We start from the raw sequence: 57,671 nt of genomic DNA on the forward strand, positions 1-57,671 counted from the left end.
CACTTTAGGGCCTGATGCCCTCCGTTTCCCTCTTCTAGTACCTTTTGCCCTAGCGTCCGCCCGTCTTAACTGGCTGCTCTCAATCACTGTATCTATTCCCTACTCCTACCTCCTACATCCATGTTGGAACAACTTTCCCTGGCGGTGATTGTCATCGTCGCTGTCCTTGTATTGGGTTTTATTGCCCTTGTGGCGCGCATGTATCAGAAGGCCGTGCAGGGCGAAGCCCTTGTGCGCACCGGCCTAGGCGACACGCAGGTATCGTTTAGCGGCATTTTCGTGGTGCCCGTTCTCCACAAGCTGGAGGTAATGGACATCAAGCTGAAAACCATCGTCATTTCCCGCGCTGGCTCCGAGGGGCTGGTGTGCAAAGACAACATGCGCGCCGACGTGAAGGTGAACTTCTTCGTGCGGGTAAATAAGACGAGCCAGGACGTGGTAAACGTAGCTCAGAGTATTGGTGCCCACCGCGCCTCCGACCCTCAGGCCCTGGAAAGCCTCTTCGACGCCAAGTTTTCGGAAGCCTTGAAGACGGTAGGCAAGCATTTCGACTTCATTGAGTTGTACAACTCCCGGGAGCAGTTCAAGCAGCAAATCCTGACCATCATCGGCACCGACCTCAACGGCTACGTGCTCGACGACTGCGCCATCGACTACTTGGAGCAAACCCCGCTCACGGCCCTAAACCAAGATAATATTCTGGACGCGGAGGGTATTAAGAAGATTATTGCCCTGACTTCGGAGCAGAAGATTCAAGCCAACTCCATTCAGCGGGAGCAGCAGAAAACCATTAAAAAGCAGGACGTAGAGGCTCAGGAAACCATCCTACAGCTTGAGAAACAGCTGATTGAGAATCAGGAAAAGCAGAAGCGCGAAGTAGCCAACATTAAGGCTCGTGAGCTGGCCGAAACGGAAAAAGTGTTGCAGGAGGAACGCTTAAAAGGCGAGAAAGCCCGCATTGCTACGGAAGAGGAAGTCCGCATTGCTGAGCAGAACCGCGACCGGCAGGTGTTGGTAGCCGAGCGCAATAAGCAGCGCACCGACGCCGTGGAAACGGAGCGCGTAGCCCAAGCCAAAGCCCTCGAAGCCAACGAGCGGGAGCGGATTGTGGCCCTGGCCCAGATCGAGAAGGAAAAGGCCCTGGAAGAAGAGAAAAAGAACATCCAGACCATCATTCGAGAGCGAATTACAGTGGAGAAGGCCACCGTGCAGGAAGAGGAGAAAATCAAAGACACCCGCGCCCAGGCCCAGGCCGACCGCGAAAAGCTAATAGCCCTTACCGCGGCCAAGCAGCAAGCCGAAGCTGCTACCGTAGCTCTCGTGGGCAATGCCGATATGGAAAGGCAGGCGGCTGAGTTCCGCGCCAAGCAGGTCCTCATTGACGCCGAAGCTGAAAAAGCTTCCGCTGAGTTTAAGGCTCAGGCCATCCGTACCCTGCTGAAGCCGAAGCCAGCAAAGCCGCCGCTGTAGGCCTGGCCGAAGCCCAAGTGATGCAGGCCAAAGCCACCGCCCGCCAGAAAGAAGGCGAAACCCAGGCCACGGTGCTCCAACTCACTGCCGCCGCTGAAGCCCAGGCCATTCAGGCCAAAGCCGGTGCCCAGGCCGAAGCCGACGAGAAGCTAGGCCTGGCAGCCGCCAAAGTGAACCGCGAAAAAGGCCTCGCCGACGCCGACATTATTCAGGCCAAAGCCGATGCCGACCAGAAGAAAGGCCTGGCCGAAGCCGCCGTATCGGAGCAGAAGTTTGCGGTGGAAGCCAAGGGCATCGAAGCTAAGGCCGACGCTATGAAGAAGCTCGACGGCGTGGGCAAAGACCACGAGGAGTTCAAGCTGCGCTTGGACAAGGAGAAGTCGGTGGAGCTGGCCCAGATCAACATTCAGAAAGACATTGCCGCCAGCCAGGCCGACGTTATCGGCGAGGCCCTCAAGGCCGCCAAAATCGACATTGTGGGTGGCGAAACCATGTTCTTCGACCAAATCATTGGCTCTATCACCAAGGGTAAGATGATTGACCGCGCCGTGCACAACTCCGAAGTGCTGGGCACTGTGAAAGACGCCTTCTTCTCCCTCGACGGCGGTGGCGACTTCAAAACCAACCTCCGCCGCTTCGTGGACCAGTTCGGCCTGAGCTCCGACGACCTGAAAAACCTCAGCGTCTCGGCCCTGCTGCTGAAGATGATGAACCAGGCCGGTGACGACGCCACCCGCGCCACGATTACGCAACTGGCCGGCACCGCCACCGCGCTGGGTATTGGGGACAAGCCGGTGAAGATGCTGGAGTTGAAGTAAGGAGTGACTACCCCTGCTAGAAACTAAAACTAAAATCTAGCTTCCCTCCTCAGATGAGGAGGGGTTGGGGGTGGTTGAAAAACTAGAGCTAGAAACTAAAACTAGTTGCCGTTCAACGATTGGTCAACCACCCCTAGCCCCTCCTTATCTAAGGAGGGGAACTAGCCTCTAGACTTCTATAGCTATGCCCGATACAAATCACATTCATAACCTAGGCTATCAAAAAGCTACCCGCCGGACACTTCGCAGCAACCTCACTCCTGCCGAAGCCCTACTTTGGAAAGCTCTCCAGCGTAGCCAGCTAGCCGGTCGCAAGTTCCGCCGCCAGCATGGTATCGGACCCTACATAGTAGACTTCTACTGTCCGGCTGAAAAGCTGGTGGTGGAGCTTGATGGTGCCGGGCATTTCACGGCTAGCGGCGAGGCACAGGATACGGAGCGGGATGCTTACTTGGGCAGCCTAGGGCTGAAAGTGTTACGGTTTGAGAATAAGCTAATAGCGCAACATATAGAAAGTGTATTGGCGGCCATTGAAGCTGCTTTTCAAGCTACCGTTCTACCACCAGCAACCACCCCTAGCCCCTCCTCATCTGAGGAGGGAAACTAGTCTCTAGCACTCGGAGGCTGGAACCCAATAGCTTCAACAATGAACTTCAAGCTGGTTTTTCCGGGTGGTTATTACATCCCTACTGAAGACGATTTCGCCGACTTACCTGGCTATGATGGTAACCCAAGCATCACAGACCATAACCTAGATGTTTACGTCCTCTGTGAAGATGGCCGAGTCTATGTAGGCACAGCCTTTACTGTAGCAAACGTTGCTCAATTGCTAGCCAAAGACGGCTTTTACTTCTGGGCTTCGGATATGTTCATCGTCAAAGACCTGGCTCAACAAACTATCCGGGACGCGGTGCAGAAAGCCATTGCCGACAGTTGTTTCAGTGCCATCTTTTCCTTCATCGGCTTTGCCGCAGCCATTTTCCCGGACTTTGTCTCCTATGAGCTTATCGAATAGTCTCTATCAAATTCAATTAGCTATTTCACTAACCCCTTCCGGCCTTCGCTTACCCAATGGAACAAACCGCCGCTACCCAACTCGAAACCGGCACCTACGAAATCCTGCGCAACCGCCTGCTCAAGAGCAGTAATGACTTGCGCCAGCGCTTAGATAAGCTGAACGCGGAGCGCAAGCAGGTATTTGGGGCGGTAGACACTCGCCTACTAGGCACCGGCCGCATTACTACGGAAAACAACTGCGTGCCTTGGGACATGGTGCCGGTGGGGCAGCGGTTCATCTTCGGGTATAACGTGGTGCTGGGGCTGAAGGCGGAGCCGGACTTGGCCGACGTGTTTGGGGTGTACGAGTACGCCGAGCACGACTTCCGGCCGCTGGGACTGGAGCTGCTGCAGAACCCGCAGTTTCTGGAGGAGTTCCGCAACCTGTACCGCTACTACAAGAACACCCAGTTCGTGAAGTTTGCCGTCATTGGCGTGCACCTGTTCATGGTGTTTCGGGTGGGCAAGAGCGCCTCGGATGTGAAGACGTTCAAGTGGCTCATGCAGGGCGACATGCTCACCTACCTCGACAACCGCTCCGACCACGAGTACACCTTCCCGCCCCAGCACGAGTTCCAGTGGAAGCGCGCCACCCGCGACATGCAGCGCGGCGGCAAGCACCCCCACATCAGCATCGAGGACAAGGTGTTTGTGGAGACTATTGGTGGCGACCTGACCATAAAAGTTGAGGACAACACCAGCACCGGGCAGGGTATTCTGAGCGAGCCGGTCGATAATAAAGACCAGACGCTTGATGACTCGGAAATCTACTACGCGGTGGTGGGCAACCTGATTCTGCTCAAGATCCGGCCCTACCAGGAGCAGCAGTACCGTTACTTCATCTTCAACCACAAGCTCAAAACTGCCCAGCGCCTCGATGCCTTGGCCGATGCCTGCGTGCTGCTGCCCGACGGACAGGGCCTAATTTTCCCGCACGGCTTCTACCTGCAAACCGGCGACAACAAGCTCTTTGACAATGGGCTGCGGGAGATGCTGTTTGAGAAGCGGGTGGTGTCGCCGAACGGGGAGGATTTCCTGTACGTATTCTATAACAAGGACCAGGGCACTTACTTGCTGCTGAGCTACAACCGCATTGCCCAGCGCGTCGACAACCCCATTGTGTGCCACGCTATGCCCTGTTTGAGAATGGGGAGCTGTGCTACTTCCGGGCCGATGACGAGCCCAAGAAGCACCACGCCGTGCAGATCTGGCAGACGCCCTACACGGCCCCAAATTTTGAGTTGCCGGTTACCTCGGATTCCTACCTCTACAAGCTGGGCAACAAGGAGATTGTGCGGGCCATGAGTGAGGTGCAGGAGGTCCTGACGCTGACCAGCAAGGACGATTCCTACGCTGGCCTCTACCTCGACCTGATTCGCCAGACAACTAGCCTCACCGACGCTACCACTGGCTGCGCGAGCCCGCCGCCCAGGCCCTAGCCGAGCCCCTAGGCGAAATCCGGCAGACGGCCACGGCCGCTGTGGAGGAATTTGAGAAGGTGCAGAGCATCCGCAAAAACACCGCTCAGCAAACCCAAACCGTTTTTCAGAAAGCCGACGAGCTAGTGGGCCGCATCCGCCGCTCGGCGCCCGATACCGTCACGGAGTTTGTGCAGCTGCTGGGCGAGCTGCGCGGGGTGCGGGGCGAGGTAATTTCCCTGAAGGAACTGCGCTACGTGGAGCTGCCAGCCGTGGAACAGCACGCCACTGGCCTAGAGGAGCTGAGCAAGGAAGTGGCCCTGCAAACCGTGGACTTCCTGCTCAAGCCCGATGCCCTAGCCCCCTACGCCCAGCGGGTGCAGGCCATTGCCGACGGCGTGGAGCAGGTGCAGAAAACCGTGGAGGCCGACCAGCGCGAGCAGGAAACCACCGCCGTAGCCCAGGAGCTGGAGCTGCTGATTGAGGTAGTGAGCAACCTGCCCATTCCCGACCCAACCCAGACCACGGCCATCATCGACAACATCTCGACGGTGTACGCCCGCTTCAACCAGATTCGGGCGGCGCTGAAGCGGCGGCGGCAGGCCTTGGCCGGCACCGAGGCCCAGGCCGAATTCACCGCTCAGCTCAAGCTGCTGGAACAGGCCCTCACCAACTACCTCGACCTGGCCGACACGCCCGCCAAGTGCGACGAGTACCAAACCAAGCTCATGGTGCAGCTGGAAGAGTTGGAAGGCAAGTTCCCCGACTTCGACCAGTTCATTGAGCAGCTCACCACCCGGCGCGAGCAGGTAGTAGAAGCCTTCGAATCGAAGAAAACGGCCCTGGTGGCGGCCCGCAACCAGCGCGCCACAGCCCTGCTGCAAAGCGCCGAACGACTGCTGAAAGCAGTGCAGAGCCGCCTTACCCGCCTGGAATCAGTAGCGGACATCAACGGGTACTTTGCCGCCGATGTGATGGTGGAGAAGGTGCGCCAGACCGCCCAGGAGCTGCTAGGCCTCGGCGATTCGGTGAAGGCCGACGACGTGCTGAGCCGCCTGAAAACCCTGCGCGAGGACGCCGTGCGCCAGCTCCGCGACCGGGCCGACCTGTTCGCCGATGGCGGCCAGACTCTCAAGTTCGGCCCCCACGCCTTCACCGTGAATACCCAGCCCCTGGAGCTGACCGTGGTGCTGCGCGACGACGCCCTGCACTACCACCTCACCGGCACCAACTTCTTCCAGAAAATCAACGACCCCGCCCTGCTGGCTGCTAGGCCAGTCTGGGAGCAAACCGTGGTGTCGGAAAACCAGGACGTGTACCGGGCCGAGTTCCTGGCCTGGCGCATTTTGCAGGCCGCCCAGCACCCCACGCCCGCCGACGCGGAAGCGGGCCGCCCCGCTGTGCTGTCCGTAACGGAGCTAGGCCACCTCAGCGCCGCCGAGCTACTGGCCTACGTGCAGCAGTTTATGGCCGCGCGCTACCAGGAAGGCTACCTCAAAGGCGTGCACGACCACGACGCGGCCTTGCTGCTCACGGCCCTGGTGCGCCTCACCCGCACCGCCGACCTGCTCCGCTACCCCGCCGACACCCGCGCCGCCGCGGCCCTCTACTGGCTGCGATTCGCCGACCCCGACCAGCGCGCCCACTGGGAGCGGCAGCTCCAGGGCATTGGGGTGCTGCTCCAGGTGTTCCCCGATTCGCAGGAGTTCGATGAGCTGAAAACTGAGCTGCAAGCCGCCGTGGAAACCTTCGCCCAGCAAACCGGCCTCTTCACCCTAGGCCAGGTAGCGGAAGCCGGCGACTACCTCTTCCACGAGCTGACCCACACCGGCACCTTCATCATTGCCGCCGAAGCCGCCGAGCTGTACCAGCAGTTCCAGAAGCAGCTGCAGGAGCGCCAGGCCACGGAGCTGTTCCAGCAGTCCGTAACGAGCCTGCAAGACCAGCCCGCCGCCCAGCTGCCCCTGATTCGGCAGTGGCTGCAGGCCTACCTACGCCAGGCCCCGGCCGCCGCTACCCTCTCCGATTTCTGCAACGAGTGCGCGGTGCTCCTGCTCACTGGCACGTATGATTCGGCGCGGGTGGTGCACACGCCATTGCGCGAAACCCTCACCGGCTTCCAGGGCAGCCACCCGCGCATCGTCACGCCGGAAAATCCAAGCCCCCAAGACCCGAAGGCCCCTACCCCCAGCTACCACCTCAACTTCCCCGACTTCCGGCGCCGGCTGCTGCACTACGACCGGGTGCTGGTGCCGCAGTTCGAGCAGTTTCAGGAGCTGAAGAAGCAGCTGCTGGTGCGGGCCGCCCAGGATATGCGCTTGGAAGATTTCCGCCCGCGGGTGCTCACCTCGTTCGTGCGCAACCAACTGATTGACAAAGTATATCTACCGCTGATTGGGGCTAACCTGGCCAAGCAGATCGGGACGGCGGGCGAGGGCAAGCGCACCGACCTCATGGGCCTGCTCCTGCTCATCTCGCCGCCCGGCTACGGCAAAACTACGCTCATGGAGTACGTGGCCAACCGCCTGGGCCTCATCTTCATGAAAATCAACGGGCCGGCCATCGGGCACGCCGTCACCAGCGTCGACCCCGCCCAGGCCCCCAACGCCGGGGCGCGGCAGGAGTTGGAGAAGCTGAACCTGGCCTTCGAGATGGGCGACAACGTGATGATTTACGTGGACGACATCCAGCACTGCAACCCCGAGTTTCTGCAGAAGTTTATCTCGCTCTGCGACGCCCAGCGCAAGATTGAGGGCGTGTACGAGGGCCGCGCCCGCACCTACGACTTCCGCGGCCGCAAGGTGGCGGTGGTGATGGCCGGCAACCCCTACACCGAAAGCGGCGACGTGTTTCAGCTGCCCGACATGCTGGCCAACCGCGCCGACATCTACAACCTCGGCGACATCCTGAGCACCGGCTCCGAGGAAGCCTTCCGCCTCTCCTACCTCGAAAACGCCCTCACCAGCAACGCCGCCCTGGGCCGCCTCGCCACCCAAAGCCCCCAGGACGTGCCCGCCCTCATCCGCCTCGCCGAAACCGGCCAGCAAGACGGCCTGAGCTTCGAGGGCAACCACTCGCCCGAGGAGCTGAACGAGTACGTGGCGGTGCTGCAGAAGCTGCTGCGCCTGCGCGACGTGGTGGCCCGCGTGAATGCCGCCTACATTGCCAGCGCCGCCCAGGCCGACGCCTACCGCACCGAGCCGCCGTTCAAGCTGCAGGGCTCCTACCGCAACATGAACAAGCTGGCCGAGAAAGTACGCCCCGTGATGAACGACCAGGAAATAACCGACCTGCTGGCCGCCCACTACGAAAGCGAAGCCCAAACCCTGACCAGCGCCACCGAAGCCAACCTGCTCAAGTTGCGCGAGCTGCTAGGCTGGCTCACCCCCACCGAGGAAACCCGCTGGCAGGAAATCAAAGCTACCTTCCGCGACAACCTCCGCAACTCCGGCGCCGGCCAACTCCTACAGATGCTGGATAAGCTGGAAAGCATTGCCGGCGGGTTAAGCGGTATTCGAGAAGTGTTGAAAAGAGGATAATACATAAACAGAAAGCGGTTAGGTTAATAACCTAACCGCTTTCTGTTTATGTATTACTACGCTACCATACTCCTTTTTATACACACCATTTCATCAAACCCATGACGGAGAAGGAGGGTTTTCAGAGTGGTGATAAAGCGTTTGAGCTCCCTATCTAATATTAGCTCGTAATCTGGACTCATAGCATTGAAATCAGTTGGCATTAAGTTTTGTATTGCATGATTAATCCCAGCTAGTATAGTTGGGAAATCCACAAACTCAAGTACACCATCTTTTATCTTTGTCTCTATACTTATAAACCTTGGCCTACCTGCGTATTTAAAAGAAACATTCTCCATTTCGATACCACGTTTCATTTTTTCAAATTGAATATTCACGTCTAAACTTATCTTCTCAGGAATAATTATATTAAGAACACATTTTTTATGTTTAACTTCTCCTAAATCAAACCCATCATTTTCTATAACATACTTACATATCGGAACAACCAAGCTTTCAAAATACACAGAAGCTAAAGTTGCTGAAGGGAAAAAGTTCACCTCAGTATCTCTACTGGCTAAGAATAAGTCTCTTACTTGTTCAACTGCACCAGCAAACCCTTTGATATCTCCTTTTTCAAATCTAGCTAAAGAGATACCATTCAAATCAGAAAGAACTTTAAGCTCCTTTTCAATAACGAAAGCGCATTTAGATAACCCTAAGCGCCCTGTAAATAGACCTAATTCAAATAAAACATTATCACGAGGCTGCAGTACCTCCTTATCCCGATACACTACCTTATCATCAGTAGTTCCAAGCAAAATCCCAAAGTCATATTGAAGAGAAGCCTTCATAAGGTCAGACAGGAAATTTTGGTTTATTTTAAATATGGCAGTATCCCATATGTTATCGTTCCATATTGTCACATCAAAATCCTTCTCTAAAATAGTCTTGGCAATTCCTGCAAGCGTGAGTTCTTCAGAAGAAGAGCCGATAAAAACTCTTTTTTTGTTTTTTGATTCCATTATTCTGTTGTTTAAATCATTTGCACTAAAGTCTTACCAAAAATCCTTGCATCGATCATATCAGAATAAATACTTGTAACTTCATTTAGAATAAGGCGCAAATGACGAAGCTTGTCTGGATGACCTTTGAAAATTGCTTCACGGCCATCAACTGACATCAAAGAGTCGGAATGCCATTGGTTATCACATAGACTTTTTATCTGCTGATACAAAACTGGAACAAGCTCGTAAAAACTTAAATACTTATATTTATCAACATTTATATCATAGCAAATTGCGTTAAAATCAAAACTACTCAATCTGATATCGCTATTTGATTTTGCTTTTACGTTTTTCAAAAAGCGTATCATCTTTTTAATACGACCTACTGTTTCAATTCCTCTAGCATTGATTTTCTCAATACTCATAAATGGGTAATCGACATCCCCACGAGAATGGGTTTCTTTATTATAAACTTGAATACCCCTATAATCACCTTTGTCATTTATTATTGAAACAACGTCATCGTAGTGATTAGCTATGACAATATCTACATCACGGCCTAAGCTGAGATTAGTTATTTTTATTGCTTTGGCATGTTCAATATCACATACACTGTATTTACTGGAAAGTATATTCTCGCAGTCAAGACGAAGTGACCTTAAATCATCTAACAAAGAACCACTATATCCTGTAACGTTCACTTCATTAGTTAGCTTCTGCCGCTGACTATATGTTAGTGAATTAGCTTGCTCATTAAGCATCTTCTTAGCTGAATATGCATCATATGTGTAAAATTTATTTGTTATAGTTAAAAGGTCGATATCACTATGCGCCCTTATATGAGTATTGGTCATTACTGAGCCCTGATATCTGAAAATTACATTTGTTAATGAAGCACGTAGATGATCTTTGACTCTTTCACCAGCATCTTTAGTTCTTCTTGTGTAATCTTCATCTACACCTTTCATTGCCAACCTTACATACACAAGCACATCGCTATACGATATAGTAGCTAGCTCTGCAGAAAAGCTCCTTTGTAGTGCTATATGGTCAGGATTTATCCTTGACTTGATGTTTTCTGCTAATACTTGGTAATTCTGCGGCATAAATTTCGACGATAGTTTGTGAGACATACCCAAAGCTTTCTTTGAGCCGCGCTAAATATAAGAGCATTTTGCTAAAAAAAATAGCTGTGAATATTTTTTAACTTTAAAGGTGAAAGTACAGCCTCGAACTCCCAACACCCCTACCTTGCTATCCAGCTAAATTCCTTCCCGTATGGGTAAGCAATACTCCGCTATCAGCGCTGATAACCAGGACTTTATCGAGCAGCAGCACATATTCTTCGTAGGCACGGCTGCCGCGGATGGGCGCGTTAATATCTCGCCCAAGGGCCAGGATACCTTGCGCGTGCTAGATGCCAATCGCGTGGCCTGGCTGAACCTGACCGGCAGCGGCAACGAAACCGCCGCCCACCTGCTGGAGGTAAACCGCATTACCCTGATGTGGTGCGCCTTCGAGGGCAAGCCCAACATCCTGCGCCTTTACGGCACCGCCACCATGTACCACCCCCGCGACGCGGAGTGGGCCGAGCTGCTGCCCCTGTTCCCGCACCTGCCCGGCTCCCGGCAGATAGTGGTGGTAGCGGTAGACCTGGTGCAAACCTCCTGCGGCATGGCCGTGCCCTTCTTCGAGTACCAGGCCGAGCGCGACGAGCTGAACGACTACATGGAACAGCGCGGCCCCGAGCAGGTAGCGCAGTACTGGCACAACCGCAACGCCCACAGCATCGACGGTAAGCCCACGGGTATCCAGGCTTAGGTCCGGGGGCCAGTTACCTTCTTAATCTACCTCGCCAACAGTGCTACACAAAAAACGCCCCGGTAACTACCGGGGCGTTTTGCATTTCTAGTAGGTACTGCGGTGGCAGTAGCACGTTTATGGCATACCGGCACCACCGGAGGCACCGTACACCTGCCCGGTAGCGTAGCTTGCCATGGGGTCGGCGAGCTGCACGTAAATAGAGGCTAGCTCTACTGGCTGACCGGGCCGCTTCATAGGCGTATCGCCACCAAACTTTACTAGCTTCTCCTGAGTAGCACCACCACTTACCTGCAGGGGCGTCCAGATGGGGCCGGGAGCTACACCGTTCACGCGAATACCCTTGGGGGCCAGCTGCTTGGCTAGGGAACGAACGTAATTGGTAGTAGCCGCCTTAGTTTGGGCGTAGTCGTAGAGGTTTTCGGAAGGGTCCGTGGCCTGCTCAGAGGTAGTGCCAATGATGGCAGAACCGGGCTTGAGGTGGGGCAACGCCGCCTTAATGGTCCAGAAAGGCGCGTAGATGTTGGTTTTCATCGTCGCGTCGAAGTCCTCAGTGGTCAGCTCCAGGATAGACTGGCGCTGCTGCTGCCGCGCCGCGTTGTTCACCAGGATGTCCAGGCCTCCTAGCTGGCGGACAGCTTCCTCCACCATGCGCTTGCAAAAAGCCTCATCACGCAGGTCGCCGGGAATGGCTACGCCTTTCTGGCCAGCGGCCTTAATCAGAGCAATTACCTCTTTGGCGTCGGCCTCTTCGGCGGGCAAGTAGTTGATGGCTACATCGGCACCTTCGCGGGCGTAGGCAATGGCGGCGGCGCGGCCCATGCCGGAGTCGCCACCTGTAATGAGGCTTTGCGGCCTTTCAGGCGGCCCGAGCCTTTATAGCTTTTCTCGCCGTGGTCGGGTACAGGCTCCATCTTGGAGGCCAGTCCCGGCCAGGGCTGGGTCTGGCTTTTGAATGGAGGCTTGGGGTAGGCAGTAGTAGGGTCTCTCAGGGGTTCGGGGGCCGCGGTAGCGGCATTACCCGCAGCTTCGGCGGGTACTATAGGGCTAACGGCAGCAACGGCGAGGCTGGCTCCTAGGCCATTGATTACCTGGCGGCGGCTGAGTTTGGTTTCTTCTTGCATATTCTCTAAAACGCGCCCTGGTAGTTTTGGTTAGTTAATTTCTCACTTCGGCCCTACCTACTCAAACGAACTACCTCAGCCGTACCCAACGTACGCAGCAGCATGGTACTCACCTGCGTTCTGCCACCTGAGTCCGGTTACCTGGGTGCTCTACCTGTACGCAACGGCATCAGAAGTAGAAAACGAGGCAGCCTAGGCAAACAACCGCCTCCTAATGGGGCTCCGCTGAGTTGCGGCGCTACCAACTATCTCAGCCCCGGCCGATACGAAGGAGCACAAAAAACCCCAGCGTTAGCCAGGGCTTTTTGTGGCATTAGCCTACTTATTTAGCGTTGTTTTCCGTGAGACCGGGCTTGTGGACGTCGCCTTGCACGCTGAAGTTGCTACCCGCATCATCGGGCGGTGGGTTGGAGGCTACCACGTCGCGCACGTGTCCGTTTTCGGGGGTTGGCGTACGGAAGTCCTCTAAGGGCCGGGTGGCGGTGGTAGCACGCGCGGGCTTAGGCACTTTCAGTTGAGCCTCAAGGTCGTTGCTGGGCGTTGGGGCCGTTTGGCCTTTATTTTTCCAGAACAGGAAGGCCGCAGCGGCGGCCGTTAGCCCACCAACCCAGGCCGTTGTCGACTTTTTCATATGCGTATGTAACGTGGTGATTTTCTATAAACCAAGCCCGGGTACGTAAGCCCCTTCTGCGGCATGCTGGCTGCCCTTGTGTACGCGGCCTTGCCAAAGACGTTGGGGCATTGGCTCCTTCTCCTACCAGAGTGCGGCACGCTCCTTTTGTGGGTGGGCCCGTATAGCTTGCAGAAAGGCAGGCATAGGTACATGGCACCCTGCTTCCGTCAACCCCATTTCTTCCTATGGACCAGAACATCCGAGAAGGTATTGTGAAAGAGCTAGTTGCCCTCCTGACCCAGGGCAATGCCCACGTAACGTTTACCGATGCCTGCGCCAACATTCCCGTGGCGCTGGTGAATAAGCGGGTGCCGGAGTTGCCCTACACCGTATGGCAGTTGGCCGAGCACATCCGCATTGCCCAGTGGGACATTGTTGAGTTTTGCATCAGCGCCGAGCACCATTCGCCCGCATGGCCGGCCGGCTATTGGCCCGCCCCCGAAACCGCAGTGAATGAAGCTGCGTGGCACTCTACACTTGCCCAGATAGCAGCCGACCGGGACCGGTTTGTGGCGCTACTCCACGACCCCAACCAAGAGTTGCTGGCGCCCCTACCCCACGGCACCGGTCAAACCCTTCTGCGCGAAGCCTTGCTCATTGGTGACCACACGGCCTATCATACTGGCCAAATCATTCTTGTGCGGCGCCTGCTACACAACTGGGAGTAGTGCACGCCCTGCACTGGTTGAGCTAGTGTAATTCGCCTCTGCTTGGGGGTAACAGTTTTTTGTGCTTCCCTGACTTTAGGGCTTTGCTTGCGTATCTCTACTCATACAAACCTGCTAGATATGAACACGGAACAGAACGAACCACGCCCCACCAATAGCGAAATCAACCCTAAGCCTACCGCCTACCCCACCAGCGAACAGCAAATGAAGGAGCAGCCCGACTGGGATATGTCGAGCTACCAGCCGGCGGGCAAACTCAAGGGTAAGGTAGCCCTCATCACGGGCGGCGACTCTGGCATTGGGCGGGCCGTGGCCTTAGCCTTTGCCATGGAAGGTGCCGACGTGGCGGTTATTTACCACACCAACGCCGAAGATGCTGCCGTAGTGGGCCAGGCCGTAGAGGCCCAGGGCCGTAAGTTTTTGGCTATCCAGTGTGATGTGCGCTCGGCCACGGAATGCCGCGAGGCAGTGCGCCGCACGCATACCGAACTAGGCGGCTTCAACATCCTGGTAAATAATGCAGCTTACCAGATGGGCTACGAGAACTTTGAAACGGTGCCCGAGGAGAATATCCACCGCACATTCGACACCAACATCAAAGGCTACTTGTTTATGGCCCAGGCAGCCATTCCTTTCCTGAAGGAGGGCGACGCCATCATCAACACTGGTAGCATTGCCGGCCTGGTTGGCAACCCGCACCAGATTGACTACGCCTGCACCAAGGGCGCCATCCACACCTTCACCAAGAGCCTAGCCGCTTACTTGGGCGAGAAGAAGATTCGGGTAAATGCCGTACTGCCTGGCCCCATTTGGACGCCCCTCATCCCGGGCACTATGCTGGAAGAAGACCTCAAGAAATTCGGCGATTCTACGATGTTGGGCCGCCCCGGCCAGCCCGAAGAATTGGCCCCTGCCTACGTGTACTTCGCCTCGCAAGACGGCAGCTACTCTACCGGCAGCTTGCTGGAAGTGACCGGCGGCATGCCTAAAGGCAGCTAAACACCCTAGTCTGAGTTGCAGCTCCCTACCGGGATGGCGGCTTCTACTGCTATATCATACCAACAGGCTCTCCATGCGGGGGGCCTGTTTCCGTATACTCTCACCCCTTCACAACCGTAGCGCTAGCACAAACAGCACTAAGGCGTACACTAGAGCTGTAGGTGGTGGATGAGTTGCTCCCAGGCTGCATTCCGGCGTGCGTGCACCAGACGCGGCCCTGCTACTCTTTTTCTACACGACCTCTTGACTACTCTTCCTATGAAAGCTAACTCTCTTCACGGAGCTACCGTGGTTATTACGGGGGCGTCCAGTGGTATTGGCCGCGCCACAGCCCTCACCTTTGCCCGGCAGGGTGCTACCCTAGTGCTAGCGGCCCGCCGCGCCGAAGTACTGGCCGAGGTAGCTGCTGAGTGTGAGCGGCTAGGAGCCCGCGCCCACGCCGTACCTACCGACGTGACGGACGCAACGGCCGTGCAACGCTTAGCCGAAAGGGCCCTGGCGGCGGGCAACGGCCGTATTGCGGTATGGGTGAACAACGCCGGTAGCGGAGCTATTGGCCGTTTCGAGGAAGTGCCGCTGGTCGCCCACGAGCAGGTACTGCGGCTTAATTTGCTGGGCTACCTCTACGGGGCGCACGCCGTGCTACCCCACTTCCGCCGCCAAGGTCGGGGCATCCTCATCAACGTCATATCCTTGGGTAGCTGGGTGCCGGAGCCTTACACGGCTTCCTACAGCGCCAGCAAGTATGGCTTGCGCGGCCTCATGGATACTCTGCGCGCCGAGCTAAGCAAAGCGCCCCACATTCACGTGTGCGACGTACACCCGGCCTACATCGATACACCCGGTTTTCAGCACGGCGCCAACTACACGGGCCGCGTAGTGAAGCCCGCGCCGCCCGTTTTTCCGGCCCAAAAGGTGGCCGATACCATTTTGGCGGTGGCGCAACGCCCGCGCCCAACCACTATGGTAGGCTGGCCCGCTACGCTGCTGCGCTGGTCCTACACGTTTGCCCCAAGCGTGGTAAACCGCATGGAGCGTCGCCTGTTCGACACGTATTTTCAGCAGGCAGAAACGGCTCCCGTTTCGGAAAACAGCCTTTTCACGCCTCACCCCGTACCGCACGGCACTGGCATTTCGGGGGGCTGGCGCAAGCCCACTACCCCGCGCAATGGCCAGTGGATAGGTGCGGCTTTGGCCGCGGGCCTAGCGGCGGCGGGGCTGGTAGCATGGCAGCGGAAGACGCGCTAAGCAACCCATATTAGTGAGAGGCGGCGGACAGCGGTTCTGAGTGTTGAGCTGCTATCCGCCGCATGCTCTCAGAGTTGATGCAGTACCGTAGGCCGCTGGGCTCGGGGCCATCGGGGAAGACGTGGCCCAGGTGGCCGCCGCACACATTACAACTCACTTCTACGCGCCGCATGTGGTGGCTTTCGTCGAAGGTGTAGCGGATGGCACTCTTGGTTTGGGGCTGGGTGAAGCTAGGCCAGCCAGATATGGCGTGGTACTTCGTGCTCGAATCGAACAGGGGACTAGCACAGCCGGCGCACACATAGGCCCCGGGCTCGTAGGAGCGGCAATACGCATTGCGGTAGGGCGACTCCGTTGCTTTCTGGCGCAGCACCTGAAACTGCGCGGGCGTCAGCTGCTGCGCCCAGGTTTCTTCGGTTTGCTCCACGCGCCGCACCGGCTCGGGGTTGCTGTAGGTGGCATATCTCAGGACGTCGGACCAGCGAAGCATGCGAGGGTAAGAGCAAAACAGTTTTGCGGGACTCAGATAAGATACCTCTTCGGCTGTCTTCCGGCCCCAGTACATAACACGTCCTGTTCGGCGGAGTTTCCAACTCAGCCCCCGATCTTACCGCGTATTCTTCCCGGTGGTGGCGCGCGGCTCTTTGCTTGCAACTACGCTACCTCGCTTTTTCTCGCACTATTATCCTTGCGCATCGTGCCTGCTACTACCCCTGCTTCTTCGCACATTCTGCTCATCCGCTGCCCCGACGAGCCGGGCCTGATTTATAAGATTAGCGGCGTTTTGTTTCGTCACGGCCTCAACATTCTGCGCAACGACGAATTTGTGGAGCGAGCCGACAACCACTTTTTCATGCGCACGGAGCTGGCCGGTGAGCTAGCCGCCGAAGATTTGCTACAGGAGCTGCGCACTACCCTGCCGGCGGCCGATATCCGCCTTTCCGACAACCGGCCCAAAAACATTGTGCTCTTGGTTACCAAGGAGCACCACTGCCTTAGCGAACTGCTGGTGCGCCATGCGTTCCAGGAGCTGAATGCGCGCATCTTGGCCGTGATAAGCAACTACGAGGTGCTCGGCGACTTGACCCGGCAGTTTGGCATTCCCTTTCACTGCGTGAGCCACGAGGGCAAAACTCGTGAGGCCCACGAAGTTGAAGTGCAGCAGATAATTGGTCAGTATGCCCCGGAGTTTGTAGTGCTGGCCAAGTACATGCGCATTCTATCGCCCGAGTTTGTGCTGCCCTACGCCAACCGCCTCATTAATATTCATCACTCCTTTTTGCCCGCCTTTGTGGGGGCTAGCCCCTACGCCCAAGCCTACGAGCGGGGCGTGAAAATCATTGGAGCTACGGCGCACTTCGTCAACGAACAGCTAGACCAAGGACCCATTATTGCCCAAAGCGTCATCCCCGTCAATCACACGCATAGTGCGGCAGAAATGGCCCAGGCCGGCCGCGACGTGGAGAAAATAGTGCTGGCCCGCTCCCTGCGCCTGGTTTTTTCCGAACGGGTATTCGTGCACCACAACAAGACTATCATCTTCGAGTAAGACCGGAGTATATGCGGGTTACTACCATCTACTGGTCTTCAAACCTCATTCTTATGCCACTCATCTAGGGCAGGCTGCCTTGGATGAGAGTTCACCTCCTGACTAGGAGTAGGAACGTCTGGCGTTCCTACTCCTAGCAGCGGGCCGCTAGGGCTGTCGGCGGTAGGGCCGGTAGGTATAGGGCACTACCACGGGATGGAGGCTGCCTTTGCTCCGTGCGCCGTGAAGAAGGACTCAATGGCCGCTTCCAAGGCCGGGCGGTCGTGCAGGGAAGTAGTGGCAAATATGTCCTGGGCGTCGAATGGAGCGGGCAGGGTGCTGAGGCGGCAGTTGGCAATGCCCAGCGGATGCTCTACGAATAGCTGCGCGCCATCTACGGCCTGGTACTCGTGCTGGTAACGCCAGGCATGGCTGAAAAGCGGCTGGCCCGCACCTCGGGTTTGATCGGTAGCAGCAAAGCCAAGGCTTCGCAAGTAGGCATCTGTCATGGATGTATAGATGAAAAAGGATTAAAGAGATGGGATGCTGGCTTCCCAGTTTACCTGGCGCAGCAATACCCGAAATTCTGCTTCGGAGGCCAGCCGTCCCTGAAAGCTGTAAAGGATCTGACCGTTTACAACCTCTAGCAACGACACCTCGGCGTCGTGATACAGCACAATGGTTTCCTGCCCGCAAGCACTAGCCCGGCTAAAGCGCACTTGTCCAGGCGGTGAGGCGTACGGGGCAAAGCCCAACGCCCGCAGCAGTTCAGCTGATGGCTGATAGAAAGAAGACATGGGGAAAATGGGGAGTGCATCTGGCCAGGGCGGCCAAGCGGTACGCTACGGTGCACCAAAACCGGTGCTAGCAAAAACCGCAGTGCGCTACTACCACGGGGCTATACCAAATGAGAGCTACTTGGTATAGCGAATGTATGAGCAGAACGCCCTTGTGTATTGGAACACGGTAAAGCTACTCATTATAAAGCAGATCTGGCCAGTGTAGCTGCTGGGTTGCCCGAAGGAGCACCCGCTTCGTGTTCTGTATACGCAAGCCAACGACACACGGCCTAGACTATACGAGAGTTACTACAAATCGTCAGGCCAAGCCCATCGGAGCATCCCTACTCCTTGGTTGAGCCAAAGCTAGTTGGTAGCAATACGCCGACGGACTTCGCCTGACCGCCCGTGAATTTTGGTGCGGGACACCTACTACACTAGGTATCCCGCACTTCTACAGCCTGTTTATTGGTTGATTATTACGGCACGACGTAGTGGTACTTAGGCGTGCCGCTGATGGCAAAACCGGCTACGTTTATATCCTGCCCTTAGCTGACCAACTGGTCGAATAAGCGTGCTAACGTAGCGGCGGGGTCCTGGCACAAGCCCGGGTGCACCGGCGACGTTTGCACTACGGTGCTGCGCGTAGCCGTAAGCCAGCGAAACCGTGAGGCCACTGCCAACTGCCCAATAGGGCCGCCTTCCTTACGTCCCCGGCAGATGCGCTCGAAGGAACGTAGTCGGGCAGCTATATCCGTCAGGTCTAGTTCGGGGCCGGCCAGGGCCCGCAGCCGGTCTTCGGGTACGGCAAACTGAACCTGCAAAAACCCCTGGGAACTGCAGTATAAGATGACGCCAACGTTGATAAACTCCTCGCGTTCTACGCGGGGCACCACCCGCAGAACGGCGTACTCAAACAAGTGCTTGTCGGGCATCATTTGCTTCCTGAACAAAGGTTTCTGATGCCGCCAAGCGGTTTTCTAAGAACTGCACGTACGCCGCGCGCTGCTCCTGGGCGGGTACATCGGGCTCGGTAAGCCACTCCTCCGGCACTAGGGCCACAATGGCGCGTAGCACCTCGGGGGTAAGGCGGGCACGAGCTTCCGCATCCACGGTGGCTAGCTCGCTGGCTTGGGGTAGAAGCACGTGGTCTTTTATTTGAGCAAAGGTGCGCCGGCTGGGGGCTGCCCAGTTGGGGCCTGCGTGGTGCACGTACAGAGCAGCGCCGTGGTCAATCAGCCACAGCTCTTTATGCCAGAGCAGCATATTGGTGTTGCGGGCCGTCCGGTCTACGTTTAGGGTCAGGGCATCGAGCCACACTACCTGCGAGGCCAAGTGGGGCTCCACGGTGGTTACCAGGGGGTCGAAGGTGCTGGCGCCGGACAGGTAGTGCAGGGCCAGGTTGAGCCCGGTACTAGCGCGCAGCAAGTCCTGAATTTCTTCGTCGGGCTCGGTGCGACCAAATGCCTCATCTAGCTCAATGAATACTAATTCGGGCAGTCGCAACCCCAGCGCCCGGGCCAACTCACCCACAATCAGCTCGGCAATGAGGGCCTTGGGGCCCTGCCCCGCCCCCCGGAACTTTACCACGTACAGAAACCCATCATCGGCCTCTACCAGGGCTGGCAGGGAGCCGCCCTCGCGCAGCGGGGTGATATAGCGCGTTACGTGTACCGTTCTGAGGGAAAGGGAACTAGCCTCCATAGACTGCAAAAAAGGAAAGATTGCAACGGGGCAAACCCCGTGCAAAGGACGCATAATTAGATAAGTTTGGGCAAATCAGCTCCCGGAGTGCCCCTTACGAGCTGCAAGAGAGCGTGGCCGAGCCTGGCTTTTCGCGGGCCCAATCGGGGCGTTTGGCGGCCAGGTCGTCGTGCTCGGGCTGCTCCGCAAAGGGCGTTTTCAGCACCGTCATAAGTCGGTTCAGCAGCGTGAGGTCGTCGGCTTCGGCTGCTTCAATAGCTTGCTGAGCCAAGTAGTTGCGCAGCACGTACTTGGGATTGGCCGCCAGCATCAGCGCACGAATGGCATCGGGGGTAGCCGTTTCCTGGCGCAGCCGCTGTAGGTAGCTCTGTAGCCATTCTACCAGCTTCTGCTCCTCATTGGGGGCCATGGAGTAGGCCGCCGCCGCCAGTAGCTCCCGCCAGGTTTCCGCCTCCGAGCCACCCTCCGCCAGCAGGCGCGGCGCCGCGTGCGACAAGTGACGGAAAAACAGCGTCATGTCTACTTCTGACTCGGTGAGGGCCTGCTCCAGCTCTTCAATCAGCTTCTGGTCCTGCTCCGTAGCCTTGTCGGAGAGGCCGAGCTTGCGCAGCATCATGGCGTGCCGGGTAGTAGCCAGCGTATCCACGTAGAGTTGCAGGGCGGGGTTCAGCTCCTGAATGTCGTTGACCAGGGGAGAAATGGCTTGGCCTAGCTGCATAAGATTCCAGAGGCTACCCGCGGCTGCTGCCCAAAGGCGTAGCGCCGGCCGCCGAAGTCGGTGGTGTTAGGCGTCCAGTCGGGGTCGTAGGGCTCCAGCCAGCCGTAGGGGCCATAGTCGATGGTCAGCCCCAGAATCGACATATTATCGGTGTTCATGACGCCATGCACGAAGCCCACCGACATCCAGTGCGCAATCATAACGGCCGTGCGGCGGCATACTTCTTCAAACCAGCGCACATACACGGCCGGGGATGGCTCGCCCAACTCTGGGAACTGATGGCGGATTACGTAGTCGGCCAGGGCACGCAGGTTGTCCATTTCACCCAGGGCCAGCAGAATCTGGAAGTTGCCGAAGCGCACGAAGGTAGGCGCTACCCGGGCCACAATGGCACCGGGCTCGGGGCGGGCATTTCCGTTGTAGAACATGTCGCGCACTACTTCGTCGCCGGTGGCTACTAGGCTCAGCGCCCGGGTAGTAGGCACGCCCAGATAGTACATGGCTTCACTGCATAGAAACTCACGCAGGGAAGAACGGAGTACGGCGCGGCCATCGGCGCGGCGGGAATATGGCGTGGGCCCAGCGCCCTTCAGCTGAATTTCCCAGCTAGAGCCGTCGGTGGCCGTGAGTTCGCCCAAGGACATGGCGCGTCCGTCGCCGAGTTGGCCGGCCCAATTGCCAAACTGGTGGCCGCCGTAGCGAGCCGCAAATGGCTTCATGCTCTCAGTTACAAGGTTGCCGGCCAGCGCATTCACGGCTGGCCCCCGCTCTGAGGGGCGCGTGAGGCCCAGAAAGGTGGCCAAGTCGTCGGACCAAGCCAGCAGACGCGGGTCGCGTACGGGGGTGGGCTCCACGCGTGAATAGTGGTAGCCCGGCACCTGGCGAGGCTTTTTATCGAAAGTGGCTTCCCCCCGCAGTTCATCCACGAAGGAGTTATGGAAGGGAGCTTGCTCGAGTGATTGGGTGGTAGACATGGGCAGTATGATGCAGAGCACAGAGGATTTCGGTATAACCCCAAACCCACTCGAATAGCTCCTGGTAAGTAAATGAGATAGTACGCGTGGGCGGATTCGAGGACCAGCACTGGCCTTACCGCCTACGCAACGCAACAGGCAAACCGCCCGTGTTGTGCAGGCGGCAGGATAGTAGAGACGCAAATGCATGTGCGGTTGTTGCTACTGCTGGGCCACAGAAGCGGGCTTTCACTGCGGGCGGGCAAGCGGTGGCTGGGGCAGTAACTGCGCGGCCCGGAGCACTCCCAAGATGAGCCCTAAAGGTAGCTCAGCTATAACCCAGGCCGTAAAACTCGCGCTACAACCCCTACTACCCACCTCCTCTCCCACTATGGCAACTACTAAACTGCGCGGCAACGACCTGCGCAAAATTGGCTACCCCGAGGGACGCGCCATTACCCTGGCCCTCGATATCCTCGACGACCGGCAGCTTAAGAAATTAGACAAAGGCAGCGCCCTGGCGTTGCTGCAAAAAATAAAGGAAGACCCCTACGCCTACCTGCGCGACTCGCTGTGGCGTGACCTGGCCAAGGAGTTTGTGCCCGACCCCAAGCGCAACGTAGGCCTCAATCCCGAAATCAAAGACTACCGCCGCTACGGGGAGGCGTTTATTGAAGATGGTGCCCGCAAGCAGATGGATACGGCCATGCAACTGCCCATTACCCTAGATGGGGCCCTAATGCCGGATGCCCACCAGGGGTACGGCCTGCCCATTGGGGGCGTGCTGGCCGTCGATAATGCGGTGATTCCCTACGGTGTGGGCATGGATATCGGCTGCCGCATGGCCTTGTCGGTGTTTGCGCTGCCCCCCGAGTACCTGGGCCAGCGCACCCAGGAGCTGAAAAAGCTGCTGCACAACCATACTCGTTTCGGCGCCAAAGAACTGTTTAAGAACCCTACCGACGACCCCATCTTCGACCGCCCGGAGTTCAAGGACATTGCAGTAGTGCGCGGCAAGCGCGAAGCAGCTATCAACCAACTGGGCTCCTCGGGGTCTGGTAACCACTTTGTGGAGTGGGGCGTGGTAGATATTACGGCTCCCGATAATGACTTGGACCTGCCCGTGGGCCAGTACCTGGCTTGCTCTCCCACTCAGGGTCCCGGGGTTTGGGAGCCGCCATTGCGCAGCATTACACCAAGGTAGCCATGAGCAAGTGCCCCCTCCCGCCCGAGGCTCGCTACCTCGCGTGGCTTGACTTAGATACCCAAGAAGGCCAGGAATACTGGCGGGCCATGAACCTGGCCGGCGACTACGCCTCGGCCTGCCACCGCGACATTCACCGCCGCCTCAGCCAAGCCCTGGGCGAAAAACCGCTAGCCAAGGTGGAAAATCACCACAACTTTGCGTGGAAGGAAACCTTGCTTAATGGGCGGGAAGCCATTGTGCACCGCAAGGGCGCCACTCCAGCGGGCCAAGGTGTGCTGGGTATCATTCCGGGTTCCATGACGGCTCCCGGCTTCATTGTGCGCGGCCGCGGCGAGCAGGATTCTATTCAGTCGGCGAGCCACGGCGCCGGCCGCAAAATGTCGCGCACCCAGGCCAAACAGAACCTTTCCGAAGGTGACGTACGCCGCCACCTCCGCGACCATGGCATTGAGCTGATTGGAGGCGGACTAGATGAGGCACCCATGGCCTACAAGGACATTCACCAAGTAATGGCCCACCAGCGCGACCTAGTAGATGTGCTAGGCTCTTTTACCCCGCGCATTGTGCGTATGGACGCCGGGGGCGGAGGCAAAAGCAAGTACGGCGGCGAGTAAAACAGCTTACCGGTGGCTCCCTCCCCGGATGCCAGCCAGTAGCGCGCAACTTAGTTGTGTGCTACTGGCTGGGCTGGCGCCTACCTTTGCCCTATGCACACGCTTGAACAACTACGCTCCGGGCAGCTAGCCGGTAGCACCCGCCTCGATTTATCCTGCGGCCTAACGGAATTTCCCGTTGAGATTTTCACCCTCGCCGATTCGCTGGAAATCCTCAACCTCTCGGGCAATGCGCTATCGACCTTACCCAACGACTTAGGACGGCTGCACAAGCTACGCGTGCTATTTTGCTCCTATAATCAGTTTACGGAGGTGCCCGCAGTGCTAGGGCAATGCCCGCACCTGAGCATGATTGGATTCAAGGCCAACCAGATTCGGACCCTACCCGCGGAGGCGCTTACCCCTGCTTTGCGCTGGCTTATTCTGACACATAATGCGCTGACTACCTTGCCCGATGAACTGGGTAGCTGTCCGCTTCTACAAAAGCTCATGCTGGCCGGCAACTACCTCACCGCTCTGCCCGAAACCCTGGCGGCCTGCACCAACCTAGAACTACTTCGCATTGCGGATAACGAGCTAGCAGCCCTACCCCAGTGGTTGCTGTCTATGCCGCGCCTGTCGTGGCTGGCCTACGCCGGCAACCCCTTCTGCGAAGCAGCCGAAGCCACAGTGCTGGCCCAATACCCTATTGATACCATCAGTTGGCCTAACCTTACCGTGGAGCAACAACTAGGGGAAGGAGCTTCGGGGGTAATTTACCGAGGCCAGTGGCAGCGCCCCGGCGGGGCGGCCGAGCCTGTTGCCTTAAAACTATTCAAAGGGGCTGTAACGAGTGATGGGCTACCCCACAGCGAAATGGCAGCTTGCAGCAGTGCCGGCGCCCACCCCAACCTAATTGCCGTGCACGGTAAAATTGGGCAGCACCCAGCCGGGCAAGAAGGCTGGTTCTAGAGCTGATTGATCCTGCCTTTGGTAACCTAGCCGGCCCGCCCAGTTTGGCCTCCTGCACCCGCGACGTGTATGCACCCGGAACGTCCTTTAGCCCGACCACGGCGTTGCGCATTGCCGAGGGTATTGCCGCCGCCGCCCAGCACCTGCACAGCCGCGGCATCTTGCACGGCGACCTATACGCCCACAACATCCTGAATACTACCGATGGCACTTCCCTACTAGGCGATTTTGGGGCCGCCTGCTTTTTTGGGCCCGATGATGCTACCGTGGCCCAAGCACTGCAACACCTGGAGGTACGAGCTTTTGGTTGTCTGCTGGAAGAGCTCCTGGCGCATTGCACTATGCCTTCAAACTCGGCTGCTTTTCAGCTGCTCTCCAACTTGCAACAGCGGTGCTTCCACCCTACCCCCACGAGTCGCCCACTCTTCACCGAGATTCAAGAAATCTTAGCGAATGCTCGAGCAGCAATTGCCTAGGTAGGTGCGCGGAGCGCCATTGCTCAGCATAATTGGCTAGCTTATTTCTTCTGGATGATGATGAGTACAGCAGTTCGCAGTGCTGTGGTTAGTCTTAACAGCAGAAAGGCATCAGCTCGCACATAAACTCTTGTTAATCAATGATATATATTGAATAATTAAGACCTTTTAGAAGTGCTATCCTTACTGGATAAATATAAAAATTTTATTTTTTATTCGCATTTATCCATGAATAGTAAAATTCTAGTATTAGATTGGGTCGTTCGTGGAGTGGTCCGGGAGCAGTTTACTTTTACTTCATTTCCTTGTCGTATGCCCTCATCTTCTCCTACTCTTGAGCTACAGTTGCAGCGTGTAGCATCCGCGGTCCAGCTGCACTTTGCGGAGTTACCCAACCGGTTTGCCTACGTGTATCGCCGCCACCAGGGTCAGGCCTGGGAGTGCATTGCCCACCGGGCTTGCAGCCCCTGCCTCGATCGGAAGCCGCTTCCAAGCAACACCCACGTGGAGTACGTGGTATGCTATTGCGACGCCAACGGTACCATCACCGCTACCACTTCCGTAGCCCACGCCTACCCCAATGTGCTTTCTCCCAACTCAAGCCGGGCCCACCTTCGCTCATAAGCTCACCCGGCCCTATTTCAGGAGGCCCAGTGCACGCTGCCGTCCATGTACCGGCAGTGAGCACTGGGCCTTCTTTTTGCCTTTACACTGACGCCAGACCGCAGCCGCGGCATCCATAGTGCTACTGCTTTCCGGTCAGAACAGGCCCGGCGTAGCGGCGGGCCAAGGCAAACCTGCGTACCTTTGCATTGGTATGCCCCACTTTCTACCTGCGCTTTTTCAGCTTACCCCACCCTGAGGATCGGCCTGTTTGCCTCGCGCCGCCACGTCTTGTTAGATGTGTGCGGCTTTTCTTTTGCCATTTCTCAGCCTCCACATGAACTCACTTCGCTCCTATTTTTCTCAGTATACGCTCAACGCAAAAAATGAAATCCTTGCGGGTCTTACCACCGCTTTAGCACTGGTGCCCGAGGTAGTAGCCTTCGCGTTGCTGGCCCACATTAGTCCGCTGGTGGGTATTGGCTCCGCCTTTGTCATTTGCCTGCTCACGAGTGTATTTGGCGGCCGGCCGGGCATGATATCGGGTGCGGCCGGCTCAGTGGCCGTCGTAATTGTGAGCTTGGTAGTGCAGCACGGCCCCGAGTACTTGTTTGCCGCAGTGCTCCTGATGGGAGTGCTCCAAATTGGCATTGGGTGGTTGCGGTTTGGCAAGTTCATTCGGCTTGTGCCTCAGCCCGTGGTATTTGGGTTTGTAAATGGGCTGGCCGTTATCATCTTCATGGCCCAGCTAGAGCAGTTTAAAGTGCGTGATGCGGCCGGACAGGAGCATTGGCTTAGTGGCCAGGCCCTGTGGCTGATGCTTGGGTTGGTGGCCCTTACCATGCTATCGTATACTTCTTGCCCAAGCTAACCAAGGCTGTACCCTCGTCATTGGTGGCCATTGGGGTGGTGTCGGCCCTGGTTATTCTGGGGAGCCTCGATACCAAGTCGGTGGGTGATATTGCTTCTATTGCGGGTGGGCTACCGCAGTTTCACTTACCGCAAGTACCCTTAAGCTGGGCTACGTTGCAGCTCATTTTTCCTTACTCCATTATTATGGCGCTGGTAGGCCTCACGGAAAGCCTGCTGACCCTGACGGTGGTTGATGAAATGACCGACTCGCGGGGCCGCGGCAACCAAGACTGCGTAGCGCAGGGGTTAGCCAACGTCGCCTCGGGGCTAAGCGGCGGCATGGGCGGCTGCGCCATGATCGGGCAAACCATGGTGAACCTGGAATCGCGGGGCCGGGGGCGCCTCTCGGGGGTAGTAGCAGCAGTGGCGCTGGCCTTGTTTGTGCTGGTAGGCTCCTCTCTGATTGAGCGCCTACCGCTAGCTGCCCTGGTAGGCGTGATGTTTATGGTCGTGATTGGCACCTTCGAGTGGGCCAGCTTGCGCATTTTGCGCCGCATGCCCCGTACCGACGTAGCCGTGATGCTTGTGGTAACGGTAGTAACTGCCGTGACGCAAAATCTGGCCCTGGCAGTTCTGCTGGGTGTTGTGATATCGGCGCTGGCGTTTGCCTGGGAAAATGCCCAGCGCATTCGCGCCCGCAAGCACGTAGATGCCGCGGGCGTGAAGCACTACGAGCTATACGGCCCCCTGTTCTTCGGTTCGGTACAAGCCTTTGCCGAGAAATTTGACCCCGCCACCGACCCCACCGAGGTGGTAGTAGACTTCCGGGAAAGCCGAGTAGCCGATATGTCGGGCCTGGATGCGCTGCACAAGCTTACGGAGCGCTACCAGCGCCTGGGTAAAACCCTGCACCTACGTCACCTCAGCCCCGACTGTCGTCGTTTGCTTGGTCAGGCCGGCGCCCTAGTAGAGGTCAATATTTTGGAAGACCCCGAATACGTTGTAGCCACGCCAGCCGGGTAGTACCGCCACAGCGCACTACTACCCAAATCGCCACCAGGGCTCTACCTTTTCCGCTTCCATCCAGCTTGCGTACCAGAAAGCGACTTAAACAAAGGCCCCTAGTTGACTTAGCAACTAGGGGCCTTTGGCGTTTTGGGATAGGCGTATCAGTCGCCTGCTACAGGTTCTTCATCCATATCTGGCGCAGAGCCAGCTGGGCGGGCGTGGCGCTCGGGTCTGGGCTGAAGAGGTAGCGTTGCACGGCTTCCGTGCTACCCAACTTCACGCGCACGGTTTGCTCCTGACCGTTGCGGCTGATGGTGAGGGGCAATTCGGAGCCCGGAGTGCGGCTGGCTACTCTGCGCAGGGCGGTAAAGTCGTTGCGAACTCCATCAACGGCCACTAGCTGGTCGCCAACCTGTACACCGGCTGCTTGCACGGGGCCACCTACTTTGGTGAAATACACGCTGGTTTCGCGCGGAGCCAGGCCCAAAGCCCCCAGGGTAGCTATCTGCTGGCCCGTGTGCCGGATGGGCTCGTAGCGGATGCCCACCTTTGCGTAGTATTCCTGTAAAGGCAGCGACTCGGCCTGCTGCACGTACCGGGCAAAGAAGTCCCCAATTTCGGGGTAAGTCATCTTGGTGAAATCCTGGAAGAAGTTCTTCTCACTGATTGGCTTGTTTGGGCCGTACTGCTTGGCCAGTTCCAGCAGCACGTCGCGCAAGCCGCGCTTGCCGCCACTCAGCTCCAGCAGGCGCAGGTCGAGCAGGCCAGCCGTGAGGGCGCCGCGCTGGTAGATGTTGCCGTATTGCCGCTGGCCCTCGTCGCTAAACGAGTTAAGCCCCAGGCGGCTCAGGCTGTAGGTGGTATCGGTGCGGGTGCGGTCGTAGGTTACCTTATCGTGCAAGGTGCTCAGGTAGTCGTCGAGACCAACTAGCCCTCCCCGCAGCTGCATCATGTGCGAAGCCCATTCCGTGGTGCCCTCGTACAGCCAGAGGTGCTCCGAGCCCGTGGGCTGCACAAAGTTGAAATGCTCAATTACTTCGGAGTGAATATTGAGCGGAGTCATCACGTGAAAGAACTCGTGGGCCGCAATGTCCACCACGTTTTGGGCCGCCTCGGGGGTTAGCTCGGTTTCGTTTAGTACGTACTCCGAGCTGTAGGAATGTTCCCAGGCTCCCGCCGAGCGGTCGGCGAAGTGGTAGAGGAAGGCGTAGCGCTGCACCGGCAGCTGCCCCCCAAAAAAGGCTTGAGCGGCATTAAGCATCTTCTGCATGTAACCCAATAGGGGCGCGGCCTGCACTTTGTCGGTAGCCGAGTAGCAGTACAGGGCCACATCCGTAGTTCCCAGCTTGGTAGCCGTTTCGGTGAGGCGCCCCAGGAGAATAGGCGAGTCTACCGCGTGGTCATAGCCCTGCAAGTGGTAGTAGCCTTCTTTATCGGGCACCAGTACGGAGCCAGCCTTCCAACCGCTAGGGTATTCCAGCTTGAGGCGCAGGGGCTTGTCCTGCATACCCTGGGGGTAGCCCAGCAGGGTTTGACCGTTGAGCAAGGCGTGGTCCGTCTCCAACGACGAGCCGCACATGCGGTAAATGTTGTGCTCCTTTACCGGCGTGTCCCAGGTTTCGGCAATGGTATAGCGTATCTCGCGGGTTTTGTCGGGCTGGCTCAGCTGCCACTGGTTGGTCGACAGCTGCTTTACTTCCAACGGCTTGCCCTTGGCATCAAAGGCCTGGAAGTTGCTCACATAACGGCCCATATCCATTACCTGGTAGGTACCGGGCGCCGTGGCCGCAAACTGGTAAATGGACTGCTCTTTCTTGAGCTTGGGCAGCGCCAGCTTCACCTGGAAGGCGTTGCTGTTGGTGGCGGGGTCCATGCTCACGGTATAAGTCAGCTCACGCGGGGCTTTGGCTAGCACGGGCGCAACGGCCGGAGCCAGCAGAGCCGCCAAAGCCAGCGGACGGATAAAGGAAAACATCTGAAGGAAGTAAAAGTGAGAGTGGGCGAACAGACGCCAGTCATCCGGCGTTGGTTGCGCCAGCACGGTACAGCGGAGCTGCAATTACGCACCCTAGACAAACATTATCCGTACTGTTGCGGTAACTTATCTTGTCGGATATGCTTATGCTGGGTTTTTCTCAGCCAGAGGGCTTCGTAGCCCACATTCACTGCTTACTTATCTTCTCGTGTCTGCTCCTTCCCCTTCGTCAGCTGATGTAGCAACCATTTTTCCAGCCGAGGAATTATTACAGGGCTTGTTCGATGTATCGCTCGATGGCATTGTGCTTTACAAACCGGTGTATGGCCCGGATGGCAGCACAATCATTGACCTGGCCTTTGTGCTGCTCAACACGGCCGCCCAGCAGATGCTTCAGCTACCCGCCCACCCTACCCAAACTCACCTGCAGCGTTACCCCCAGGCTCAGTTCAACGGTGTATTTGAGTTCTATTGCTCGGTATTTGAAACTGGGCAACCCGGCCGCTTTGAGTTGCGCTACCAAGCCGATGGTTTAAACGACTACTACTACCTTTCTGCCCGGCGGGTAGGCCAAGGCATCGTCGTAAGCTTCACCGACACTACCGACTTTGCCCGCCAAGCCATTGCCGAAAACGCCCTGCAAGAAAGCCGGGCCCGCATCTCGGCCACGGAGGCCGCTTTGCACGTCAGCCTAGCGCGCGAGCAAGTTTCCCGGGCTGAGGCAGAAACCCAGCGCGCCCGCCTGCACAACACGTTCATGCAGGCGCCGGCCATGATTACGATTTTTGAAGGCCCCGACCACATGTTTAGCCTCGTAAATCCGTTGTACCAGCAGCTGGTAGGGCCGCGGGCTTTGCTAGGAAAACCCATTCGGGAAGCAATGCCCGAGCTAGCGGGCCAGCCTATCTTCGATCTGCTCGACACCGTGTACCGCACGGGTGTACCGTACCATGCGTTCGAAATGCTGGTAAAGCTGGACCACACCAATACCGGCGAGCTGGGCAACAACTACTACAACTTCGTGTACCAGCCTTCCCGCGACACCGATGGCAACGTGGACGGCGTGCTCGTGTTTGCGTATGAGGTTACTGCCCAGGTAGAAGCGCGCAGCCGCGTGGAGCAAAGTGAAACTCAACAACGGCTTCTTAATCAGCAGTTGGCCAGTTCGCTGGAGGAGTTAGCCGCTACCAACGAAGAACTGGCCGCTTCCAATGAGGAGTTGCAAGCGGCTAACGAGGAAATCCGGCTGAACAATGATGAGTTGTTTCGGGTGCAGTTAGCGGTACAGTCGCTCAATATGGAGTTGGAGGCCCGGGTGCGGAGCTACACCCGAGATGCCCGCGAAGCCCAGCAAGAAGCTGAGCAGCAGCGTGCCCGGCTCGAGCATTTATTTATGCAGGCCCCCGCCGCCATTTGCATTCTGCACGGCCCCGAGTTAGTATTCGAACTTGTGAACCCGGGCTACCAGCAACTGTTTCCAGGGCGGGAGCTGTTGGGCATTTCCATTGGTGAGGCCATTCCTGAACTCACCACCCAACCAATTTGGAATACGCTGCGCCGAGTGTACGAAACAGGTGAAAGCTTTGAGGGGAATGAAAGCCTGATTCAAGCGGCCCGGCACGAAGGAGGCCCGCTGGAGGACATCTACTTCAACTTTGTGTACCAGCCGCGCTACAATACGCACAAACACATTGATGGCGTTATTGTGTTTGCGTTTGAAGTGACCGAGCAGGTGTTGGCCCGCCAGAAGGTGGCCGCTGCCAATGCAGGTCTGAGCCTTACGAACCAGCAACTCACGCGCATCAATCAGGACCTCGACAACTTCGTGTATACGGCCTCCCACGACCTGAAGCAGCCCGTTAATAACATGGCGGGTGTTTTTGAGGAGCTCAAGCGCACAGCTACTTTCCACGACCCCGAAGCGGCCCTGCTAATTACCATGTTTGAGGGGGCGCTGAACCAGATTCACAATACTATTCAGGGCCTCACAGAGGTAGTGCAGGTGGAGCGCCGCAGCGGACACTTCCCCCTGGAGGACGTTGCTTTGCAGCCCTTGGTGACAGAGGTACTGCGCAGCATGCACAACCAAATTTCAGCAGCCAATGCTACGTTTGAACTAAACTTCACGGCTGTTCCCATGATGCGGTTTGCTCGCCTCAATGCACAAAGCATTCTGTACAACCTCCTCAGCAATGCCCTAAAGTATGCCCACCCCGACCGCTCTCCCCATGTGCACGTGTACACGGAACTGACAAGCGACACGACAGCCACCCTAGTAGTGGCCGATAACGGCTTGGGCCTTGATGTAGCCCGGTACGGGGCCGATCTGTTTCAAATGTTCCGCCGCTTCCATGACCACGTACCAGGCTCAGGAATGGGGCTATACCTCGTCAATCGAATTGTGCGGCAAGCAGGTGGCAATATCACCGTGGAAAGCAAAGTGGGCAGCGGTACTGCTTTCCGAATTGTGCTGCCCAACAGCATAGGCTGATAGCATCCCGTCAAATTGCTATGTCAGTACATATAGTAGTGGCTGTTTGCACATTAACTTGTTGACTGCACACAATAAAGAGACGGAGTAGCAGTTAGTAGGCAAACCGGCACAAGGAAAAATCAGGATTTATCCCTAGTTAAATCCGTACAAATCCGGAAGCAAAAGCCTAGTGTCACTCGTTAAAAGACTCGATTTTGAACTCTGGTTCTAGGCTGTGTTTTCTATGCTACCTGCCATGCCTACCTCCCCATCTTTCCATTTGCACCTCCATCTTTTGCCGGTGGGGCGTCGCCTCGATTTTTCCGTTCGTGCTGGCTTGTTTGCTGATATATACCGGCGCTGCAATCAGGGAAATTGGCAGTGCCTGGCCTATAATGCGCACAGCCCTTTCGTTGATCATGCCCCCTTGGCCCCCGATGCCCTGCCCGAGTATCGGATCCGGTACCGTAATGCGTTGGGCCAGCTTACAGCTACGTCGCCCATTCAGCAAGTGCATCCAGTAGGCCTGCCAGCAGGCCCCAGCTGGATTAGCCTACGCTAGCTTTATTCGTGGGTCAGTCTAGTGATGGTCCGATAGGTACCCTGCTGTATGGCCACGCAGTATACGCCTAGCGGGAAGCTGCTAACTTCAGGTAAGGCTACCGTGCTAGTGCCCTGTGCTACTTGTAAGGAGCGAGTAAGCATAACACGACCCATGGCATCAGTGCACGTAATGGTAGCCTGACCCGAGCTTGGGCTATCAATTTTCAGGTTTACTTCGCTCGCGAACGGATTGGGCCACGCCTGCATTGCAAGGCGGCTAGAAGAGGCAGCCGCTGCCACTACCGCTACAAGCGAATACGTTGCTTTACCCGTTAGGTCTACCTGCTTTAGGCGGTAGTACACCGCCGCATCGGCGTAGCCAGATAGGTTGCCGAGCCAAGAATAGGTAGTGCGTTGCGTAGTAGTACCGCTTCCTTCCATCGTTGCTACCGTCTCAAACGTGCGCCCGTCGGTGCTCACTTGCACTTCAAAGTAAGCATTCTGCTTTTCAGAGGCCGTTGCCCAGCGGAGCAGTGCGTTGGTGCCTTGGCGCTCGGCGGTAAAGCTAATCAGCACTACGGGCAGGGGCGCCGTAGTAGGCTCGGCTTCAATGGCACCCATGTTGCCAGCAGTATTCACACTTGGCGTTGCCGAGCCAAGGAAGTCCCGGGCGCCGGGCGATACCCCAAACTCGGTAGCCATATTCAGTGCCCGCCCGATAACTGAAGAGGTGGCCTGAAGCTTGTAAGCAGTCCAAGATGTATGAGGCTGCCCACTGAGCCTGGCATCCATATCTCCTCCTTGGCCAGGATTGATGAAGTCGGGATTCTGGTACATACCTACTGCCCGGTTCCCAATCATTTCCTGGCCAGTGGCCGTACGCCACGCCTGCAACGAAGTGTACGTCGTGCCATTCCAATTAATGTTTAGTGGCTGGCCCGAGCCCCAGTAGCAATTGCCTTGTAGCAGTAAGCCTCGCGTGCTCAACGATTTCACTTGTGGAATACCCGCCGTAGTCTGAAATATGTTGTTGCGGACCGTAATATCGCTTATACCGTCGCTGGATGAGTAGAAAGCTCTGGTTTCTAATCCATCGGTGGCTGGCGTGAGATAAATGGAGTTGTTGTAAATGCAAGCCCGCTGAATGCCCCCATTCGCCCCTGACGACCAGAGCATGATGGCACCTTGGCTAAACCGGCGCGCGTCGTTTTCACTGATGTTATAGCGAATGGTGAGGTCGTGCATGGCCGGAGCCCCCTCGAACTGCGCCAGTAGGTACCCGGCACCATCATTGTCGTGGGAGTAATTGTACTGCATGATGGAGTTTGTGCATCCCCCATCCAAGTCAAAGCCGCCGCCATCGTGGGCCAGACCCGAACGGTTATGGTGCGATTCGCAATCCTGAATAATGAGGTTGTTGCATAGCCAGCCCCAGATGCCCACCGGGCCACCACTAGGATTACTGTTCAGCCAGCCATTGTTGTAGGCCTCACAACGCTCCACTACTGCTCCGTCAATACTAGACAGCAAAATACCGCTACCCGTGTTGGTGGTTTTCACATCCTCACGGCCCGCATTGTCATAAGCTTGGCAATTGGCCACGTACCAATTGCGGTGATTGATAGATGGATAACTGCCGTAAGAGGTGATACCAGCCTCGCCGTTGGCATACGCCTTACAGTTGGTAATGCGCACATTGTCATAGCCGCTGGTAGCACTAGAGCTGCCAATCATAATGCCGGCCTTTAGGTACCCGCTCACGTCGAGGCTATCAAACATCAAGTGATTTAGCCGCTCATTGACTGCATCCGTGGCGAAAATGACACCCGCGTTGTTATTCGTCAATCGACCGGAGCCGACAAATTTGAGGCGGCGCAATTCGATGCCGCCGGCATTGGGAGAATAGAACCCGTAGTTGTTGCCGCTATTAATAGTAGCGGCCCCTTGCCCATACGAGGTCAAAACAATGGGGGCTGCAGCCGTGCCTTTGCCCCGTAGCCAGAGAGAGCCTTCGAAGGTAGCCCCACCCTGAAATAAGACCCGGTCGCCGGGCTGTAAATCGGCCGTATTTACTCGACTGATACTCTGCCAAGCCGTTGCCGGAGTAGCACCAGTATAGGTATCATTGCCACTTGGGTGAACATAATACGTCCTAGCTTGTGCAACTGGCATACTGCCCAGCAGCGAGACAAACATAAGTGATATAAGTACAATTTTCAATTGCATTGCAAATCGCTATGTTGAGACAATGCAATATTAGCAAGGCACCCTGAATATAAAAATATGAATGTTTTACAAAGATTTATAATGCTTCTAACACGTTTCTCGCCCTTAAAACTCCAAATAATCAAATGAGTGTATACCAGATTTATATATTATCATCAATAGTTTCAAAAATGTAAAAAGACAATTTAATCTTATTTATAACTATATTTATTTAATATTACTTTTCTAATAAGTTAAAGTACAAGATTCACCTAGCATATCTGTTCATTCGCCAGTACTATGGGGCAGTTGGCCGGTTCTTGGCAGGAGTACTTAGGAGTTGGCACGCAAAACTGCTGACTTTGTACACTAGCTGTGCGTATTAGCGAATCGCTACGCGGTTGGTCCTCGGGTACGAGCCGACGTAGAAAGGCACGTTAGCAGTAGCCACGCTGCCTTTCCCATCAAAAACACTCACAAATAGACGATAGGCGCCGGGAGCAGTAGGAACATGCACCACCACCTGACCATTACTTAATGGTTGGATGCTGTTGTCAACAGCTTCCGGCGAAGTATCGGGTATTGGCTTGCTCATAACATCTAAATCAGGCAGCACTTCCCATACATAACGCAGCGCGTCGTTCTCGGGGTCTTGCGCTACCAGGTGAGCCCTGTAGTCTACACCAGGAGTCAGATGGAGCCCCTTACTCAGGTATTCGTCCGCAAATCGTAAGGCACTAATACGGGGAGCCAGATTGTGCGGTGGCTGTTGCGTCCATAGCTCCTGCATAACATCTACGGTGGCCGTTTTCTCGCCGGCAGGTGCAAACAGGCTGAACCAGGTAGACGTGTATTCAAACTTATTGCCCCAGAAGAACACGTAGGAGCCCAAGCATTTAGCAGACTTGCCCTGTACAGCCTCCACGTACCGTTCCTTAGTGAAGGCAGCTTTTTCCGTGCTGCTTTGCTCAACGGCCGCTCCCCAGCTTCTTCTAGGCGACTCCCAGTACCCGCGAGCACCAAACTCCGTCACAATGTATGGTCCTTTCCAACCAGCTTCCTCCAACCGCTCTGCCAACGTGAACAAGTTGCCGAACGCATTGACACTCAAAAAGTCTACCTCCGGGCAAAGGCGCAGCACCCGGTTGAAGTTGTCGAGCGTGCTTGTTAAAGTAGTTGTTACCGGATGGTACGGATCCAACTCATGAATCATTTGTGCTATGTCATTTATAGCCTGGTACAACTGCGGATTGGCTGACTCAAAGTTGACTTCATTTCCTATTGACCAGGCCAGCAACGCGGGATGGTGGCGGTAGCGTAGCACCTGCTGCCGAATTGACCTTTTCTGACGCTCTACTGCCTTTGTATCATAGTAGTCGAACTTCTTGGACTCGTGCACCAGCCAAAGTCCCAGCATCACGGTGAGGCCTTGGCGCTGCGCCTCGTCCATGCGTTCGTCGGCGTAGTCAGCCGACCACAGCCGAACGGAGTTGGCCCCAGCCGCTCTCAGTTGGTCATAATGCTGCAAGCCAGCCCCTCCCTTTATAAAGTATGGCTTGCCGCCGCGCAAGAGTTGATAGCCTTGCGCAGTGCGCACCACTTGCACCGGAGTGACGCCAGGCGGTACGTTCTGGAAAGAGGCATTAGAGGGGGAATGCCGGGCTGCTTTTACCAGCAAAAAGGTGATACAGGTGGCTATGACTAGTAATACTATTATCAGCCAGCGCCGTTGCAACGCGTGGGAAAGGACAGGTAAACTCATCCTCCTATTACGCAGAAAGCAGAAAAAATATCACCCTTGCATCTCAACCATATATTGATAAAATATAATAAATAATCAGAATGATCAAAGTTATCGAACTTTGCGTACAGGCAATTCCTTGTCGCATAGGTTGTGAGACAGGTTCAGTACGAATAACATGCACGAAAGCATTCTAAAGGAAACTGTTCATCCTTTAGCTAATACAGAATCTCGTAAGCCGGCTGGTTTTGCCAGCCGTGCAACCTCCGCTGGTTTGCTAGTCAAGCAAGTTGCTGGCGTGGGGCAGATGCGAGTATTGGTAGGACTGGGCCTCGTTAGCCTAGTGTACTTTGTCGTGTGGTTTGCATCCTCCGACCCCATTGGGTACGCACCGCTGTTTTGGTTGCTGACCGTGTCGTTGGGGTTCAAGATGCTGCGCATGCTGCACGAGTGGTATCACTACGTAAACGTAACGGAGCCCCTACCTCCCACGGAGCACTTGCCAGCTTTCACCGTGGACGTGTTGACAACTGCCTGCCCCGGTGAGCCCTACGCCATGATAGTCCAAACGCTGGAGGCGATGCAGGCCATTACCTATCCGCACACCAGCTACCTGTGCGATGAGGGTGACGACCCGTATTTGCGGGCAGTGTGCCAGCAGCTAGGCGTAGTGCACGTCACGCGCAAGCAAAAAGTCAATGCCAAAGCTGGCAACATCAACAATGCTCTGCAGCAGGCCACGGGTGAGCTATGCGTTGTTCTTGACCCCGACCACGTACCAACTCCCGACTTCCTGGACTACGTAGTACCCTACTTTACAAATGCTAGCGTCGGCTACGTGCAGGTGGTGCAGGCCTACGGCAACCAGAAAGACAGCTTAGTGGCACTTGGAGCGGCCGAGCAAACCTACCACTTCTACGGCCCACTGATGATGGGCATGAACAGCTACAACACTACGCAAGCAATTGGCGCTAACTGCACCTTCCGCCGTGCGGCGTTAGACTCCATTGGTGGTCACGCGGCCGGCCTTACGGAGGACATGCACACGGCCATGCGCCTGCATGCCGCCGGCTGGCAATCGGTGTACGTACCGCGGGTGCTTAGCCGGGGGCTGGTTCCTTCTACGCTGGGCGCTTTCTATGCCCAGCAGCTGAAATGGGCCCGAGGAGCCTTCGAACTACTTTTTGAGGTATACCCTCGCTTAGTTGGGCGCCTCTCGTGGCGCCAGCGGCTGCACTATCTTACTCTTCCCCTGTATTTTCTCTCGGGCCTAATAACACTCATTGACCTGGCAGTGCCCATTGCATCGTTGGGACTTTCGGTATACCCTTGGCATATTTCGCTGGCGGCTTTTGCTTTGCACTTGATGCCGCTGCTTGGCATCAGTCTTCTGATTCGCTATAAGGCTCAAGCTTGGCTACGCGAGCCACATGAGACTGGCCTGCACCTAGCCGGCGGCATTTTGCGCGTGGGTACGTGGTGGATTTACCTTCTAGGGTTTGTGTACACCATTTTTCGGGTACGGGTGCCCTATATCCCGACACCCAAAGAGGGCAATACTCGCAATGAGTTCCGAATTGCCTTACCGAACATCATGGCTATCCTGCTTTGCGCAGTGGCCGTTAAATACGCCGGTCGAGCAGACTGGAGCCCGTATTCGCGCCTCATGGCTTTTCTTGCTACCTGCAACGCGGGTATTCTGCTGGCGGCCGTTGGTATGGGGCAGCATACGTGGATGCGGACTCTCACAACTGATTTACAGTCGCAGCCATTGCGGGGAATCGTTCAGGCGTTTCGAAGAGCAGTAACCGAGCTTACCACACGGGCGCAAACTAGGGGAGTTTCCTTGGCCATTGGTAGCTTAGCCGTAGTGGGCTGCGTAGATGCTGCGCTATTTATCCAAGCGCAGTCCGCGGAGTTTGCGTTAGCTAGCTGGCTGCTGGATGGGGGCGACTCCGTGCGCGTGGGCACGCAGCACCTAACCTTGTCTACTGCCGAGCCTGCGCCGGATGCATTCTTCTCAGGGCAACGTCTTTTACTGCGCGGCTCAACCGACCAAGCGGCCTCCGTAAGTGCCCTGCCCATGATGGCTACGCTACCCAAAGCAGACATTATAGCCCTCCATCGGCAAGGGGTTACACCACTACTGAATTGGCAAGTAGCAGCCCTTCCGGTAAGTAAGCGGCAGCAACTTGCACAAGCCATACACAACCTGCACCAGCCCATTATGCTGCAACCAATTTTCCCGGCTTTGTCTGCTCCTGCGTATCGCAAGGCATGGCAAGAGATGGTGCGGGAGTTCAAGGCCAATCAGGTGACGAATGTTGTGTGGGTTTGGATGCCTCCTAGTGCAGCCGCGGTACAGTCTTACTTCCCGGGAAAAGATTACGTGGACTGGGTTGCAGCTCCTTATAAGGATGCGGACACCTCCCCTACGGAATCTTTGGGGGGCTATAGCTCCTACCGACACGAGTTTGCTATGGCCCTGGCATTGCACGACAAACCAGTACTATTGCTGGTCAATAATGCCATGATGGATGCGCAACAGCTAGTACACCGCATTGGCCGGGAGTACCCCGAGGTCAAGGCAGTTATCTTTCCGGCAAGGCATCGCCCTAACGCTGTATCACTGCGCACGAATAAGCGAGTTAATCGGGCTGTCATGCTCAGCCATAACTGAACGCTACTGAAACTTTAGCTGGCTCTGGCAAGCCAAAAACGGCATGTGATAGGTAGCCTTCTAATTAAGAGGTATCATCCTGCTGTTGGGAAACGTAACCCTGCTATGCACACCGAAATACTTATTGTTGGGGCCGGCGCTGCTGGCCTGATGGCGGCCCGCACTCTTGCTCAGGCAGGAAAAAAAGTACTAGTACTGGAAGCGCGCGCACGCTTGGGCGGCCGCATCCATACTTTCAGAGAGAATGGATTTTCAGGACCAGCTGAGGCGGGGGCAGAATTCCTGCACGGCGACGTAGCGCAGACCCAGCAGTTGCTGCACGCTACAGGCACGCCCACCTACCCTACCGGGGGGATAACGTACGAGGTAACTCAAGGAGTCGTGCACGAGTCGGCGGAGTTCCTGCCTGAGATGCCGCTGCTGCTGGAGAAGCTCCACGCCCTTCCGCACGACCTCCCCCTGGCCGAATTTCTCACCCAAGCGTTTCCGGCCGAAGAACACCGTACCTTGCGTAATACCGTAACGCGCTTCGCGGAGGGCTATGATGCTGCCGATGCTCGTCGTGCCAGTTCCTTTGCCTTGCGCGATGAATGGTCTGGGGGCGGCGCTGAGGACTCGCCCCGGCCGGAAGGCGGGTACGGGGCCGTTGTTGCGCAATTACACCGCGAGGTAGAGGCGGCCGGAGGACAAGTGCGGTTGAACTCGGTGGTAGAAAAAATCATTTGGCACCCGCACCACGTGACCCTTCACTGCACCGACGGCTGCCAGTACCACGCTACGCGCGCTTTGCTCACTATGCCCCTGGGCGTGCTGCAAGCAGAAGCAGGTAGCCCAGGCTACTTCCATCTAGAGCCAGAACTACCCGAGCACCGAGCGGCAGCCACGGCCTTGGGGTTTGGGTCGGTTATTAAGTTGCTATTGGAGTTCAACAACCCGTTCTGGCTACTGCCTCGCCGCAGGTGCAGCGGCCCATGCCCAACTTAGGGTTCTTATTCTCCGATGCGGCTATACCCACCTGGTGGACGCAACAGCCCAACCCGCGGCCGCTCCTAACGGGCTGGCTAGCCGGCCCCGCCGCTGCCGAACGCCGCGCTTCCACCAATGAGGCCTTACTTACGGAAGCACTGGAATCCCTGGCGTACCTGCTTGGTAGCACCGTGGAGTATGTCCTTTCTCAGTTGCAAGCCCACTGCATTTTCAACTGGGGTGCCGACCCCTTTGCGCGAGGCGCCTACACCTACGCAACTATGGGAGCCGAGGCGGCGCGCCACGTACTGGCCGCACCCGTGGCCGATACGCTTTTCTTCGCTGGTGAAGCCGTCTACCACGGCCCGCATATGGGCACTGTAGAAGCCGCCTTGGTTAGCGGGCAAGCGGTAGCCCAGCACTTGCTAGCCCTACCACTCCCTCCCGTTGAGTAGCTAGGTTACTTGGGGAGCTTAAGTCTGTACAAGCGGAAGGGATACGCTACTTTATCTTCCCCGTTATTCCACTTGGGCGTCCGGTGAATCTGCGCCGCCGTAACGTAGAGGTAGCCGTCGGGGCCGAGGCCAAAGGAGTCGGGCCACAGCAGGCGCGGGTCGCGCACCAGGGTTTCAAAGCGGCCCGCAGGCGTTACTCGCCGAATAGCCTTGTTCGGCGAGTCGGTTAGGTAAATATTCCCCTGTGAATCGGCTAGCATACCGTGCGAGATGCCCGTTTCGCCTACCGTTTCTACTTGAGCTGCCAGCGCCGCGCCGCCTAGCGCGGTGTTGAGCAGTTGCTCAGTTGCTATGCGGTAGAGCTTGGTTTGGTTGATAGCGCGGTAGTAGACGTACGTGAAATCGTGGGTCAACGCTAGCCCGTTGGCATTGCTGCTGAAGGGCTTGCCATTCTTGTCCTTCACTTCTTTACCGTCAATGCGCAGCACAAAACCCGGTGCGGCTGCCGTCGATTTGTGGCCCTGCAATACCACGCGGCTTTTACCCGTACGCAAGTCGAGCACAATCAGGCGGCCAGCTTGGGGTCGGTGAGATAGGCTACCTGCCGGGTGGGGTCTACTCGTACATCGTTGAGTCCGGTGCGTTCCCGAGGCAAATCCTCGAAGCGGTACACCCGCTCCACCTTGTTGGAAGCCAGGTTGATCTTGAGCAGCTTCACTCCGGGTACTAGCGGCGCTTCATCGTCGGGGTTTGCCGGGTCCAGCACCCATAGCGCATCGGTTTGGTCTACGAATACCGACTGCACATTCACGAAGCGAGTAGCTGCTTTCGTGGAATCCCACTGGTTCCACTCGGCGTTGGGGTAGGGCCGTCGCTGCCCGTCCACGATTTCGGCTAGCCCGTAGTCGTAGTTGGCTTTCTTCTTTGGGAACGTGACAAAGATGCGTCCTTGCCCCGATACGGCTACCCCAATAGGTTGGTGCTTACCAAACTCAGCTACCTGCTCTAGATTAGTAGCTGGCGTTTGTGCACCCGCTAGGGTGCTTATCATCCCCAGTAGCAGGAGAAGGAAAGGAGTACATCTGCTCATACCGTCATGCAAAGTGTGCTAGTGCTTACGGGAGCCTCACAGGGTGGTTGTGCTAGCGTTGAGCTACAGCCGGGGCAACCTTTCAGCAGGTGGCCGGGTAGGTAAAGAAGCCTTTGTGAGGTTCAGTGCTTTCTTTCCCGCTTGCTTATGATGCGTTTCGCTACCGTATTGCCGCTGTTGGCCTCCTTGGGCTGCCCCCTTTTTGCTTGGTCCCAAACGCAGCCGCCTACCCGCTTCACCACGGTAGGCCATATTCAGCGGTTGGCGCCTGATGTAGACCAAGTGCTAGCCGCCGATGCTTCCATTGAAATAGTAGCTAGCGGCCTCAGCCACACGGAAGGCCCCGTGTGGGTGCCCGATAGTAGTATGCTTCTGTTTTCGGACGCTCCTACTCGCACTATCTACCGCTGGTCGCCCGCGAAGGGGCTTTCCAAGTTCCTAGAATCAACGGGGTACTCCGGCCGCATGCCCTACGGTAAGGAGCCGGGCACCAATGGTATTACTCTGGATGGCCGGGGCAACCTGCTGCTGTGTGACCATGGTGACCGACTACTGGCTGTACTACCCCTTGACCAGCAAAGTGGTAAACGCACGCTCACCGATGCATTTGAAGGCAAGCGCTACAATAGCCCCAACGATGCCGTAGTGCACGCCAGCGGCAGCATTTACTTCACCGACCCTCCCTATGGCTTGCCCCAGCAACTCCAGAGCCCCCTGCGCGAAATGCCCGTCAACGGAGTGTACCGCCTAGCCCCAGGTGGTAAGGTAAGCCGCGAGGTGGCGGATCAGAGCCTACCCAACGGCGTAGCCCTCGCCCCCGATGGCCGTACCTTGTACGTAGCGCTATCAGACTCCCTGCGCCCCGTTATCTTGGCATACGAGGTGCGCTCCAATGGTAAGCTAGGCAAGAGCCGGGTGTTTTTTGATATGAGCAAGGTATCTCGTTCCCGCCCGAAGGAGGTGCCCGATGGCTCAAGACTGACCAAGCAGGCAACGTATGGGCCTCCGGGCACGGTGGCATCCTCGTCCTTTCTCCAACAGGCCAGCATCTCGGCACTATTGATACAGGGGAAGTAGTATCCAACTGCGCCTGGGCTCCCGATGGCACCTTATACATTGCCTCTGGCTCGTTGCTCTGCCGCGTCAAAACCAAGGCTTCTGGTTTCGTTAGCACTCAGAAAAAGTAAGATCCGCTACTTGCTATAACCCAAAAAGGCCCTACCAGCTAATTGGTAGGGCCTTTTCTACTGAGTGTTAGACTACCGACGGTTGTCGTTGCGATGAGCAGCCTCCCAACGAGCGCGCTCCTGGGGCGTTACGCGGTGTTTTTTGTCGTAGCCGTAGTTGAAATCACGGTCATTGCGGTCATTACGCCGGTCGTACTCGTTGCGACGGTCGTCGTCACGACGGTTGTCGCGGTAGTCATCGCGCCGATCATTGCGATGAGCAGCCTCCCAGCGGGCTTTTTCGGCGGCCGTCACGCGGTGGTTTCTGTCAAAGCCGTAGTTAAAGTCGCGGCTGTTGCGGTCATCATACTTGCTGTACGCTTTGCGGCGCTTGTCATCATCATGCCGGTCGGCCGCGGAAGCAGCGAAAGAAGCTGTAGAAGACAGCAGAACAAAAGCAGTAGCAAGGGAAAGCAGGGCAGATTTCATGGAACTGGAAACGTTGGAAAGTGGAAGGAATGGCTGCTGTTTCAAGCGAAGCGGCTGGCCGGTGAGGTAGTAGTAAGCGCTTGGTTCCCTACTTGCAAGCCAGGTGCCGGCTTTCCATTTCCGTCGCCGCCTACCCTTTTTCCTCTACTAACCGGCGTATTTACTCTGCTATCGGGCTCCTTTTTCCGTCGTTTCCGAGGCTTACGTCCCCTACCCGCCCAACAGTGCCGTAGTGAGAGTACAAAAAACGGGCGGAGAAGCTACGGCCGCCAAACCTGCTTCCCCGCCCGTGCCGCCTCAGCAGCAATTTCCGCTATTTAGAGCAGGCCCACGCCGGCTTCTGCCAGCTCCGCTCGTACTGCCTCAGGCCAAATGCTCACCTGCACTTGCCCAATGTGGCCTTTGCGCAGCATGAACATGCACACCCGGCTCTGCCCAATGCCACCACCAATACTTTGGGGCAACTCATCCTTTAGCAGGCTGGCGTGGAAAGACAGCTCCTGCCGGTCCTCGCAGCCGCGCAGGGCAAGCTGCCGCACCAAGGCATGCTTGTCAACCCGAATGCCCATCGACGACACCTCAAACGAGGTCTGCAATACGGGGTGCCAGAGCAGGATGTCACCGTTCAGGCCATAGTAACCCGTAGCTGTTTCCGTGCTCCAGTCGTCGTAGTCGGGGGCGCGGCCATCGTGAGGCTCTCCGTGGCTTAGCTCTCCGCCAATACCTATCAGAAATACGGCGCCGTACTGCTTCACGGCCTCGTGCTCGCGCTCCTTGGGTGTCAGCGTAGGATACTGCGCCAGCAGGTCCTCGGCGTGCAAGAAGGTAATCTTACCAGGCAGCACAGGCGTGATTTCAGGGTACTTGGCAGCTACGCGGGCCTCAGTGGTTTTCAGCACCTCGTAAATACGTTCTACGGTAGCCTGCAAGAACTCGGGGGTACGTTGCTCGGCGCTAATATGCTTTTCCCAGTCCCACTGGTCTACATAAATGGAGTGAATGGGCGAGTAGTCTTCATCGGGGCGCAGGGCGCGCATATCTGTGAGCAGGCCACGGCCAGCCTCAATGCCTAGCTGCTGCAGGCGCACCCGTTTCCACTTGGCTAAGGAATGCACGACTACCGCGCGGCGCTCATCCAAGGCTTTAATAGGAAATCCTACGGGGCGCTCAATGCCGTTCAGGTCATCGTTGATGCCGGTGCCGTCGAGCACGGCAATGGGCGACGACACTTTGTTGAGGTGGAGCTGCGACGCCAGTTCTTTAGCGAAAGTTTCTTTTACAAAGCTAATGGCTTCCTCCGTTTTCAATAATTCCTGCGCGGTCATGGCAATTATTATGTGTGGTTTTTGGAAAGGATTTAATTTTTCAAAAGGCAATAGGATTCCATTTTCCCACCGGGAATATTTTAGAATCCAGTAAACTATTTGTGCCTACCCTGGGCGCTGCACTACTGACTGCGACACATGCTATATTGGCTGGCAGGCACAAAAAAAGCCTTCCGGGCTACGGAAGGCTTTAAAAGAAAATCAATTACTGATTTTTCATTTCTCCAAAGGAGCAATAGCCTTCCAGTTTCGAATAGAATTATTCGAATTATTATTCTGGAGATTATTGCTGAAATGACGCATTATTACGAGTGGTTTTCGTCAGATATTATGCAAGTATAAAAGCCTCTAATTAGTTATCCAACTTACTAATCTAATTAATTTTCATTTTCGCGCTTATTAGCCACTGAACCCAATTTTTACTCGCCGCCAGTTAGAGCGTCGCGCACGTCGCGCACGGCCTGAACTACGGCAAGCGGCACCGGAGCTTCCGGCTGCAACAGTTTTAGCAGGCGCAGGTATTTGGCGCGGCCTTCGTTGCGCATAAGTGGGGGCACTTCGTACACAAACACCTTAAAGGGCTCCACCTTCTGCACCCCTACCAACAAAAAGCGGTCGGCGTGCAAGGCATCGGCATAAAAGGCCGCCTGCCGATCATAGTCGTAGTAGGAGCACTGCTCTACGAAGTGATTATGGTCGCGGGCCATTGTGGTTTTGAAGTCTACAATGGTATAGGGCTGGTCGGGCCGGTCGACGACTAGATCGGCGCGCAGCTTGCAGAGCGTATCCGTAACGGGCTCCGTGAAAATACAGCTGGGCTCAGGCGTGCCCGTTTCCAGCAGGATGTTCAGGTCCGGGTGCAGCTTTACACCATCTACCATCCACCAAATCAGCGTATCGTTGATGCCGGGTTGGCCGGGCTCGTACAGGTCGGGCTCTAAGAGAGCAGTATGGAAGGCGGTGCCCAACCCGAGCGCGCCCCCCACGCTAGTAACTGGCCGCGGCGGACGACCGTTTAGAGCATCACGCAGGCGGGAAAGGTCGGAATTGGCAATGGCTGGCAGAGCACGATAATCGTCGTAAGGAATACGCAGCAGCGCCGGTCGTGGGTCGGTAGAAGTAGAATCAATCACGCAAAAAGAACAGCGAAACCCGCAAAAAGGCTCCGATAAGCAACGAAGGTAGAGTTTGAATAGGGAGTATAGCCCTTTTTTCCTTAAGTCAGGCTACAGGTTTCTACAAACCAAGGACGATAGCTCGGGCAGAACGGCATGCCGCAAGCCTACCGGGTGCCGAGAACAACTTAGCTTGAGGCCGCACATGGCACTTCGGCACCTTTGCGCGGCCCACAAAGCAAATACAAATAAAGGCTAGGCACTACCCCCTTTTTTTTGGGCAATCACCCGGGCGGGGGCGCCATCGGCACCCTCTATTTTTAGGGGTAGGCAAATCATCTCGTACTCGCCCGGTTCGGCGTGTTGCAGCGCTAAGCCTTCGATGACGGTGATGCCCGCTCTTAGCAGGATATTGTGTGTATCGGCGGGTCCCACAGACAGGTAATCAACCCCTACGCATACCACGCCTTGGTCGCGCAGCCATTCCGCCGCATCGGCCCGCACGCGCACAAACTCCGCGTCGAAGGGCTGGGTGGCCCACTCGTGGCGGGAGTTGCGCGTTTTGAACAGCACCCTACTCCCCTTGCCTAGGGGTAAGTGCTCGATTTCAGCGCGCGTGATAAACTTCGGGTCTTGAATTTCAACCAGCCATGCAGGCCCTAATAAGGTAGCCAGGTCTAGTCTGGTTACGTCGTCGCCATCAGCCAGAAAGTGTAGTGGAGCATCCACGTGGGTAGCTGTGTGCACACTCAGGCTCATTTCTGTTACGTTGGCCGCGTCGCCGGCCGCAATGCTCAGCGTTTTTCGGATATGAACCGGTGCGTTGTCGGGCCAGTAGGCCATGCCGTCAGAAATCGTAGTGGTAAAATCAAGCCAAGCCATAGTAGTGGATTTGTGATGAAGTGCCAGAACCTATCTGGCTACGCTTGCTCCCCGTTAGCTAACGGCGCGTGGTGCCTTTTGCCTACCTCTGCGGAAGCCTAGCCGGGCCGACGGGGTTGGAGCAAGCGGGAAATAAGGCCGGTCCAGCCGGTTTGGTGACTAGCGCCCAAGCCCTTGCCATTGTCGCCGTGGAAGTACTCGTGAAAGAGTACGTGGTCACGGAAATGAGGGTCTGACTGTAGTTGCTTATCATCCCGAAAATAGGCCGGCGGCCGTCCTCGCCCCGCAGAAACAATTTGGTCAGCCGAGCCGTGAGAGCATCAGCAATTTCCAGCAGGGTACTGTATCGGCCCGAGCCTGTGGGGTATTCCACCTTGAAGTCGTCGCCGTAATAATGATGAAACCGTTCGAGCGACTCGATAATCAGGTAGTTGACGGGAAACCAGATGGGTCCCCGCCAGTTGGAGTTACCGCCAAACATGCTCGAATCGGACTCGCCTGGTACGTACTGCACCGTGAAGTCTTTTTCGGGCGTGCGGTACACGTAAGGATGCTCCAGGTGGTAGCGTGACAGGGCCCGCACGCCGTAATCGGAAAGAAACTCGGCCTCGTCCAGCATGCGGCGCAAGAGCAGCTTCATTCGGTGCCCGCGCAGCAGCGAAAGTAAGCGCCGCTGGCCCTGGCCTGGCTCCTGCCAATGCGACACCAGGGAGGCAAGGTGCGGGCGGTTGTTGAGAAACCAGTTCATTCGGCCTACGAAGCGTGGCAATTGCTCCAGCATATTCTCGTCCAGCACCTCTACTGCAAACAACGGAATCAGGCCTACCATGGAACGCACCTTCAGGGCTTGCCGCCCAGCTTCCGGTGTTATCAGACAGTCGTAGTAAAAGCCATCGTCGTCATCCCAAAGGTCTTGGTCGCCGCTTTTCGCAATAGCCTCCGCAATGTAGAGGAAGTGCTCAAAGAACTTACTGGCCATGTCTTGGTACACGGGGTTGGTGCGGGCCAACTCCAGAGCCATGCGCATCAGGTCCAGCGCATACATAGCCATCCAGCTTGTGCCGTCGGCCTGGTCGATGTATACGTCCTCGGGCATATCGGCGCTTCGGTCGAACACGCCAATGTTGTCGAGGCCCAGAAAACCACCTTCGAAGATATTGCGCCCAGAGCGGTCCTTGCGGTTTACCCACCACGTGAAGTTGAGTAAGAGGCGGTGGAAAACGCCTTCCAAGAAGGGGTAGTCGCCTTTGCCGTTGTTGTGCTTCTGCTCAATCTTGTACACGCGCCACGCAGCCCAAGCATGCACGGGCGGGTTCACATCGGAGAAGTTCCACTCATAGGCCGGCAGCTGCCCGTTGGGGTGCATATACCAGTCCTGCAAGAGCAGGGTAAGCTGGCGTTTGGCAAACTCCGAATCGACCATGGCCAGTGGCAAGGTGTGGAAGGCTAGATCCCAGGCCGCATACCAGGGGTACTCCCACTTGTCGGGCATGGAAATGATGTCGGCATTATTGAGGTGATGCCAGCTGCCGTTACGGATGCTGCCCCGGCCAGCGGGCGGCGGTGGAAAAGCAGGGTCGCCCGACAACCACTCCGCTACGTCGTAGTAGTAAAACTGCTTGCTCCAAAGCATGCCCGCCAAGGCTTGACGCTGTACGTTACGTGCGTCGGAGCTGGTAATCCCTGTCTGCAGCTCTTCATAGAAGACATCGGCTTCTCGGCGGCGCTGCTGCAAAACCTGGTCGAAATCGGCGAAGGGTGCGGCTAGATCAGGGCTACCCAAGCGCACGCGTACCGTTTGGCTTTGCCCGGCCGGGATAGTTAGCACGTAGTGCGCCGCTGCTTTCGTACCGCTTTGTTCAGGGTTAACGGCTCCTTTTTCCTCCTGTACCACGTAGTTGTTGATACCATCCTTGTAGTACTGGGCATGCGGATGCGCCGTTTGAAATAAGCGCTGGGTGTTCGTTTCATTATTGCAGAACAGCAATACCGGCTCCTCCCCTGCTACTCCATCACAATGTAACTGGAGGCCAGTGAGGCGAGCATGTTCTATGGCAATTCCACCAGCAGCCGTGGCGCGTAATTGGGGCTGGTCATCTTGCTCACCCCAAGCCCATGTATTCCGAAACCAGAGCTGGGGCAGCACATGAATAGTAGCGCTATGGGCACTCCGGTTGGAAACTGTCAGGAGTAGGAGCACGTCGGTAGGGCTAGCCTTGGCGTACTCGATGCTTACATCAAAGTAGTTGTTCTCGTGAAAGACGGCCGTATCAGTAAGCTCGAACTCTGGCTTGCTACGGCCCCGGCGGGCGTTTTCCTGTACCAGCCAGTCGTAGGGGAAAGCATGCTGCGGGTACTTGTACAGCATGCGCATGTAGGAGTGCGTGGGCGTATTATCGAGGTAGTAATAGCACTCCTTCACATCCTCGCCGTGGTTACCCTCTGGCCCAGTCAAGCCAAACAAACGCTCTTTCAGGATGGGGTCTTTTCCGTTCCACAATCCTACGGCCAAGCACAGGAACTGTCGGTCGTCACTGATTCCGCCTAGCCCCTCCTCACCCCACCGGTAAGCGCGGCTACGCGCGTGGTCGTGGGAGATGTAGTTCCAGGCGTCGCCCGTGGCACTGTAGTCTTCGCGCACCGTGCCCCACTGCCGCTCCGACAAATAAGGACCAAACCGATGCCACGGCAGCGCGCCGTTTTTTGCTTCTTCCTGCCGTTGTCGCTCTTCGTTCATGACTACTAGTTGCCGGGTGCCAGTGTGAAACTACCAAAATAGGCCCTAGGCAGCAGTAAGGTAACGCCAGCCATGTGATTACGCCGCGTACTGCTTCACGGCTACTTAGGGCCTAGTAGTTGCTTACCCGTTGTCAGCGAAGCCGGGGTAGAGCGTCATGCCACCATCGGCAAAGAGGGTAGTTCCCGTCACGTAGTCCGATTCGTCGGAGGCTAGCCACACAGCTACTTTACCTATATCGGCAGGTTCGCCAATGCGGCCGTAGGGAATCAGCGTAAGCAAGCTTTTTTCTTCTTCAGGCGTGTCGCGCGCCGACAGATTGATGGGCGTAGCTATAGCGCCCGGCCCGATGCTATTGACGCGGATTTTTTGGGGGGCTAATTCTTGGGCCATGCTCTTCATAAGCTGCATAATGCCGCCCTTGCTAGTGGCATAGTTCACATGGCCAGCCCACGGAATAACCTCGTGCACCGAACTCATGCAAATGATCTTACCCGTGGCATTCGACACTTCTGGCTGAGGGCCGCGGCGCACAAACTCGCGGGCGGCCTCTCGGGCACACAGAAACTGCCCCGTGAGGTTTACGTCAATAACCTTCTGCCACTGCTCCAGCGTCATATCCAAGAACTTGGCATCTTGCTGAATACCAGAGTTGTTTACAAGAATGTGCAGGGTAGTAAACTGCCGCCGAACCTCATCGAACATGTGCAGCACTTGGTCTTCTTTACTTACATCTGCTTGGATAGCCACGGCTTTCCCACCGGCCTGCTTAATCTCGTCTACCACAGCCTGGGCTTCATCAGCGCTATGCGAGTAGTTGACCACTACGGTAGCGCCCTCGGCGGCCATGGCCTTGGCTACACCGGCTCCAATACCGGAGCTACCACCTGTTATGAGTGCTACCTGATTTTGCAGGCGCGCAGAAGATGCTGAATTGGCCATATCGTCTGGAAAGAAATGTAGTTGATATTCCTTCCTAGACTCTCAAACAGATTCTTTAGTTACATGAATCTTATCTAAATCAGACCTAGCTGCTCACTAGTCTAGCACTTACCCCTTCCTACAAGGCAAGAAAAAAGCCCCACCGGAAGGTGGGGCTTGTGTGATCCCGCTGGGATTCGAACCCAGGACCCATACATTAAAAGTGTATTGCTCTACCAGCTGAGCTACAGAATCGTTTCCCTTACTAGCAGAGTATTCCGTGGAAGGGATGGCAAAAGTAGAAGGTCGATTTTACATGTGCAAATCTGGATATCTATCTTCGGCTAGAAGAAGGCACTTTCGGACGCCTTCACACCCGTAAATCCTTCATACACAGCACACCTATTTTGGTATATTTTTTTCAAAAATTTTCCGCGTGTTTACCCCAAGTGTGGCACTGCGGCTGTATTTGGGCCTTGTTTCTGAAAAGTCGACCCATCGTATCACTCTAGAAAGTCCCAACGGGTAGCGCTTTTGGTGCTTCTGTCATTAGGTACCGAAGCAGAACACCTGTCCTTCTGTTTGCTACTAGCGCATTCCCCTAGTTGTATCTAATCCTACCCAAATTCGCCCCATCCTTATTTATAAGTCTTCTGGCTTTCCTACTGTTCAAGACAAACCCAAGGGTGGAGCAACGATTATATGCCCTGAAACTGAAAAACACATATGTCGTGTGCTATTATCAGAACAAGCAGGAAGTATGAGCTACAGCAATATCTTCGATGATACTGGGAGGTAGTACCTGGCTGAACCCATATACCTACCGCAACCAGACCAGACTTCCCTACAAAAGTCGGGGCAACAGAGTAGTGCAGTCACTACCATGCCATAGGCCGGGCGTGGCATATCTACTTGATAACTATCAGCTAATAAAACCGAATTTCCTTTCTTGCCTTGTTTGAACTCAGGTAGGCACGAAAAGTCACACCAGAATTCGTCTGTTGTGCTTAGCGTAAGACTTCAGGCTAGACCTCTCGGCTGCAAAGACTTAACTAGCGCTGTCGTAGTCGGAAGTCTGCACTTGGATTCCAAAGGATCCTAGCCAATCGGGCAAGAAAAAAGCCCCACCGGAAGGTGAGGCTTGTGTGATCCCGCTGGGATTCGAACCCAGGACCCATACATTAAAAGTGTATTGCTCTACCAGCTGAGCTACAGAATCGTTTTCTTTGCTACCAGCGAGCTTTTTCGCTGATTGTGGCACAAAAGTAGTAGGCCGCACTTTACACTCCAAACGTTTTGCTGAAAATTCGCCTTCTTTTTTCGCTCTTTTTTTTCCTCGCCTGCCGCGTAGAAGCTCAACCGCTTCAAAGCCAAAATATTACCAAACTTCTTTCTCGGGCCGATTCTTTGTTTGATGCTGGGCAGGCAGAACCAGCTTACCGGCTCTACCGGCAAATTCGGGAGCAAGGCGGACATCAGTCGCCCCAGCAGTTGCTGCGCATGGCCTATGTGCAGGAAGGCCGCAACCAGTATCCGGCCGCTTTGTACTACCTCAGTTTGGCCCAAGCGGGCCAACCACGTCAGGATACTTGGCGCAAAATGGCGGCCTTGGCACAAGAACACCGCCTCACGGGCTACCCTGACACGTGGCGCCAAAGTTTAACTATCACCTTTCGCAGGTACTACAACCGTCTGCTGCAAGGCCTACTTGTAGTAGCAGTGGTGGCGGGCACATTGCTGCTCGTACGACGGCGCACGGCGGGCCGGGCATGGTGGACGGCTTATGGCGCTTACCTAGCGGCTACCGCTGTCTTTCTCAACCTATTGGCCCCACCTCGGGTGGGCTTAGTTGCTCGTTCGCACGCAGCCCTAATGGCGGGACCATCGGCGGGAGCGGCTTGGCTGACTACTGCGGCGGCCGGCGACCGGTTCGCCGTGCAGGGCAAACAAGATATCTGGTACCGTGTCCGCTGGAAAGGGCAGGATGCCTACATCCGCACCCCAGATTTGGTCTTGATAGATTAAGCTTTTAGTATCAGCTTGTCTAGAAAAAGGGCCAGGATTCTTCCGAAACCCGGCCCTTTCTCTAATCAAGAGCTTTCAACTCAGTGTACCGGTAGTTTTAAAGCTTAAAATCAGGTTCCTCCTTACGGAAATGGTTCAGCACCAGCTTATCAGCGAGGCCAGGCAGCCACTTGTTGAGAAATACAGTGAGTTTGCCTTGCCCCGTAAGCACTAGGTCGCGGCGGCGTTGGCGCACGGCATCTACCAAGTGCTGGGCTACCTCTTCGCTGCTCATCATTTTCTGTTCGTCGCGTGGCGACTCGCCTTGCTGGGAGCCATCGGCAGCCAGGGCGGTATTCCGGATGTTGGAGGCGGTGAAGCAGGGCACGCTAGCAGCACGTGCACCTGCTGGGGCAATAGTTCTGTACGCAACGCTTCCAGAAAGCCGTGCATGGCAAACTTGGAAGCGGAGTAGCCCGTGCGACCGGGCAGCCCTCGGTAGCCTGCTATGCTACTGATGCCAACAATGGAGCCTTTCGCCTGGGTAACGTGAGGCAGCGCAAATTTGGTAGTGTATACAGTACCGAAGAAGTTGGTTTGCATCAGCCGCTGAATCACGTCCAAGTCGGCGTCGCGGAACAAAGCCCGCATGCTAATACCTGCGTTGTTGATCAGAATATCCAGTCGGCCAAAGGCTGCTACCGTTTCCTCCACGGCCCGCCGAGAATCGGCCTCTACACCTACATCAGCGCGAATAACCACGTGGCGTACGCCTAGTCGGGTAAGTTCTTCGGCAATATCACGCAAACGCGCCTCGTCGCGCCCAGTAACGGCTACTTGGGCGCCCGCCTGCCCGAATGCCAACGCCGTGGCCCGACCAATGCCGGAAGTACCACCTGTGATAAGTACAACTTTGTCTTTCATGAAGAAAATATAACGACCCTGCCGTCGGTACTACGTCTTACAAAACTACAGGTATTTCGGGCATCCTATGGGCGCTACCGCACAAACTCTCGGTTCGAGAAGCGAGGTAGGCTGCTGAGCACTCGAGCAAGTAAGCAGACGAAGAAATTGCATTTTTTCCACGCATTGTCTTTACATTTAACCTGTTATTCTATGCTTCCTTACCTCGTGTCTGCATGATGCTCCTTTTATGCGCTCTGCGCTGTCTAGCCAGCTGGCGTGGGGTGATGGTGCTATTCTTTATGGTGGGCCCGGCACCAATACTAAGAGCTCAGTGCCCCGCCGCTACTACTGCTTGCACGCCTGGCAATGCTCCAGCCGCTACTAGCAGCTTCAGCATGGGCATCTTCGCCGTTACGTTGGGCACGCTGCACCATGCGTCGGCGGGCGCTACGGATGGCTATCAGGATTATTCCTGTCAACAATCGGCGGCTCTTGTCCTGGGTATGGATGCCATCCTTAGCATCCAGACCAACGCAAACACCGATGAGACGGTGCGGGCATGGATTGACTTAAACAATGATGGCGTTTTCAATCCTTCTTCGGAGCTCGTATTTAGCTCCAACGCCAAACGAGTGCATACGGGTACTATTCGGCTACCTTCTACCACCAGCATGGGCGTGCGTCTGCGTCTGCGCATCGCCGCCGATTACGCGAATGCACCGGTGCCTACGCCTTGCTCTACCCCGTATTATTCGCAAACTGAGGACTATAGCGTGGTGGTGAGTGCCGGTACAATGCCACCCACTGCTGAATTTGTAGTTGACCACCCACAGACCTGCTCCGGAATAGTACAGTTTACTGACCAAAGTCAGTATGCACCTACCCATTGGCTGTGGAGCTTTGGCGACGGAACCACCAGCACCCTTCAAAATCCCAGTCACTATTATGCCGCGGCCGGCACGTACACCGTTGAACTGACGGCGACTAACGCCTTGGGTAGCACTACTCGCACGCGTACGGGCTACGTGACCTATACTAGCTACGCGCCCATAGTAGCGACCTGCACCCCGGCAACATCCGCTTACTGCTGTAATTACGGCATCACTAGCTTCTCGCTGGGGCCTCTCACGCAGTCGTCAGCAGATGGTTCGGTGGGCTATCAGGATTTCACGTGCACTGGCCAGGCAACACTCATGGCGGGAGGCCACTACCCTATTCGTTTGACGACCAACCCTACGTTGGCGCAGGATACACGCGTATGGCTAGATGCCAACAATGACGGCATTTTTGCAACCTCAGAGTTGCTGTATCAGGCCCTGAATACAACGAACCCAAGCGGCCGGGTGACGATGCCTACTGCGGCAGTGCTCAACCACCCCCTGCGGCTGCGCGTGATTTCCGATTATGCGGGTTCTTCCTTCACGCCTTGCACCGCTGTTCAATATGGCCAGGCGGAGGATTACACCATCACGTTGCAGCCGAATACCAGCCGCCCGGCGGCCGATTTTACTTCTACCTATGTAGCGGGCAGCTGCCAAACGAGCGTGCAGTTCACCGACAAAAGTGAGCATGCGCCTACTAGCTGGCACTGGAATTTTGGAGATGGCAGCACCAGCACCCTTCAAAACCCCAGCCATACCTATCAGAGCACCGGCTTTTACGCCGTTTCCCTGACCGTTACCAATACGTTTGGGACCGACACCAAAACCCTAGCAGACTACGTGCAGGTTGCAATTCCCTGCGTACCGTACTGCGCTTCCTCAGGACAAAACGCGAGCTTCTGGATAACGAACGTAGCCCTCGTTACTCCTAACGCCCCCACGTTCGCCAATGCCTCTGGCGCCGATACTAACGGGTACGGCAACTACAACAGCCGGGTGATGACCTTGCGCCCTGGCCTTGCTTCTACTCTTACGGTAACTACCGCCCCCACTCTCCAGCATAGCACCCTTGTGTGGGTTGACTGGAACCGCGACGGCACTTTTGCTTTCTCCGAGTTGGTAACTAACTCGGTTGGAGTCGCACCGGCTACTGTTTCTGTGACTGCACCTACGCAAGCCGAAACGATTGGTGCCACCCGAATGCGGGTTGTTGTACGCTTAAACGCAAACCAGCCCAACGCCTGTCTGGCAAACCAGCCCGGCTCCGAAACAGAGGATTACACGGTGCTTATTTCCCCCGTAACAGCCACTGCCCTAGTTCATCGGCGGGCTACCCTAGACGTATTTCCCAACCCAACAGCCGATGGACTGGTGTATTTACGGGCGGGCGAGGCAGCTATTCCTGGCGCTTGTTTGGTGCGGGTAGAAAATCTGCTGGGCGCGCATCTACTCTCTGCGACCCTTCGCCTGCTACCTGCTCACAACGCTGAGTTCAACCTCCGGCCACTCCCCGCGGGGGTGTATGTATTGCGCTTACAATATCCTGATGGCCAAACTGCCGTGCACCGCGTGGTGCGCGAGTAGTCCAGTCTTCCCAGCAATATCTGATGAATTTCTCCGCCAAAAGCGGCTCCACTGTCTCTTCTTTCTCTGTTTTTCCCTTCTCTATGCGAACAACATTACTCCGAAGCTGCCTGCTACTGGTACTTTGGTTGGGGTTCGGCTTACTGTCGGCCTCGGCTACGCACTTGCTTGGCGGCGAGATAAACTACCGCTATTTAGATGCAAACGGGCCTACCAACAACCCCTTCCGCTATCAGGTAACGGTGCTTATCTACGTAAATGCTGACCCTGTTACTTCTCAGGTGCCCGATGGCCGCCCGAGTATTGAGGTAGGCTTTTACAACAAATCCCAAAATGGGGCCTTTACCTCGCGCTTGACGCTACCGCGCGTAAGCAACAGCGTTATTACCCCGCCCCAGCCGGGCGGGTGTAGTACTACGGGCTCCTTGGCCGTGCGCCTGTGCCGGTACGAAGCCGTAGTAAATCTCCCCGTGTCGTTTGACGGCTACTACGCCGTGTACAGCGACGGCAACCGCAACGTAGGCATCACAAACCTCGTCAGCTCCGACCAGTACTCGCAGATGATTTACGTGGAGATGGCGCCGCCCCTGCTGCCTAACGCCTCTCCTACCTTCTCCGACACGGCCGTGGTAGTGGTATGCCAAGGCGACACGAGCATTCTAGTAAATAACGCCGTAGACCCCGATGGCGACCGGCTGGTGTATTCGTTTAGCCGTCCCTACGGGTCGTTGCAGTTGGGTGGGGGCTTCAACTTGCCCAATTCCTTTACGGGTGCCCCTCCTACGGTACCGTACGCTAGCACCTACAGCCAAGCCTCACCGTTTGGTACCGCCGCCGGCAGCTACGCCTATCTTGATGCCAGCAACGGGCTGAGCCGATACGCGGCGCCTAGGCTAGGCTCTTACGTAGTAGCTGTAGAGGTGCGGGAGTACCGAACAATCAATGGCGTGGAAGTGCTCATTGGCTCTACGCGCCGCGAAATTCAACTGGTGGCGCGCACCTGCCAGCCCAATCGGGCCCCTGCTTTCACGGCGGCTACGCAGGCAATTCACGTGTATACCGTGGAGGAGGGCCAGCCCTTGAGTTTTAACATTGCGGTCCGCGACCCAGACCAGAACTCCGTCAATCTGAAAGTAAACAGCGTGTTGCTGGATGGCGCCGGGGGCTACGACGCTACCCTTTCCGGCAATGCTGGCACGGTGGTAGCGGGCAACCCCTCCGGCAGCGCTACTATTCAAGGCACGGCGGGCAGTGTAAACGGGCGTTTCACCTTTACCCCCCAGTGCGGCAACGCCCGCACCACGCCCTACGATGTGGTAGTAACGGCCACCGACGTGACCTGCGGCGCCAAAAGCGTAGCCGACATTTTTCAGGTGTACGTGACCCGAGCGGCGGGGCCAAACCGCATTACGGGCGACTCCGTTGTGTGCGACCGGGCCACCGCCCGCACGTACACAGCCAACGGCCCCACGACTAGCACGTACCGCTGGACGGTGCGCGGCGGGGCCATTCAGGGCAGTGCTACGGGCCGCACGGTGCAGGTACTGTGGAACACTACGGGCACCGGGCGCCTCGTGCTTCGCGGGGTGTCGTCGTTTGGGTGCTCTACCGATTCCGTAGTGCGAACTATTACGGTGCGCCCTCCGGGTACCCTGGCCGCGAGCCCCAATGTGAGCATCTGCCAGGTGCTTCTACTACCCTCACTGCCACCGGCGGGCAAGCTTACACCTGGACTAGCAGCACGGGTCAGACGTTTACCGGGGCCAGCATCACGGTTACGCCTGCCCAAACTACTACCTACACGGTATCAACTTCCAATGGGGAGTGCTCTGCTTCGCGCCAAGTAACCGTAACCGTGAACCCAGCCGCCGTAGCAAATGCGGGCAACGCTCAATCGGCTTGCTCCGGCGCGGGTATCACCTTGGGTACCGCCGCCCTCACGGGGTACACCTACAACTGGAGCCCCGCGGCTGGCTTGAGTAGCACCACCGCGGCTCAGCCAGTTCTCACGCTGACTAACGCTACTGCTACGGCCCAAACCTACACCTATACGGTAACGGCCACTACCGCTCAGGGCTGCTCGGCTACGAGTGCCGTGACTGTTACGGTAAACCCGCCCGCTGTGGCACAGGCTGGCCCAGACCGCACGACGTGCTCCGGCACGGCCGTAACGCTGGGTGCTGCTGCCCTCACAGGCTACACGTATAGCTGGAGCCCCGCGACTGGCCTGAACAACCCTTTGGCCGCGCAACCTTTGCTCACGCTAACTACTGCTACCTCGGTGCCGCAGACAGTGAGCTACATTCTGACGGCTACTACT

At 56.4% G+C, this 57,671-nt stretch carries 44 protein-coding genes, 2 tRNA genes and 5 pseudogenes (1 of these 51 running past the window's edge); 27 read left to right on the forward strand and 24 right to left on the reverse strand.

Annotation, left to right across the window (positions count from 1 at the left end; translation table 11 throughout):
• Positions 1–120 precede the first annotated feature (120 nt).
• The 6 genes and pseudogenes from VI25_RS26995 to VI25_RS14480 all read left to right on the forward strand — a co-directional run bounded on the left by VI25_RS26995 (position 121) and on the right by VI25_RS14480 (position 8,301).
• Positions 121–1,470 (forward strand): flotillin family protein, encoded by a 1,350-nt coding sequence (locus VI25_RS26995; RefSeq protein WP_236705066.1) that lies wholly within the window; start codon positions 121–123, stop codon positions 1,468–1,470.
• Between the two features lie 20 nt (positions 1,471–1,490).
• A complete protein-coding gene (locus VI25_RS27000; protein WP_236705067.1) occupies positions 1,491–2,288 on the forward strand; it encodes a hypothetical protein in 798 nt (265 codons plus the stop codon).
• A gap of 184 nt (positions 2,289–2,472) precedes the next feature.
• Complete coding sequence (locus tag VI25_RS14470; protein WP_045690503.1) at positions 2,473–2,895, forward strand: endonuclease domain-containing protein; 423 nt, start codon at positions 2,473–2,475, stop codon at positions 2,893–2,895.
• Between the two features lie 39 nt (positions 2,896–2,934).
• A complete protein-coding gene (locus VI25_RS14475) occupies positions 2,935–3,303 on the forward strand; it encodes a hypothetical protein (RefSeq protein ID WP_045690502.1) in 369 nt (122 codons plus the stop codon).
• Between the two features lie 56 nt (positions 3,304–3,359).
• Positions 3,360–4,783, forward strand: a pseudogene (locus VI25_RS25905) (DNA repair ATPase).
• 41 nt (positions 4,784–4,824) lie between these two features.
• Complete coding sequence (locus VI25_RS14480) at positions 4,825–8,301, forward strand: AAA family ATPase (RefSeq protein WP_201783308.1); 3,477 nt, start codon at positions 4,825–4,827, stop codon at positions 8,299–8,301.
• 56 nt (positions 8,302–8,357) lie between these two features.
• On the opposite strand, the gene VI25_RS14485 is transcribed toward VI25_RS14480, so the two are convergent.
• Together VI25_RS14485 and VI25_RS14490 are read right to left on the reverse strand one after the other, a co-directional pair.
• Positions 8,358–9,305 (reverse strand): STING domain-containing protein, encoded by a 948-nt coding sequence (locus VI25_RS14485; RefSeq protein ID WP_045689895.1) that lies wholly within the window; start codon positions 9,303–9,305, stop codon positions 8,358–8,360.
• Positions 9,306–9,316: 11 nt separating this feature from the next.
• Entirely contained in the window at positions 9,317–10,393 is a 1,077-nt protein-coding gene (locus tag VI25_RS14490; RefSeq protein ID WP_045689896.1) for a hypothetical protein, read from the reverse strand.
• A gap of 172 nt (positions 10,394–10,565) precedes the next feature.
• Here VI25_RS14490 and VI25_RS14495 point away from each other — a divergent pair, with 172 nt between their 5' ends.
• Complete coding sequence (locus VI25_RS14495; protein WP_055562605.1) at positions 10,566–11,108, forward strand: pyridoxamine 5'-phosphate oxidase family protein; 543 nt, start codon at positions 10,566–10,568, stop codon at positions 11,106–11,108.
• 117 nt (positions 11,109–11,225) lie between these two features.
• On the opposite strand, the pseudogene VI25_RS14500 reads toward VI25_RS14495, so the two are convergent.
• Together VI25_RS14500 and VI25_RS14505 are read right to left on the reverse strand one after the other, a co-directional pair.
• Positions 11,226–12,232: pseudogene (locus VI25_RS14500) on the reverse strand (SDR family oxidoreductase).
• A 322-nt stretch (positions 12,233–12,554) separates the two neighbouring features.
• Entirely contained in the window at positions 12,555–12,863 is a 309-nt protein-coding gene (locus VI25_RS14505; protein WP_045689897.1) for a hypothetical protein, read from the reverse strand.
• 227 nt (positions 12,864–13,090) lie between these two features.
• Here VI25_RS14505 and VI25_RS14510 point away from each other — a divergent pair, with 227 nt between their 5' ends.
• From VI25_RS14510 to VI25_RS14520, 3 genes are all read left to right on the forward strand, one after another.
• On the forward strand, positions 13,091–13,573 hold the full coding sequence (locus VI25_RS14510; RefSeq protein ID WP_045689898.1) for a DinB family protein: 483 nt from the start codon (positions 13,091–13,093) through the stop codon (positions 13,571–13,573).
• A gap of 120 nt (positions 13,574–13,693) precedes the next feature.
• Entirely contained in the window at positions 13,694–14,572 is an 879-nt protein-coding gene (locus VI25_RS14515) for an SDR family oxidoreductase (protein ID WP_045689899.1), read from the forward strand.
• A 258-nt stretch (positions 14,573–14,830) separates the two neighbouring features.
• Positions 14,831–15,820, forward strand: coding sequence for an SDR family oxidoreductase (locus VI25_RS14520; protein WP_045689900.1), 990 nt, complete (start codon positions 14,831–14,833; stop codon positions 15,818–15,820).
• Between the two features lie 10 nt (positions 15,821–15,830).
• Here the strand turns inward: VI25_RS14520 and msrB are convergent, their stop codons facing one another.
• Positions 15,831–16,310 (reverse strand): peptide-methionine (R)-S-oxide reductase MsrB, encoded by a 480-nt coding sequence (gene msrB / locus VI25_RS14525; protein WP_045689901.1) that lies wholly within the window; start codon positions 16,308–16,310, stop codon positions 15,831–15,833.
• A 207-nt stretch (positions 16,311–16,517) separates the two neighbouring features.
• Between msrB and purU the strand changes: the two genes are divergently transcribed.
• Positions 16,518–17,369 (forward strand): formyltetrahydrofolate deformylase, encoded by an 852-nt coding sequence (gene purU / locus VI25_RS14530; RefSeq protein ID WP_045689904.1) that lies wholly within the window; start codon positions 16,518–16,520, stop codon positions 17,367–17,369.
• Between the two features lie 185 nt (positions 17,370–17,554).
• On the opposite strand, the gene VI25_RS14535 is transcribed toward purU, so the two are convergent.
• The 5 genes and pseudogenes from VI25_RS14535 to VI25_RS27005 form a co-directional block, all read right to left on the reverse strand.
• The gene (locus tag VI25_RS14535) at positions 17,555–17,857 is read right to left on the reverse strand and encodes a hypothetical protein (protein ID WP_045689902.1); all 303 of its coding nucleotides are present in this window, start codon (positions 17,855–17,857) and stop codon (positions 17,555–17,557) included.
• A gap of 21 nt (positions 17,858–17,878) precedes the next feature.
• Positions 17,879–18,145 (reverse strand): hypothetical protein, encoded by a 267-nt coding sequence (locus tag VI25_RS14540; RefSeq protein ID WP_055562606.1) that lies wholly within the window; start codon positions 18,143–18,145, stop codon positions 17,879–17,881.
• A gap of 530 nt (positions 18,146–18,675) precedes the next feature.
• Positions 18,676–19,062, reverse strand: a complete 387-nt coding sequence (locus tag VI25_RS14545; RefSeq protein WP_045689903.1) for a DUF3037 domain-containing protein — start codon at positions 19,060–19,062, stop codon at positions 18,676–18,678.
• Positions 19,040–19,831 (reverse strand): HipA family kinase, encoded by a 792-nt coding sequence (locus VI25_RS14550; RefSeq protein ID WP_055562607.1) that lies wholly within the window; start codon positions 19,829–19,831, stop codon positions 19,040–19,042. The genes VI25_RS14545 and VI25_RS14550 overlap by 23 nt, the downstream gene beginning before the upstream one ends.
• Before the next feature lie 94 nt (positions 19,832–19,925).
• A pseudogene (locus VI25_RS27005) lies at positions 19,926–21,712 on the reverse strand (protein adenylyltransferase SelO).
• 181 nt (positions 21,713–21,893) lie between these two features.
• Here VI25_RS27005 and VI25_RS27850 point away from each other — a divergent pair.
• The 6 genes and pseudogenes from VI25_RS27850 (at position 21,894) to VI25_RS14575 (ending at position 27,228) form a co-directional block, all read left to right on the forward strand.
• Positions 21,894–22,706 carry an RtcB family protein gene (locus VI25_RS27850; protein ID WP_201783311.1) on the forward strand — a complete coding sequence of 271 codons (813 nt, stop codon included), beginning with the start codon at positions 21,894–21,896 and terminating at the stop codon, positions 22,704–22,706.
• Positions 22,670–23,323: an RtcB family protein gene (locus VI25_RS27855; protein ID WP_201783312.1), complete on the forward strand. Its 654-nt coding sequence runs from the start codon at positions 22,670–22,672 to the stop codon at positions 23,321–23,323. The genes VI25_RS27850 and VI25_RS27855 overlap by 37 nt, the downstream gene beginning before the upstream one ends.
• Positions 23,324–23,416: 93 nt before the next feature.
• Positions 23,417–24,274: a leucine-rich repeat-containing protein kinase family protein gene (locus VI25_RS25935; protein ID WP_201783313.1), complete on the forward strand. Its 858-nt coding sequence runs from the start codon at positions 23,417–23,419 to the stop codon at positions 24,272–24,274.
• 44 nt (positions 24,275–24,318) lie between these two features.
• Positions 24,319–24,750, forward strand: coding sequence for a protein kinase (locus tag VI25_RS25940; RefSeq protein ID WP_201783314.1), 432 nt, complete (start codon positions 24,319–24,321; stop codon positions 24,748–24,750).
• 312 nt (positions 24,751–25,062) lie between these two features.
• Positions 25,063–25,374, forward strand: a complete 312-nt coding sequence (locus VI25_RS14570) for a hypothetical protein (protein ID WP_045688073.1) — start codon at positions 25,063–25,065, stop codon at positions 25,372–25,374.
• Between the two features lie 316 nt (positions 25,375–25,690).
• Positions 25,691–27,228 (forward strand): annotated as a pseudogene (locus VI25_RS14575) (SulP family inorganic anion transporter).
• A gap of 157 nt (positions 27,229–27,385) precedes the next feature.
• On the opposite strand, the gene VI25_RS14580 reads toward VI25_RS14575, so the two are convergent.
• Positions 27,386–29,188, reverse strand: a complete 1,803-nt coding sequence (locus VI25_RS14580; RefSeq protein WP_082455563.1) for a PDZ domain-containing protein — start codon at positions 29,186–29,188, stop codon at positions 27,386–27,388.
• A gap of 208 nt (positions 29,189–29,396) precedes the next feature.
• Between VI25_RS14580 and VI25_RS14585 the strand changes: the two genes are divergently transcribed.
• Positions 29,397–31,679, forward strand: coding sequence for a PAS domain-containing sensor histidine kinase (locus VI25_RS14585; RefSeq protein ID WP_052695131.1), 2,283 nt, complete (start codon positions 29,397–29,399; stop codon positions 31,677–31,679).
• Between the two features lie 238 nt (positions 31,680–31,917).
• Positions 31,918–32,223: a hypothetical protein gene (locus VI25_RS14590; RefSeq protein ID WP_152981637.1), complete on the forward strand. Its 306-nt coding sequence runs from the start codon at positions 31,918–31,920 to the stop codon at positions 32,221–32,223.
• A 2-nt stretch (positions 32,224–32,225) separates the two neighbouring features.
• Here VI25_RS14590 and VI25_RS14595 read toward each other — a convergent pair whose 3' ends face one another.
• Together VI25_RS14595 and VI25_RS14600 are read right to left on the reverse strand one after the other, a co-directional pair.
• Positions 32,226–34,376 carry a right-handed parallel beta-helix repeat-containing protein gene (locus tag VI25_RS14595; RefSeq protein WP_161806951.1) on the reverse strand — a complete coding sequence of 717 codons (2,151 nt, stop codon included), beginning with the start codon at positions 34,374–34,376 and terminating at the stop codon, positions 32,226–32,228.
• A gap of 415 nt (positions 34,377–34,791) precedes the next feature.
• Positions 34,792–36,087, reverse strand: coding sequence for a glycoside hydrolase family 2 TIM barrel-domain containing protein (locus VI25_RS14600; protein WP_052695130.1), 1,296 nt, complete (start codon positions 36,085–36,087; stop codon positions 34,792–34,794).
• Positions 36,088–36,424: 337 nt separating this feature from the next.
• On the opposite strand from VI25_RS14600, the gene VI25_RS14605 reads away from it, so the two are divergent.
• The 3 genes from VI25_RS14605 to VI25_RS27865 all read left to right on the forward strand — a co-directional run bounded on the left by VI25_RS14605 (position 36,425) and on the right by VI25_RS27865 (position 40,251).
• Entirely contained in the window at positions 36,425–38,830 is a 2,406-nt protein-coding gene (locus VI25_RS14605) for a glycosyltransferase (RefSeq protein WP_055562610.1), read from the forward strand.
• 105 nt (positions 38,831–38,935) lie between these two features.
• Entirely contained in the window at positions 38,936–39,814 is an 879-nt protein-coding gene (locus tag VI25_RS27860; RefSeq protein WP_052695128.1) for a flavin monoamine oxidase family protein, read from the forward strand.
• Entirely contained in the window at positions 39,802–40,251 is a 450-nt protein-coding gene (locus tag VI25_RS27865; RefSeq protein ID WP_052695127.1) for an FAD-dependent oxidoreductase, read from the forward strand. Before VI25_RS27860 ends, VI25_RS27865 begins: the two co-directional genes overlap by 13 nt.
• Positions 40,252–40,256: 5 nt before the next feature.
• On the opposite strand, the gene VI25_RS27870 is transcribed toward VI25_RS27865, so the two are convergent.
• Together VI25_RS27870 and VI25_RS27875 are read right to left on the reverse strand one after the other, a co-directional pair.
• Positions 40,257–40,814 carry an SMP-30/gluconolactonase/LRE family protein gene (locus tag VI25_RS27870; protein WP_262489961.1) on the reverse strand — a complete coding sequence of 186 codons (558 nt, stop codon included), beginning with the start codon at positions 40,812–40,814 and terminating at the stop codon, positions 40,257–40,259.
• Positions 40,815–40,816: 2 nt separating this feature from the next.
• On the reverse strand, positions 40,817–41,302 hold the full coding sequence (locus tag VI25_RS27875; RefSeq protein WP_262489962.1) for a major royal jelly family protein: 486 nt from the start codon (positions 41,300–41,302) through the stop codon (positions 40,817–40,819).
• Between the two features lie 186 nt (positions 41,303–41,488).
• On the opposite strand from VI25_RS27875, the gene VI25_RS14625 reads away from it, so the two are divergent.
• Positions 41,489–42,418, forward strand: a complete 930-nt coding sequence (locus VI25_RS14625; protein ID WP_052695126.1) for an SMP-30/gluconolactonase/LRE family protein — start codon at positions 41,489–41,491, stop codon at positions 42,416–42,418.
• Between the two features lie 182 nt (positions 42,419–42,600).
• On the opposite strand, the gene VI25_RS14630 is transcribed toward VI25_RS14625, so the two are convergent.
• From VI25_RS14630 to VI25_RS14670, 8 genes are all read right to left on the reverse strand, one after another.
• On the reverse strand, positions 42,601–42,996 hold the full coding sequence (locus tag VI25_RS14630; RefSeq protein ID WP_045688070.1) for a hypothetical protein: 396 nt from the start codon (positions 42,994–42,996) through the stop codon (positions 42,601–42,603).
• Between the two features lie 317 nt (positions 42,997–43,313).
• Positions 43,314–44,321, reverse strand: a complete 1,008-nt coding sequence (gene asnA, locus VI25_RS14635; RefSeq protein WP_045688069.1) for an aspartate--ammonia ligase — start codon at positions 44,319–44,321, stop codon at positions 43,314–43,316.
• Positions 44,322–44,740: 419 nt separating this feature from the next.
• Complete coding sequence (locus VI25_RS14645; RefSeq protein ID WP_052695125.1) at positions 44,741–45,454, reverse strand: PD-(D/E)XK nuclease-like domain-containing protein; 714 nt, start codon at positions 45,452–45,454, stop codon at positions 44,741–44,743.
• Positions 45,455–45,691: 237 nt separating this feature from the next.
• Positions 45,692–46,318 (reverse strand): cyclase family protein, encoded by a 627-nt coding sequence (locus VI25_RS14650; RefSeq protein ID WP_045688067.1) that lies wholly within the window; start codon positions 46,316–46,318, stop codon positions 45,692–45,694.
• 82 nt (positions 46,319–46,400) lie between these two features.
• Positions 46,401–49,055 carry an MGH1-like glycoside hydrolase domain-containing protein gene (locus VI25_RS14655; protein WP_316934339.1) on the reverse strand — a complete coding sequence of 885 codons (2,655 nt, stop codon included), beginning with the start codon at positions 49,053–49,055 and terminating at the stop codon, positions 46,401–46,403.
• A gap of 123 nt (positions 49,056–49,178) precedes the next feature.
• The gene (locus tag VI25_RS14660; RefSeq protein ID WP_055562611.1) at positions 49,179–49,997 is read right to left on the reverse strand and encodes an SDR family oxidoreductase; all 819 of its coding nucleotides are present in this window, start codon (positions 49,995–49,997) and stop codon (positions 49,179–49,181) included.
• Positions 49,998–50,158: 161 nt separating this feature from the next.
• Positions 50,159–50,231, reverse strand: a tRNA-Lys gene (locus VI25_RS14665).
• A gap of 891 nt (positions 50,232–51,122) precedes the next feature.
• Positions 51,123–51,195: transfer RNA gene (locus tag VI25_RS14670), tRNA-Lys, on the reverse strand.
• A gap of 77 nt (positions 51,196–51,272) precedes the next feature.
• Here VI25_RS14670 and VI25_RS14675 point away from each other — a divergent pair.
• On the forward strand, positions 51,273–52,001 hold the full coding sequence (locus tag VI25_RS14675) for an SH3 domain-containing protein (protein ID WP_045688066.1): 729 nt from the start codon (positions 51,273–51,275) through the stop codon (positions 51,999–52,001).
• 97 nt (positions 52,002–52,098) lie between these two features.
• Here VI25_RS14675 and VI25_RS14680 read toward each other — a convergent pair.
• Positions 52,099–52,904: pseudogene (locus tag VI25_RS14680) on the reverse strand (SDR family oxidoreductase).
• 215 nt (positions 52,905–53,119) lie between these two features.
• Between VI25_RS14680 and VI25_RS14685 the strand changes: the two are divergent.
• From VI25_RS14685 to VI25_RS14695, 3 genes are all read left to right on the forward strand, one after another.
• Entirely contained in the window at positions 53,120–55,351 is a 2,232-nt protein-coding gene (locus VI25_RS14685; RefSeq protein ID WP_082455565.1) for a GEVED domain-containing protein, read from the forward strand.
• An 83-nt stretch (positions 55,352–55,434) separates the two neighbouring features.
• The gene (locus tag VI25_RS14690; RefSeq protein ID WP_152981639.1) at positions 55,435–57,198 is read left to right on the forward strand and encodes a hypothetical protein; all 1,764 of its coding nucleotides are present in this window, start codon (positions 55,435–55,437) and stop codon (positions 57,196–57,198) included.
• A gap of 8 nt (positions 57,199–57,206) precedes the next feature.
• Positions 57,207–57,671 carry the 5' portion of a PKD-like domain-containing protein gene (locus tag VI25_RS14695; RefSeq protein WP_055562613.1) on the forward strand. It continues 123 nt past the right edge of the window, so the window shows 465 of its 588 coding nt (coding positions 1–465); it begins with the start codon at positions 57,207–57,209; its stop codon lies beyond the right edge, outside the window.

The sequence above is a fragment of the Hymenobacter sp. AT01-02 genome (assembly GCF_000961955.2).
In the GTDB taxonomy this organism is placed as follows: Bacteria; Bacteroidota; Bacteroidia; order Cytophagales; family Hymenobacteraceae; genus Hymenobacter; species Hymenobacter mucosus.

Bases quoted from the DNA above. Each gene is read 5' to 3' on its own strand.
- VI25_RS14475 (WP_045690502.1), top strand. From the start codon at position 2,935: ATGAACTTCAAGCTGGTTTTTCCGGGTGGTTATTACATCCCTACTGAA.
- VI25_RS14590 (WP_152981637.1), top strand. From the start codon at position 31,918: ATGCCTACCTCCCCATCTTTCCATTTGCACCTCCATCTTTTGCCGGTG.
- VI25_RS14515 (WP_045689899.1), top strand. From the start codon at position 13,694: ATGAACACGGAACAGAACGAACCACGCCCCACCAATAGCGAAATCAAC.
- VI25_RS14625 (WP_052695126.1), top strand. From the start codon at position 41,489: ATGATGCGTTTCGCTACCGTATTGCCGCTGTTGGCCTCCTTGGGCTGC.
- VI25_RS14650 (WP_045688067.1), bottom strand. From the start codon at position 46,318: ATGGCTTGGCTTGATTTTACCACTACGATTTCTGACGGCATGGCCTAC.
- VI25_RS14470 (WP_045690503.1), top strand. From the start codon at position 2,473: ATGCCCGATACAAATCACATTCATAACCTAGGCTATCAAAAAGCTACC.
- VI25_RS14495 (WP_055562605.1), top strand. From the start codon at position 10,566: ATGGGTAAGCAATACTCCGCTATCAGCGCTGATAACCAGGACTTTATC.
- VI25_RS14580 (WP_082455563.1), bottom strand. From the start codon at position 29,188: ATGTTTTCCTTTATCCGTCCGCTGGCTTTGGCGGCTCTGCTGGCTCCG.
- VI25_RS14550 (WP_055562607.1), bottom strand. From the start codon at position 19,831: ATGGAGGCTAGTTCCCTTTCCCTCAGAACGGTACACGTAACGCGCTAT.
- VI25_RS25935 (WP_201783313.1), top strand. From the start codon at position 23,417: ATGCACACGCTTGAACAACTACGCTCCGGGCAGCTAGCCGGTAGCACC.
- VI25_RS14505 (WP_045689897.1), bottom strand. From the start codon at position 12,863: ATGAAAAAGTCGACAACGGCCTGGGTTGGTGGGCTAACGGCCGCCGCT.
- VI25_RS27865 (WP_052695127.1), top strand. From the start codon at position 39,802: ATGCCCAACTTAGGGTTCTTATTCTCCGATGCGGCTATACCCACCTGG.
- VI25_RS27860 (WP_052695128.1), top strand. From the start codon at position 38,936: ATGCACACCGAAATACTTATTGTTGGGGCCGGCGCTGCTGGCCTGATG.
- VI25_RS14685 (WP_082455565.1), top strand. From the start codon at position 53,120: ATGATGCTCCTTTTATGCGCTCTGCGCTGTCTAGCCAGCTGGCGTGGG.
- VI25_RS14535 (WP_045689902.1), bottom strand. From the start codon at position 17,857: ATGACAGATGCCTACTTGCGAAGCCTTGGCTTTGCTGCTACCGATCAA.
- VI25_RS14510 (WP_045689898.1), top strand. From the start codon at position 13,091: ATGGACCAGAACATCCGAGAAGGTATTGTGAAAGAGCTAGTTGCCCTC.
- VI25_RS14660 (WP_055562611.1), bottom strand. From the start codon at position 49,997: ATGGCCAATTCAGCATCTTCTGCGCGCCTGCAAAATCAGGTAGCACTC.
- VI25_RS27000 (WP_236705067.1), top strand. From the start codon at position 1,491: ATGCAGGCCAAAGCCACCGCCCGCCAGAAAGAAGGCGAAACCCAGGCC.
- VI25_RS14545 (WP_045689903.1), bottom strand. From the start codon at position 19,062: ATGCCCGACAAGCACTTGTTTGAGTACGCCGTTCTGCGGGTGGTGCCC.
- VI25_RS27850 (WP_201783311.1), top strand. From the start codon at position 21,894: ATGGCAACTACTAAACTGCGCGGCAACGACCTGCGCAAAATTGGCTAC.
- VI25_RS14595 (WP_161806951.1), bottom strand. From the start codon at position 34,376: ATGCCAGTTGCACAAGCTAGGACGTATTATGTTCACCCAAGTGGCAAT.
- asnA (WP_045688069.1), bottom strand. From the start codon at position 44,321: ATGACCGCGCAGGAATTATTGAAAACGGAGGAAGCCATTAGCTTTGTA.
- VI25_RS26995 (WP_236705066.1), top strand. From the start codon at position 121: ATGTTGGAACAACTTTCCCTGGCGGTGATTGTCATCGTCGCTGTCCTT.
- VI25_RS14490 (WP_045689896.1), bottom strand. From the start codon at position 10,393: ATGCCGCAGAATTACCAAGTATTAGCAGAAAACATCAAGTCAAGGATA.
- VI25_RS14690 (WP_152981639.1), top strand. From the start codon at position 55,435: ATGCGAACAACATTACTCCGAAGCTGCCTGCTACTGGTACTTTGGTTG.
- VI25_RS27875 (WP_262489962.1), bottom strand. From the start codon at position 41,302: ATGATAAGCACCCTAGCGGGTGCACAAACGCCAGCTACTAATCTAGAG.
- VI25_RS14485 (WP_045689895.1), bottom strand. From the start codon at position 9,305: ATGGAATCAAAAAACAAAAAAAGAGTTTTTATCGGCTCTTCTTCTGAA.
- msrB (WP_045689901.1), bottom strand. From the start codon at position 16,310: ATGCTTCGCTGGTCCGACGTCCTGAGATATGCCACCTACAGCAACCCC.
- VI25_RS14655 (WP_316934339.1), bottom strand. From the start codon at position 49,055: ATGAACGAAGAGCGACAACGGCAGGAAGAAGCAAAAAACGGCGCGCTG.
- VI25_RS14630 (WP_045688070.1), bottom strand. From the start codon at position 42,996: ATGAAATCTGCCCTGCTTTCCCTTGCTACTGCTTTTGTTCTGCTGTCT.
- VI25_RS14540 (WP_055562606.1), bottom strand. From the start codon at position 18,145: ATGTCTTCTTTCTATCAGCCATCAGCTGAACTGCTGCGGGCGTTGGGC.
- VI25_RS14520 (WP_045689900.1), top strand. From the start codon at position 14,831: ATGAAAGCTAACTCTCTTCACGGAGCTACCGTGGTTATTACGGGGGCG.
- VI25_RS14570 (WP_045688073.1), top strand. From the start codon at position 25,063: ATGCCCTCATCTTCTCCTACTCTTGAGCTACAGTTGCAGCGTGTAGCA.